This is a genomic window from Pseudoduganella buxea (assembly GCF_009720835.1).
GTDB lineage: Bacteria > Pseudomonadota > Gammaproteobacteria > Burkholderiales > Burkholderiaceae_D > Rugamonas > Rugamonas buxea.
The window spans coordinates 1-56935 of sequence record NZ_WNKZ01000017.1 but is presented as its reverse complement, the minus strand read 5'-3'; the positions used below and the strand labels follow the sequence as shown (position 1 = coordinate 56935).

Here is a 56935-nt window from a genome sequence, read left to right as displayed (position 1 = left end):
GTACGACTATTATGTGCAGGGCATCACAGCCGTGATCGCCGCGACGAAGGCGGCCGGCGTGCCGCGCCTGCTGGTGGTGGGCGGCGCCGGCAGCCTGGAGGTGGCGCCGGGCGTACAACTGGTCGACACGCCGGCGTTTCCGGCCCAATGGAAGGCCACGGCCGAAGGTGCGCGCCAGGCGCTGGCGCTGCTGCAGGCGGAACAGGGCCTGGACTGGACCATGCTGAGTCCGGCCGCCCACCTCGAGCCAGGCCCGCGCACGGGCGTTTTTCGGCTAGGCAAGGACCAGTTGCTGACGGATGCCGCGGGCGGCAGCCATATTTCGCTGGCCGATTATGCCGTGGCAATGTTGGATGAGCTGGAAACGCCGGCCCATTCCAGGACGCGGTTCGCTGTCGCGTATTGATCGGCGTAACCGGATTCAAAGCCCAAACGAAAAAAAACCGCCCGAAGGCGGTTTTTTTCATCAGGCCATCCGAAGATGGCCATGCGACCAATTACTTGGCAGCAGCAGCGGCAGCCGAAGCGGCTTCCGAAGCAGCCGAAGCGGCCGACGAAGCAGCAGCAGCTGCGTCCGAAGCGGCAGCAGCAGCGTCAGCAGCTGGAGCAGCGGCTGGAGCAGCAGCGTCAGCGGCTGGAGCAGCAACTGGAGCGGTAGCGTCAGCAGCAGGAGCAGTGGCTTCTGGGGTTGCAACTGGAGCAACTGGAGCTTCTTCTTTTTTCGAGCAAGCAGCCAGAGCAACGGCCAGCAGGGAGGCGATCAGCAGGGATTTTTTCATTTGTTTTCCTTAATTAATTCACAAATTAAACAATGTTGCGATGAATAATTACCGGTAATTATCGCTCATTAGGGCGTTTCGTGGTCGTTCGGACCATATGGTGCCCCTGACAACGGAAACTTCCTAACCGAATATTATAGCGATTCTTGGTGCGTCGCAATAGTAGCACAGGACGAAATCATAACTATTTTGCAGAAGCGCAATACCAAAGTTACAAGGCCTGCACTACTTTTACGCAGCTTTACCGGCACCAACTCAAAACATCTTGTCGAACGGTCGAGATTGTACTGTTTTCCAGCTTATAAGCCAGTCACATTTGCATGCAAACCAGGCATGCTCTCGGCCCAGATACCTTGATAACGCTCCAAGCTCGTTTGGGTTGACGAAGGCGCATCGAAATCTGCATCGCCGCGGAAGAAATCGGCGTGGAAGCGGCGCACGATGTCGTGGCCGTCGCCAATGCAGAACGAGTCCGTCAGGCCCTTCAACGGGCGGTTCGTCACGCGGCAGTCGATCAGGTGGCGGTAGTCGGCCAGCAGGGCCAGGAAGCGGGGCGCGTCCCGTTCCAGCCGGGCATTGCTGTGCGCCACCAGTTGCAGCCGGCCGCCGCCGCGCAGGAAAGCGCGCAGCAGGGCGTCATTGCGCGTGCTGCCCAGGTCCCACCAGCCAAAGTCGGGATCGAACATCTGCAGGGTGACGCGTGCGCGGCCCAGCAGGGTATCGAGCTGGGCCTGGAACCCGGCCCGGGTGTCGAAGCGCTGCGCCGCCATGCCGGACTCCCCTTGTTTATTTGGTCAACTCGAGCCAGCCGTCTGTATACCACGCATACAGCGCTTCCATCACGTCCTCGGAAGCAGCCGCCACGGCAACGCCGTCCAGCTTGCGCTCGTTCGCCAGGGTTTCCAGTGCCGCCTTGTCGGCCCGCTTGATGGCGAACGACTCGCCGTTGATGAAGACGTTCTTGCCGCGGTACAGCATCTGCGTCTTGCGCGACAGGGTCACGCCCTTTTTCGCCGCGCTCTGGGCGAAACGGCCGGCCGGCAAGGGGTTTTCCGGGCCCGTGAAGAAGACATTGTGCTTCGGTTCGGACAGGTACTCGCCCAGGAAGATGGTGAAGTCGTCTTCCGTGAACTGCATCTTGTTCAGCTCGTCCGCGATGGTGCCGATCATATGCTGGGGAATCTCGGCCGGCTTGCCCGACGGTTCCAGGTCGGCATCGGCATAGCGGCCCGGCAGGTCGATCGAATCGGCCATGAACTGCAGGAAGGCTTCGCCCAGTTCCTGGTAGGCCGGCGCCCGGAAGCCGATCGAATAGGTCTGGCAGTCGCCGATGGCGACGCCGTCGTGGGCATAGTGGGGCGGCAGGTACAGCATGTCGCCCGGCTCCAGCACGAATTCCTCGGCCGGCTCGAACTTGCTGAGGATCTTCAGCGGCAGGCCTTCGACCAGCGACAGGTCCTTCTGCGGCGAGATCTGCCAGCGGCGCTGGCCTTCGGCCTGCAGCAGGAACACATCGTAGGAATCGAAGTGGGGCCCGACGCCGCCGCCATCGGTGGCAAAGCTGACCATCAGGTCGTCCAGGCGGGCATCGGGCACGAAGCGGAACTGGCGCAGCAGTGCGTCGGCGGCGTCGTTTTGCAGGTTGACGCCCTGCACCAGCATGGTCCAGCCCGGCTGGCTGCGGGGCGGCAGCGTCTGCAGGGGGCCGTACTGCATGTCCCACTGGCCGTCGGTCATCGTCACCAGGCGCGACTCGACATAGTCCTTCGTCGCCAGTGCGGCCAGCTCATCGAAGGGCAGCAGGGGCTGCATGCCGGGGACGGCCTGGCGGATCAGCAGGGGTTTCTTGTGCCAGTAATCGCGCATGAATTGCGCCGGCGTGATGTCGCCCAGGAGGCGGAGCGGAGAACTTTTTTTCATGCGATATTATAAGGGAGGCGCGGCAGGGGGACGCAAGCGTCCGGCACGGCAAACGTGGCGCGCCGCTGGGGGTATAATCTGCGCCAGCTTATACAAGAAAGGAAGCGAAATGAAGATCGCCAAGAACACCGTCGTGACCGTGCAGTACAAACTGTCCGACGCTCAGAACAATCTGATCGAAGACGGCCGCCAGCCCATGGTCTACCTGCACGGCGGGTACGAGAACACGCTGCCCAAGATCGAGGAAGAACTGGAAGGCAAGGAAGCCGGCTACGCCAACACGATCCAGATCGAGCCTGAGGATGCCTTCGGCGACTACGACCCGAACCTGGTGAAGGTCGAACCCCGCGCGCGCCTGCCGGAACCGCTGGAAGTGGGCATGCAGTTCGAAGGCATGCCCGACGGCGACAGCGACGAGGAAGCGATGATCTTCACCGTCACCGATATCGCCGACGACAAGGTCGTCCTGGACGGCAACCACCCGCTGGCCGGCATGGCCCTGCGCTTCGAGCTGAAGGTCACGGAAGTGCGCGCCGCAACGGAAGAGGAAATCGCCCACGAGCACGTGCACGGCGCCCACGGCCACCACCATGGTGACGACGAGGACGAAGGCGACGAGGGCGATCACTTCCGCACCCAGCCGATTCACTAAGTCTCATCCCGCGGCAGCCTGCGCTGCCGCGTCTCAGGCCGCCGGCGCCCTCGCGCCTGGCGCCTTCGACTGGCCGCCGTCCTTGCGGGCGCCACGGCCATCGTCGTCGGCCTTGCCCTTCTCGGCCTTGCCGTTTTTCTCGTCCTTGCCATGGCCCGCCGCCTGCAGCGCGAACAGCGTCTTGCTGCCCGGTTCCACGCGCACCGCGTTCCATTCCCCCGTCAACGTCACGTGTCCCAGGTTGCCGCGCCACGTCAGGGCGCCCACGGGCGGTTCCTCGCTTCTCGGCGCCGGCGGCCGTTCGGCCGTGTCGATCAAGAGCACCTTGCCGGTGTACTTTTCCGCCAGCGTGACGACCAGCTTGCGCGTTTCGGCAAAGCCGTCCTGCTTCGTCGAGAAACCCGCCAGCAGCGAGAAACCCGGTTCGACATGGGCCTTGATGTCGCCGTCGGAGACCAGCACGATGCCGTCCAGCTGGCGCCGCCTGGCCATGCCGAACAGGCGCTGCAGCCAGGCCCGGTTTGCCACGAAACGGTCTTCGTATTCGCTGTTGCGGCCGGCCTCGCTGAGGAAGTGGTTGTTCTGCGCCGGCAGGTTGATGGTGGCGAACAGCACGCCGCCCCGTTCCCAGTACGCGTTCTCGGCATAGCTGCGGAACTTCGTGATGGTCGATTGCCGGTTCAGGTCGAGCTTGCGCTGGCCCAGCGATTCCTGGCCGTCGAAATAGATTTCGCGGATGCGGTTCAGCCGGTCCAGCGCGTTCGAACGGCCCGCCGAGTTGCGGCAGCCGATCCAGTCAGCGCCCGTCAGCACCAGCACCAGGGGCCGGTCCGACTTGTTCAGGAGCGTCTTGCGTTGCAGGTACAGCTTGTCGCTGCACCCTTCCCGTGCGGACTTGATGCCGGCTGCGATGACGAAGGCGGGACGGGCCTGGTCCGCATGGGCCACGGCCCGTTTCAGTTCGTCGTCGCCGTCCGTTCCGGAAAAGGTATGCCGTACGACGGCGAACTCGAAGGGCTCCGCCGCCGTCGCGCCGCCGCCCGGCCTGGCCGCCACGGCGGCGCCGGCCAGCACGGTGCACAGCAGCACGCAGCCGGCCAGCCGCATCATCGGGTCGCCGCTGCCGGCGCGGCCAGGCGCTTCAGCTGGTACAGCCGGTCCAGCGCCTCGCGCGGCGACAGCGCGTCCGGATCGAGTTCGTCCAGCGCCGCCAGCAGCTCGTCCAGCGCGGGGTCGGGCACGGCCGCCGGCACCGGCGCTTCGGCCACGTCGTCGTTGGCGTCCGCACGGGGCGCGGCGAACAGGTCCAGCTGCGGCGTCGCATCGAGTGCCTGCGCCTCCAGCCGCGCCAGGTGCTTGCGCGCGGCCTTGATGACACCCTGCGGCACGCCGGCCAGCTGCGCCACCTGCAGGCCGTAGCTTTGCGAGGCGGGGCCGGCCTGCACGGCGTGCAGGAAGACGATGCTGTCCTTGTGCTCCACCGCCGACAGGTGCACGTTGGCCGCCGTCGGGTGGCTCTCGGGCAGCTGGGTCAGCTCGAAGTAATGGGTGGCGAACAGGGTGAAGCTGCGGCTCGTCTCGATCAGGTGGCGGGCGATGGCCCAGGCCAGGGCCAGGCCGTCGAAGGTGGACGTGCCGCGCCCGATTTCGTCCATCAGCACCAGCGAGTGCTCGGTGGCGCCGTTCAGGATCGTTGCCGCCTCCGTCATCTCCACCATGAAGGTCGAGCGTCCGCCGGCCAGGTCGTCGGTGGCGCCGATGCGGGTGAAGACGCGGTCGATCGGGCCGATCGTGGCGCTGGCGGCAGGTACGTAGCTGCCGATATACGCCAGCAGCGTGATCAGCGCGACCTGGCGCATGAAGGTCGATTTACCGCCCATGTTCGGGCCCGTGATCAAGAGCAGGCGGCGCTCGTCGCCGAACTTGCAGTCGTTGGCGATGAAGCGCTCGATCTGGTTTTCCACCACGGGATGGCGGCCTTCGACGATGTCGATGCAGGAATGGGCCACCAGGTTCGGTGCGCACCAGTTGTTGCGCAGCGCGTGTTCCGTCAACGCCGTAAGGGTATCCAGCTGGGCCAGGCCCTGGGCGATCGATTGCAGGATCGTGATCGACGGCGCCAGGTCGGCCAGCAGCTGGTCGTACAGGACTTTTTCCCGCGCCAGTGCCTTGTCCTGGGCCGACAGGGCCTTGTCCTCGAAGGCCTTCAGCTCCGGCGTGATGTAGCGTTCGCAGTTCTTCAGGGTCTGGCGGCGGCGGTAGTCGTCCGGCACCTTGTCGGCCTGGCCGTTGGTCACTTCGATATAGAAGCCGTGCACGCGGTTGTATTCGACGCGCAGGTTGGCAATGCCGGTGCGGGCCCGTTCGCGTGCTTCCAGTTCGACCAGGTACTGGCCGGCGTTCTCGGACAGGCCGCGCAGCTCGTCGAGCTCGGCGTCGAAGCCGCGCGCGATGACGCCGCCGTCGCGCACCATCGTGGCCGGCTCCGGCATCACGGCCCGCACCAGCAGGTCGACGCAGGCCTGCGGCGTGGCCAGCGCATCGTGGATGCGGTGCAGCAGGCTGCCGGGCGAATCCAGGTCCAGCACGCGCTGCAGGCTCTTTTGCAGCTTGGGCAGCTGCTGCAGGCCGTCGCGCAGGGCGGCCAGGTCGCGCGGGCGGGCCGTCAGCAGGGCCACGCGCGTGGTGATGCGTTCGATGTCCGGCACGTGCTGCAGGTGGAAGCCCAGCGAGCCGGTGGCGTCGTCCTGCATCAGCGCGGCGATGGCATCATGGCGCGCGCGCGCCACGGCCTGGTCGCGCCGCGCATGGTGCAGCCAGTGGCGCAAGAGGCGCGACCCCATCGCCGTGCGGCAGCCGTCCAGCAGCGAAAACAGGGTAGGCGACTCCTGGCCGCGAATGGTTTCCGTCAGTTCCAGGTTGCGCCGCGTCGCTGCGTCCAGGCCGATGAACTCCGTCTCGCTTTCGCAGGACAGGCTTTTCACGTGCTGCAGGCCGCGTCCCTGGGTCGACTGGGCATAACGCAGCAGCGCGCCGGCAGCGCCGAAGGCGGCGCCCATGCCGTCCGCGCCGAAGCCCGTCAACGTGGCCACGCCCAGCTGGTCCAGCAGCGACTTGTGGCCGTGCACCACGTCGAAGTGCCATTCCGGCACGTTGTTGACGTGGCAGATGGCGATATCGTCGAACAGCTCGCCGCTGTCGGCGCGCAGGATCTCGGCCGGCACGATGCGTTCCAGTTCCTGCACCAGTCGCGCATTGACGGCGCGGGCGTCGCCGGAAAACTCCATCAGGCGCAGGCTGCCCGAAGCGAGCGACAGCCAGGCCAGGCCCGCCGTGACCTGCTTGCGCTGGCTCATCATGAACATGGCCAGCAGGGGCCGTTCCGATTTCTCCGGCAGCAGGTCCGAATCGGTCAGGGTGCCGGGTGTGACGATGCGCACCACCTTGCGCTCCACCGGCCCCTTGCTGGTGGCCGGATCGCCGATCTGCTCGCAGATGGCGCAGGACTCGCCCAGCTTGACCAGCTTGGCCAGGTAGCCATCGAGCGAGTGGAAGGGCACGCCGGCCATCTTGATCGGCTGCCCGTTCTGCGAACCGCGCGCCGTCAAGGTAATGCCCAGCACACGCGCCGCCTTTTCCGCATCGTCGAAGAACAGCTCATAGAAGTCGCCCATCCGGTAGAACACCAGCATCGACGGATGCTCGCTCTTGATGCGCAGATACTGCTGCATCATGGGCGTGACTTTTTCGGCGGGGCTGTTCTTGACAGCGGCGGCATTGATTTCGGCTGGGGCGTTCATGTCTCGGCTTCGGTAAGGCTGGCGCGGCGAAGGGCCGCGACTTGTCAGGGCTGCATTTTACCTGTTTCGGGGTGGGGGCTGGGCGGTGGGGAAGAACGTGCCTCTCCATGCGGCGCGCATGGCATCCGGGCCACCGGTAGGGCTTGGCGTCCTGGCCGGCGAGCCCGCTCCGGGACGAAAGCGCGCGACTTCGTTCGCGTGGACCGTTCCAGGCTTTTCGCAGGAAATGTGGCTGCAGCGCCTTTACGGCGATCTTGGAGAAATGGTGTTGTCGCAACGGCTGCCCGAGCCAGTTCGGGCCTGCATCGTCGAGTATTCGTGGCCGAAAGTCGCGGTACCACCGAGGGTCGTCGTGAGCTGCACCGGAATGCAGGCCGTCCAACGAAAAAACCCGCCGTAGCGGGTTTTTTCACATCAAGCGGAGGATTAACCCAGCTTGTTGTTCGACTTGCGGCGAGCCGTGAAGGCCAGCAGGCCCAGGCCCAGGCCCAGCATGGCGTAGGTCGATGGCTCTGGTACTGGCGCCGTGACGACGTTCAGGTTGCCCGCGTACGAACCGCCGATGGCGGTCGAACCGGAGACGGTGAAGCCGTAGGTGCCGTTCAGCAGGCTGTCGACCGGGAAGAACTCGATGCCGCCGTTGGACGAGAAATCGGTGTCCAGGTTGGTACGCACGCCGTTCACTTCCGAGAAGAACGTGATGTTCGAGATCGAGTAGTTGGCGCTGCGGGCACCGTTGATGAAGGTTTTGCCGACAACGGCGGTGCCGCTCAGCCAGGCTTGGGTGTTGGTATCGACGGCGAACAGGAAGGTGTCGTCGAACGAACCGGCCGTGGCGTGCGTCATGCCGAAGATTGTATTGCCGGCTGCGTCGAACGTCAGCGTTTCATCGGCGGCGGCAACACCGCTGGCCAGCAGGCCGGCGGACAGCAGGAGGGAAGTGGCGATCTTGCTGGCGAATACTTTTTTCATGTGGAGCCTTCTTGGTGGGTTGAACAACTTGAACAATTAAGCAAATCCTAACATGTGTATGCATAGTTGCAACGCACGATTGCATTTTGTCACCATAGGTCACTATTTTTCGTGGTAGGCCCGTCGGCGGTCGGCGCGCGAAGACGCCTGCCCGCGGGGTGAGGGCGGGTAGCACCACAGCTAAAAAGTTAAGGGTTGGTCAGCCTGCCGGAATCACGTGCGCATGTCCGGCCGGGCTGGCCGGTGGCGAGGAGTCGTGCTCGCCGCACAGGTGCGGCATCGGGAAGGGCGGCGCCGCAACGGGCATGCGCAAGCCCTCCGGCGCGGTCGCCAGCTCGATCGCGGCGGCGGCCACGCCGGCCAGTTCCAGGCTGACGATGAATTCGCTGCCCCGGTCCGGGCCGTCGCTGCGCGCTTCGATGGTGCCGCCGTGCGCCTCGACGACGCGCTTGGCCAGGGTCAGGCCGATGCCCAGGCCACCGTCGGAGCGGGCCAGCGAGCGGGGCAGCTGGGAAAACAGTTCGAAGATCGATCCCAGCTGGTCGCGCGGAATGCCGGCGCCGCTGTCGCGCACGCGCACGACGGCCCGTCCGTCCTCGACCGTCGCGCCGATGTCGATGCTGCCGCCGTCGGGCGTGTACTTGGCCGCGTTGTGCAGCAGGTTGCCGAACACCTGGGCAAGGCGGGTCGGATCGGCGTTGACCGTCACACCGGCGTCGGGCAGGGTGATCGTGAACGCATGGCGGCGCTGGGCCAGGAAGGGGCGGGCCTGTTCCACCGCGATGTCGATGACATGGGCCAGCGACACGTCGCGCGGCTCGACCTGCACATGGCCCTGCGTGATGCGGGCCACGTCGAGCAGGTCGTCCACCAGGCGCGCCAGGTGCGTCACCTGGCGGTTGAGGATTTCCGAGCTGCGGGCGATCGGCGATGCGTCCGGCGCAGCCTTGCGGATGAATTCCGACGCTGTGCGGATGGGGGCAAGCGGATTGCGCAGCTCGTGGCCCAGCATGGCCAGGAACTCGTCGCGCGCGCGCAGGGCCGCGTTCAGGTCCGCCGTGCGTTCGCTGACGCGTCCCTCCAGCTCGGCATTCAGGCGCACCAGTTCTTCCTTGGCCGATTTCAGCGACGAGCTTTCCAGCAGCTGCCAGGCGCCCTGGCGCCGTGCCAGCGCGAATTCATGGTGGCTGCAGACATCGATGACGTCCGATGCCGTGCACGTTTCAGAGCAATAGGTGCACAGGGCCACCAGGCGCAGGCTGCGGAAGGCGCCGTTGACCTTGCGTTCGTAGTGCATGAAGTCGTTCCAGCCGGAGCGCTGCACCCAGATGGTGTCGCCGGACAGGCGCAGGCCCTCGAAGCCCCGTTCCCTGGCCTGGCGTTCGCGCTCGATCCAGCCGGCCAGCACGGCGTCGGCCTCGAAGGCGTCGCCCGGCACATACCAGTGGCTGATCGGTACGATTTCCAGTTGGCCGCCGGCGATGCGGCGCTCCAGGTCGGGCACGGCCGCGTGCAGCAGCGCCCTGGCCTTGTCGGCATCGAGCGAACCGGACGTGATCCACAGGCAGGCTTCATTGGCCAGCAGGCCGGCCGTGAAGTACGGCACCAGCGTTTCGACCAGGTCCGCCTCGTCGCGATAGAACTGGCAGAAGTGGGCACCCCAGGGAATATCGCCGACGGCGGGGATACCTGAATTGCGTTGCGCGAGTGCCATGGTGATTCCTGTGTGCGGCGGGCCGGGGCCCCTCAAGCGCCGATGATACTACGGATCAGTCTTTAATTGCTTGGACCGGCGCCGCCGCCGCCGGGGCAAACGGCACGATATTTTTTTGCTGTCGCAACTATTTAATCGGTAGCAATCACGGTTATAGTGCTGCCATGGAAAAGGAAAAAATGAAGGACTTCGCCGTGATCGTGGCCGAGGCGCAGCGCGGCGAGCTGGTCTTCCCGACCAGCGTCAACGCGGCCCTGTCATTGCAACTGTGCCTGGCCGACCCGGCCTGCCACGACGAAGACGTCATCAAGAAGCTGCTGGCCGAGCCCGTGCTGGCGGCACGCGCCGTGGCGCTGGCCAATTCGGCCGTGTTCCGCTCCAATGGCGCCGCCCTGGCCACCAGCGTACGCACGGCCGTGATGCGGCTGGGTTACCGCAACCTCTATTCGCTGGCGGCCGCCATGGTGGTGCGCCAGTTCGGCGCGCGCATCATCGACCCCGGCCTGCGCGCCCAGGCCGAGCAGCTGTGGCGCTATTCGGCCCACGTGGCGGCCCTGGCCTACGTGATCGCCCAGCGCATCACGCGGGTCGACGCCGACACGGCCCTGTTTGCCGGCATCATGCACGAGGTGGGTGGCTTCTACCTGCTGGGCAGGGCCGACACGATGCCGGGCCTGCTGGACGATCGGGACGACTGGCTGGGCGCGGCGCAGGAAATCATCGCGCGCGAAATCATGAAGAAGCTGCAGGTGCCCGAACCCGTGGCACTGGCCATCGTGTCGCTGCGTGGCGGCGCCATCGGCATTCCGCCGCAGGGTCTGCGCGACACCTTGCTGCTGGCACGCGAGCTCTCGCCGGTGCAATCGCCGCTGCCGTCGCGCGACGATCCCGGCCTGACCCGCAGCACGGCCTTGCTGCAGTACCTGAACGAGCCGGCCACCGCCGCGCTGCTGGAAGAGGCGGCGGCGCAGGCCAAGTCGATGAGCGCGGCGCTGCTGGTGTAGGGCGGAGCCTTTAAGCCAGCGTCCCTTCGAGGATCTTCACCAGCGACCCGATGCCTTCCGCATCCACTTCGTCGAAGCGGTTCGGCAGCGGGCTGTCCAGGTCGAACACGCCGACGATCTCGCCTTTCGAGAACACGGGCACCACCAGTTCCGAGCGAGAATTGACGTCGCAGGCGATGTGGCCGGGGAAGGCATGCACGTCCGCCACCACGATGGCCTCGCCTTTTTCCACCGTCGTGCCGCACACGCCCCGGCCCCGCTTGATGCGGATGCAGGCAGGCTTGCCCTGGAACGGGCCCAGCACCAGTTCATCCTGCGTCTTGAGGAAATAAAAACCGGCCCAGTTCAGGCCCGGCATCGTGTTGAAGACGAGCGAACTGAAATTGGCCGTGTTGGCGATCCAGTCCGTTTCGCCCTGCACCAGCCCCTGCAGCTGCGAGCGCAGGTCGGCGTACATGGTCTGTTTCGCTGCGGGCGTATCGGTGCCGTAGGCGGTATCGCTGAGGTGGAAAGTCATAGGGGTCCGGTGTGAAGGCGTGGTGTCGAAAAGCCGCGATGTTACCCTGAAATGCCGATCGGCGTCTGCCCCCCGGCCGCCATCATGGTTTGCAAAATAGAAACGTCTCTCGTCCAGGGGGAACGAAATGCGCGCGCGCCCGCCGGCCAATAATGCGCTGTCATTTTGGCAAATACTGTACCATTCGGACTCATCGCAATAACCGCTCGCCGCCGGCATGGCCGCGCGTCCAGTGGCTTGTTGCGTCCGGTTTTCCCTCATCGATGATCCATCGAAACGAAGAGACGTTGTGACAGCACCCATCAATATTCTGATCGTGGACGACGTTCCGCAGAACCTGATCGCCATCGACGCCCTGCTGGCGCGGCCCGGCATCACCCTGCTCAAGGCCGCCTCCGGCGCCGAGGCGCTGGAACTGCTGCTGGTGCACGAAGTGGCGCTGGCCCTGGTCGACGTGCAGATGCCGAACATGGACGGCTTCGAGCTGGCCGAACTGATACGTGGCAGCGAACGCACCCGCGCCATTCCGCTGATTTTCCTGACCGCCGCCTCGCGCGAGCCGAGCTACAGCTTCCGCGGCTACGAAGCCGGCGCCGTCGACTTCCTGTACAAGCCGATCGACGCCAAGGCCCTGGTCAGCAAGGTCAATGTCTTCGTCGAGCTGTACCAGCAGAAGAAGCAGATGTCGCAGCAGCTGGAGCAGTTGCGGCGCGCGCTGCACCTGAACGAGATGTTCATGGCCGTGCTGGGGCACGACCTGCGTACGCCGCTGTCGGTGGTGATGAACGGCGCCATGCTGCTGCCGATGATGACGGACCACCCGAAGGTGGCCGTGACAGCGCAGCGCATCCAGGGCAGCGCGCGGCGCATGGCGCAGATGGTCGACCAGATGCTCGACCTGGCCCGCATCCGCTCCGGCGAGATGGTGCTGCGCCCGGCCGCGCACGATGTCGACCAGCTGTGCCGTGCCATCGCCGAGGAATTCGTCGCGCCCGAGCGGCCGGCGCGCATCGCCATCGAGCGCAGCGGCGACTGCGCCGCGCCGGTCGATGCCGGCATCCTGTCGCAGGCCCTGTCGAACCTGCTGGGCAACGCGCTGCAGCACGGCGAGGCGGACCAGCCGGTGCTGCTGCGGCTGGACGGTACCGACCCGGGCCGTGTGCGCATCACCATCGTCAATCGCGGCGCCATCGCCCCCGGGCACCTGGACGGTCTCTTCGAGCCGTTCCAGCGCCGCGGCGAGAGCCGCAAGTCCGGCCAGGGCCTGGGTCTGGGGCTGTACACGGCCAGCACCTTCGTGCGCGCCCATGGCGGCGAGCTGACGGTGCGCGCCGACGGCGACAGCACGGTGGCCACGGTGACGCTGCCGCGCCAGGGCAGCGCCGGGCTGACCGACGGTTCGCCAGCGCTGGCCGGGCAGGCCGCATGAACTGCCCCGGCGACGCCGCCATGAGCGGCCTGGATACGTACCGGCCGCGCGGCGGCGGTGCCGTCGGCGAACTGGTACGCGCGTTCGACTGGCGCGCCACCGCGCTGGGCGCCCCGGACGGCTGGACGCCCGCCTTGCGCACCACGGTCGACATCGTGCTGAACTCCCCCGTGGCGATGGTGCTGATGTGGGGCCTTGACCACGTGATGATCTATAACGACGGTTATGCCGAGATCGCGGGGGCCCGCCACCCGGGCGCGCTGGGCGGCACCGTGCCGGCCACGTGGCCCGAGATCTGGGACTGGAACCGCGCCATCCTGGAAGCGGGCTTCCGCGGCGAAACGCGCCAGCACCTGGGCGCCGGCTTCACGGTGCTGCGCAACGGCAGCCCGGAGGATGTGTGGTTCGACCTGTTCTACACCCCCGTGCACGACAGCTGCGGCGAAGTGGGCGGCGTGCTGTGCACGGTGGTGGAGGTGACGCGGCGCATCCAGCGCGAGCGCCGGCTGGAGCGCGACCGCCTGGAACTGGACCAGCAGAACCGCCGCCTGCGTGCCGAGACGACCTTGCTCCGCGAGCTGTTCGAGCAGGCACCCAGCTTCATGGCCGTGCTGCGCGGGCCGGAGCACGTGTTCGAGCTGGCCAATCCTCCCTACCAGCAGCTGGTGGGCGGGCGCGACGTGCTGGGCAGGCGCGTCGCCGATGCGCTGCCGGAAGTGCGCGGCCAGGGCTTCATCGAGCTGCTCGACAAGGTCTACGCCAGCGGCCAGCCGTACGTGGGCCGCCAGCAGAAGGTGGAACTGCTGACGGCCCCGGGCCAGCTGGAGGCGCGCTACCTGGACTTCGTCTACCAGCCCCTGCGCGCGCCGGACGGCAGCGTGACTGGCGTGTTCGTCGACGGCATCGACGTCACCGACCGCATCATCACCGAGGAGCGCCTGCGCATGGCGCAGCAGGCCGGCGGCATCGGCAGCTTCGAATGGTTCCCCGCCACGGGCAAGCTGGTGGTGTCGAACCAGTACCGCCGCGTGTGGGGCCTGCCGGACGACGTCGAGGTGACGCAGGACATGCTGGTGGCCCTGGTCGACGAACGCGACCGCGAGAAGGTGGGGCCGCACCGGCTGCGCGACGACGTCAATCCACTGGCCTATACGGAGTACCGCATCCGCCGGCCCGACACGGGCGAGGTGCGCTGGGTGGCGCGCCAGGGCGAGGTGCTGGAAGGGCCGACCGAGGCGCAGCGCCGTTATGTCGGCGTGGCCTTCGACATCACTGGGCGCAAGCAGATCGAGCAGGAACTGCGCACCAGCCAGGACCGGCTGGCAGCCATCTTCGGCCAGGCCTCGGTGGGCCTGTCGGAACTGAGTTTGGAAGGTCGCTTCCAGCGCGTGAACGGCGCCCTGTGCCAGATGCTGGCGCGCGACGAAAGCGCCATCCTGGGCCTGCACATGGACGAACTGATCCACCCGGACGACATGGCCGGCAACCGCGCGCTGGTGGCACGGCTGCTCGACACGGGCGAACCCTTCACGATCGAGAAGCGTTACATGCGGCCGGACGGCACGTGGGTGTGGATCTCCAGCAGCATGAGCCGGCTCGACGACGGCGGCGGCCAGCCCGTCGCCCTGATCGCCGTCAAGGCCGACATCACGGAACGGCGCCGCATCGAGGCCGCGCTGCGCGACCTGAACGACACGCTGGAGCAGCGCGTGGCGCGCGAGATCGCCGAACGGGACAAGGCCGAGGAAGCGCTGCGCCAGGCCCAGAAGATGGAAGCGGTGGGCCAGCTGACGGGCGGCGTGGCGCATGACTTCAACAATGTCCTGCAGATCATCTCGGGCAACCTGCACCTGCTGGGCCAGCACCTGCAGGCCGATGCGGTGGCGCGGCGCCGGCTCGACATGGCCGTCGGCGCCGTCGAGCGGGGCGCCAAGCTGTCGTCGCAGCTGCTGGCCTTCGCGCGGCGCCAGCCGCTGCAGCCGGTGGTGGCGGACCTGGGGCGCCTGGTGTCGAACATGGACGAACTGCTGCGCCGCGCGCTGGGCGAGGCGGTGGAGCTGGTGACCGTCGTCGGCAGCGGCCTGTGGAACACGCTGGTCGACCCGGGACAGATCGAGAACGTCATCCTGAACCTGGCCATCAACGCGCGCGACGCCATGCAGGGCGCGGGCCGGCTGACGATCGAATTGGGCAACGCGGTACTGGACGAGTACTACGTCAACAACCTGGTCGACGTGCCTTCGGGCCAGTACGTGATGCTGTCCGTGACGGACACGGGCTGCGGCATGCCGCCCGACGTGCTGCAGCGCGCGTTCGAGCCTTTCTTCACCACCAAGCCGGAAGGCGAAGGCACGGGCCTGGGCCTGTCGATGGCGTATGGCTTCGTCAAGCAGAGCCGCGGCCATATCAAGATCTACAGCGAACCGGGGCAGGGCACCAGCGTCAAGATCTACCTGCCCCGCACGATGACGGCCGCCGTGGACGACATGACGCCGCGCGACGGCCCCGTCACGGGTGGCAGCGAAACCATCCTGGTTGTGGAGGACGACGATGGCGTGCGCACTGTCGTCATCGACATGCTGGCCGCGCTGGGCTACCGCGTGCTGCACGCGGAGAACGGCGAACAGGCGCTGCGCATCGTCGAATCGGGCGAGGCCATCGACCTGCTGTTTACGGACGTCGTCATGCCGGGCGCGCTGCGCAGCCCGGAGCTGGCGCGCATGGCTCAGGAGCTGCAGCCGGGCATGGCGGTGCTGTTTACGTCCGGCTATCCGCAAAATTCCATCGTCCACGGCGGCCGCCTCGACGCGGGCCTGGAGCTCCTCAGCAAACCTTACCGGCGCGAGGAACTGGCGCGCAAGCTGCGCCATGTGCTGAACAACCGCAGCCAGGCCGCGCTGGCCCGGGCCCGTCGCGACGGTGCCCATGCCATCGACGCGGGCAATCTGCTGGAACCGCAGCCGGCCATCGGGCGCGACGCTTCCTTGCGCGTGCTGGTAGTGGAGGACAACCTCGATTCGCAGCAGATGGTGTGCGAGCTGGTGGGCATGCTGGGGCACACGGTGTCGGGCGTGTCCGATGGCGAGGCGGCGTGGGAGCTGATGCAGACGCAGGAGTTCGACATCCTGTTCACCGACGTCAGCCTGCCCGGCATCTCCGGCATCGAACTGGCGCGCAAGGTGCTGGCGGCGCGCGACGTCCAGGTGATCTTCTCCACCGGTTACGGCAAGGAGGCGCTGGACCATCTCGAATTCAAGGCGGCCTGCCTGCGCAAGCCCTATGACCTGCTGGAACTGCAGGCCGCGCTGGACCAGGCCCGCCAGGCACGCTGATCCCTTTTTCCACGACGACGATGAGGCAATCATGAGCACCGAACTGACCCTGCTGGGCTGGACCCTGGTCCTGGCGATCGTGCAGATCCTGCTGCATTCGAGCCTGCGCACGCAGGAAACGGGCATCGCCTACAACGCCAGCGCGCGCGACGAAGTGCCGCCGCCCCCCGGCAAGGTGACGGCGCGGCTGGAACGGGCGAAGCAGAACCTGTTCGAGACCCTGCCGCTGTTCGCGGCGGCCGTGCTGACGGCCCACGCGGGCGGCGCCGAAGGCAACCTGACCTTGTGGGGTTGCTGGATGTACCTGATTGCGCGCGTTGTCTACGTGCCCCTGTATGCGCTGGGCATCCCGATGGTGCGCTCACTGGTGTGGCTGGTGTCGCTGGCCGGCCTCCTGATGGTCGTGTATGCCGTGTTGAGCCACGCCTAGGGGCAGGGCCGCGGTCCAAGGCCGGGGTCCAAGGCAGGCGTCCGGGGCCGGGTCCAAGGACGAGGTCAATACCGAAGTGTCCTCTCGCCACTCTCCTACGATTTTTGTAGGTTGCGTCCTATGGTATCTGAGCGTTGTGGCGCCTACAGTGGTTGCTACAACAGGGAAGCACCCCGCAAGGGCCAGACAAGGGACAACCATGGTAACGAGAAACATGACGGTGGCCGAGAAGCGCGCGGCCCAACGCGCAGGCACGGCGCGCACTCGCCTGATCGGCAACCTGCTGCGCAATGTGTTCGGCGTCGACCAGTTGCGCGATGGCCAGCGCAGCGTCATCGATAGTGTGCTGGAAGGCCACGACACGCTGGCCATCATGCCGACGGGCAGCGGCAAATCCCTGTGCTACCAGATTCCCGCATCGATTCTGCAAGGCACGACCATCGTCGTGTCGCCGCTGATCTCGCTGATGAAGGACCAGCTGGAAAAGCTGGAGGAAATCGGTATCGGCGCGGCCCAGTTGAACAGCAGCCTGTCGCGCGGCGAGGAACTGGCCGCGCTGGACAGCATCCGCGACAATCTCAGCAAGATCGTCTTCTGTACCCCGGAGCGCCTGGCCACGCCGGAATTCCTCGACGTGCTGAAGGATACGGAAATCGCCCTGCTGGTGATCGACGAAGCCCATTGCATCTCGCAATGGGGCCACGACTTCCGCCCCGCCTACCTGGAAATCGGCGCCGCCCGCCGCGCGCTGGACAACCCGCCCGTGCTGGCGCTGACGGCCACTGCCACGCCGGACGTCATCGACGATATCGGCCGCCAGCTCAATGCGCGCATGAAGGTCGTCAACACGGGCATCTACCGGCCCAACCTGAATTACCGCGTGATCCAGATCACCAACCCCGCCGAGAAGACCGCCCAGGCCCTGCGCCTCGTGCGCGAGACGCCCGGCGTGGGAATCATCTATGCGGCCACCGTCAAGGCGGCGGAGGAAATGCACGAGGCCTTGAAGCAGGCCGGCGAAAGCGTGTCCCTGTATCACGGCCGCCTGCCGGCGCGCGAGCGCAAGCAGAACCAGGACCTGTTCATGAACGGCGAGTGCCGCGTGATGGTGGCCACCAACGCCTTCGGCATGGGCATCGACAAGAGCGACACGCGCTTCGTCATCCATCTCCAGGTGCCGGGCAACCTGGAAGCGTACTACCAGGAGTCGGGCCGGGCCGGGCGCGACGGCGAACCAGCCGACTGCACCCTGCTGTACTTCCAGGACGACAAGCGCCTGCAGCAGTTCTTCCTCGTCAAGCATTACCCCAGCGCGGACGAACTGTGCACCGTCTACGATGCCATCGTGCCCCTGGTGCCGTGCCAGGCTGGCGTGCTGGCCGATACCCTGCCTGAACTGAACGACAGCAAGCTGAAGGTATGCCTGAAGCTGCTAAAGGACGGCAAGCTGCTGCGCCAGAACCGCAAGCTCGATTACCTGCTCACCAGCCGCGATCCCGAAGCGGCCATCTTCGAGCGGCTGGCCGCCATCTACCAGGAAAAGCAGGAGCGCGACCGCGCCTCGCTGGAGCAGATGGTGGGCTACGCGCAAAGCGGCTACTGCCGCTGGAAGCTGATGCTCGATTATTTCGGCGACTCGTCGGCAGGCCTGGAGCACTGCGGCTGCTGCGACAACTGCGTGTCGCCGCCATCCGTGCAGGCCGAGGAGGGCGAGCAGATCCTGTTCGAACCGCCACCGGAACCGTCCGTGCCGGCCGCACCGATGATTGCCATCGGCAGCCAGGTGCGCGTGCCCAAGTTCGACATCGGCACCGTGCTCTCCGTCGCCGGCGACCAGGTCACCATCGAGTTCCCCGAGAACACGACAAAGACCTTCATGGCCGAGTTCGTTCAACTGGCCTGACCCACCGCCGGGCACCGCACCCGGCGCACCACACCAAACGGTGACGGCCCCGTCACCGCCCAGCCCCGCGCTGCCATTCGGTGTCAAATACCTGTGTCTGAGAAGTTGCCTGAAACCGCTGTCTGACACCGGTTTTCAGGCAACTATTTGCGTGGTTTCGGCTTCTGTTGTCCGCCATCGAATCGGCGGTGCGCGCCCGTGCCGGGGTGTCGTACAGTCCGACGGCGCTTGACCCGCGCACCGTACGGTAGCGGACATATCGGGCGGGGGCCTTTGGCTACAATGGCTCAAAGCACTTGGGGAGCCGTGATGTCCGATATGGTCGTTGTTCGCAAGGAGGGCCTGTACTGCGTGCCGGGCCAGTTTTATATCGATCCGTGGCGGCCGGTGGAGCGTGCCGTCATCACGCACGGCCATGGCGACCATGCCCGCGTCGGCCACGGCCACTACCTGGCGGCCGAGCCGGGCGTGGGCATCCTGAAGTCGCGCCTGGGCGATATCACCGTGCAGGGCCTGGCCTACGGCGAAGTGGTGGAGCATAACGGCGTGCGCATCTCGCTGCACCCGGCCGGCCACGTGCTGGGGTCGAGCCAGGTGCGGATGGAATGCGGCGGCGAAGTGTGGGTCGCGTCGGGCGACTACAAGGTCGAGGGCGACGCCACGTGCGCGCCGTTCGAGCCCGTGCGCTGTCATGCCTTCATCACGGAATCGACCTTCGGCCTGCCGATCTACCGGTGGGAGCCGCAGCAGCAGACCTTCGACGACATCAACGCCTGGTGGCGCAAGAACGTGGCCGAGGGCCGTGCCAGCCTGATGCTGTGCTACTCCTTCGGCAAGGCCCAGCGCATCCTGTCCGGGCTGGACGCCAGCATCGGCCCCATCATCTGCCACGGCTCCGTCGAGCCGCTCAATCGCGTCTACCGGGCTGCCGGCGTGCCCCTGCCCGAAACGCGGATGGTGACGGACGTCGACAAGGCCGACATCAAGCGCAGCATCATCATCGCGCCGCCGTCGGCCGGCGGCTCCACGTGGGTCAAGCGCTTCGGCGACTTCAGCGACGCCTTCGCCAGCGGCTGGATGCTGCTGCGCGGCGCACGCCGTCGCCGTGGCGTGGACCGGGGCTTCGTGCTGTCCGACCATGCCGACTGGCCCGGCCTGATGGCCGCCATCAAGGCCACCGAGGCCGAGCGGGTCATCGTCACGCACGGCTCGATTCCCACGATGGTGCGCTGGCTGTGCCAGAACGGCCTGGATGCGAAAGGCTTCGACACGGAATACGGCGACGACGAAGCGGAGAACGCGGCCGAGGCAGGGGCGGCGGCCGAAGGCGTCGTCGCGCAGGAAGTCGTCGAGGCGGCTGCGGAAGAACCCGATCCCGTCGCCAAGCGCTGGGCCGTGAAGGAAAAGGCCGACGCCGCGCGCGCCGCCGGCACGGCCGAAGCGCGCCGCCGGGTCGACCGGGCCGGCGAGGAGGAATCCGATGCGTGAATTCGCGCGCCTGTACGCCGATCTCGACGAGACCACGGCCACCAACCGCAAGCTCGAGGCGCTGAAGGCATACTTCGCCAGCGCCTCGCCGGAAAATGCCGCGTGGGCCGTCTACTTCCTGGCCGGCGGCAAGCCACGCCAGGCCGTGCCGGTCAAGCTGCTGCGCCAGTACGCCACCGAATACGCGGGGCTGGACGAATGGCTGTTCGACGAGTGCTACCACGCCGTCGGCGACCTGGCCGAGACGATTGCCCACATCCTGCCGGCGCCGAAGACGCAAAGCGACATCGGCCTGGCCACGTGGATCGAGCAGCGCATCGCACCCCTGCGCGGGGCCGCGCCCGAGACCATCCGCCAGGCCCTGTTCAGCTACTGGGACGAACTGGAAACGCGCGAGCGCTTCCTGCTCGTCAAACTGATCGGCGGCGGTTTTCGCGTCGGCGTCTCCAAGCTCCTCGTCACACGCGCGTTGTCCGTCATCGCGGCGGTGGATTCGAAGCTGATCGCCCAGCGGCTGATGGGCTGGACGGACGGCAGCGTCAGCCCCACCGCGCAAGGCTTCCTGCAACTGATCGCCGAGCAGTCGGACCAGGAACACGCGATGCGGGGCGGCCAGCCTTACCCCTTCTTCCTGGCCCACCAGTTGCAGGCCGCGCCAGAAACCCTGGGCGCGCTGGAAGACTGGCAGGTGGAGTGGAAGTACGACGGCATGCGCGCACAGCTGGTGGCGCGGGGCGGCGCCAACTGGCTGTGGTCGCGCGGCGAGGACCTGATCACGGAACGCTTCCCCGAGGTGGCCGCGATCCGCCTGCCGGACGGCACCGTCGTCGACGGCGAGCTCCTGATCTGGCAACCGGGCAGCGAGATGCCGGCGCCGTTCGCCGACCTGCAGAAGCGTATCGGCCGCAAGACCTTGTCGGCCAAGCTGCTGGGCGAGCTGCCGGCCGCGCTGGTGGCGTATGACCTGCTGGAACTCGATGGCGTCGACTTGCGCAAGCTGCCCCAGTGCGAGCGCCGCACCCTGCTCGAGCAGCTGGTCGAGCGCGTGGCGCTGCCCGCATTGCGCATCTCGCCGCTGGTCAAGGCGGCCAGCTGGGAAGAGCTGGCGACGATCCGCGCCGAGTCGCGCGCCCGTGGTGTGGAAGGCATGATGATCAAGGCCAGTGCGGCCCAGTATGGCGTGGGCCGCACCAAGGACGTCGGCACATGGTGGAAGTGGAAGATCGATCCGTACAGCGTCGATGCGGTGCTGATCTACGCCCAGGCCGGCAGCGGCCGGCGCGCTTCGCTGTACACGGACTACACCTTCGCCGTGTGGGACAGCGACGGCGACGGCAAGCGCCAGCTGGTGCCGTTCGCGAAAGCGTATTCGGGCCTGACGGATGCCGAGATCGCCCAGGTCGACAATGCCGTGCGCCGCACCACCATCGAGAAGTTCGGCCCCGTGCGCAGCGTCAAGCCCACGATGGTGTTCGAGATCGGCTTCGAGGGCATCGCCGCTTCGCCCCGCCACAAGTCCGGCATCGCCGTGCGCTTCCCCCGCATCCTGCGCCGGCGCGAGGACAAGAGCGTCGAGGATGCCGACACGCTGGACGCACTGAAAGGGCTGCTGGCGCAGGCCAGCCTGGTCGCATGAACCGGCGCGAGGCGGCGGGCGAGGTGGCGGGCTGGTTCGCCAAACGGGGCTGGAAGGTGTTCCCGTTCCAGCGCGCCGTGTGGCAGGCGGCCGCCGCCGGCGAATCGGGCCTGCTGCATGCCACCACCGGTTCCGGCAAGACCTTCGCCGTGTGGTTCGCCGCGTTGCAGCGGGCCATGTGCGCCAGGCCTGCGCGCAAGCGCGGCCTGCGCGTGCTGTGGATCACGCCGATGCGGGCGCTGGCGGCCGATACGCTGCGCGCGCTGCAGGAATCCAGCGCGGAGCTGATGCCCGGCTGGGTCATCGACGCGCGCACGGGCGACACGTCGTCCGCGGCCCGCGCGCGCCAGGCCAGGCATTTGCCGGACGCCCTGATCACGACGCCGGAAAGCCTGACCCTGATGCTGTCGAAGGCGGACGCCGTCACGCAGTTCGCCATGCTCGACATGGTCATCATCGACGAGTGGCATGAGCTGATGGGGAACAAGCGGGGCGTGCAGACGCAGCTTGCGCTGGCGCGGCTGCGACGCTTCAGCTTTGACGCGGGCAACGGCGCGCTGGTGGTGTGGGGCCTGTCGGCCACCCTGGGCAACCTGGCCCGCGCCAAGGAAGTGCTGCTGGGCCCAGGCCTGGAAGGCGTGACGGTGGAAGGCAGCATCCGCAAGGACCTGTCGGTCGATACCCTGATTCCCGCCAACCCGTCGCGCTTCCCGTGGGCCGGCCACCTGGGCATCCAGATGCTGCCGGCAGTGGTCGACGAGATCGAAGGCAATGCCACCACCCTGGTGTTCTGCAATACCCGTTCGCAGGCCGAGCTGTGGTACCAGAACATGCTGGAGGCGCGGCCCGACTGGGCCGGCATCATCGCCCTGCACCACGGCTCGCTCGACAAGGCCGTGCGCGACTGGGTCGAGCTGGGCCTGAAGAAGGGCGAACTGAAAGCCGTCGTGTGCACGTCCAGCCTGGACCTGGGGGTCGACTTCCTCCCCGTCGAACGGGTGCTGCAGATCGGCAGCGCCAAGGGCGTGGCGCGGCTGCTGCAACGGGCCGGCCGCTCCGGCCATGCGCCCGGTCGGGCCTCGCGCGTGACCCTGGTGCCCACGCACAGCCTGGAACTGCTGGAGGCGGCCGGCGCCATCCAGGCCGTCAAGGACCGCGATATCGAGGCCCGCACCGTGCCGGAAAAGCCGCTGGACGTGCTGGTGCAGCACCTGGTGACGGTGGCGCTGGGCGGGGGCTTCCGCTCGGAAGACCTGTTCGACGAAGTGCGGCTGGCCTGGTCCTACCGCAACCTGACGGAACAGGAGTGGCAGTGGGCGCTGGACTTCGTCGCCCGCGGCGGCCAGAGCCTGACGGTCTACCCGGAATACCGCCGCGTGCTGCCGGACGAGGAGGGCGTCTACCGCGTGCCGGACGTGGCGCTGGGCCGGCGCCACCGCATGGGCATCGGCACCATCGTGTCCGAGGCGATGATCCAGGTGAAGTACCAGAGCGGCGGCCGCATCGGCACGGTGGAGGAGGGCTTCATCTCGCGGCTGAACAAGGGCGACAACTTCCTGTTCGGCGGGCGCATCCTGGAATTCATTCGCGTGCATGAAATGACGGCCTACGTGAAGCGGGCCACGGGCGCCAAGGGCGCCGTGCCGCGCTGGCAGGGCGGCAAGATGCCGCTGTCGTCCGAGCTGGCGCATGCGGCGCTGGAGCAGATGCGGCTGGTCACCGAAGGCGTCTACAGCGGCCCGGAGATGGTGGCCATCGCGCCGCTGCTGGAGATCCAGGCGCGCTGGTCGGCACTGCCCACGCCGCAGCGCACCGTCATCGAGAGCCTGCACAGCCGCGAGGGTCACCACCTGTTCGTCTACCCGTTCGCGGGCCGGGCCGTGCATATCGGCCTGGCCTCGCTGTTCGCGTTTCGCATCGGGCGCATGCAGCCCATCACGTTCTCGATCGCCGTCAACGACTACGGCTTCGAGCTGCTGGCGCCCGACAACGTCGACTGGCCGGCCATCTTCGCCGCCCCGCACGGGCGCGACGTGGCGCTGTTTTCCACCGAACGCCTGCTGGAGGACGTGCTGGCCAGCCTGAACGCCACCGAGATGTCGCAGCGGCGCTTCCGCGAAATCGCCCGCATTGCCGGCCTGATCTTCCAGGGCTACCCGGGCCAGCCGAAAAGCAACCGGCAGCTGCAGGCGTCGTCGTCGCTGTTCTTCGAGGTGTTTCGCAAGCACGACGCCGGCAACCTGCTGCTGACGCAGGCCCAGCGCGAAGTGCTGGAGCAGGAGCTGGAACTGAACCGGCTGCGCGCCACCTTGGAAGAGCTTCAGGGGCGCGCCGTCAGCTACCACGAAACGAAGCGCGCCACGCCATTCGGCTTCGCGCTGATGGTCGAGCGCTTCCGCGAGAAGCTGACGACGGAAAAGCTGTCGGACCGGGTGGCGCGCGTGCTGCGCGAGCTGGAGAAGGCGGCCGGGCCATGAGCGCCGTGCCCGTGCTGCTGGCTGGCGAGGAAGTGCTGCTGCTGGCGCAGAAGGCCTTGTACTGGCCGCGCGAACGCATGCTCGTCATCGCCGATATCCATTTCGGCAAGGCGGCGTCGTTCCGCGCGCTGGGCGTGCCCGTCCCGCGCGGCACGACGACGGAAAACCTGGCCGGGCTCGATGCGCTGCTGGCAGTCCACGACGTCCGCCACATCCTGTTCCTGGGCGATTTCCTGCATGCCCGGGCCGCCCATGCCTCGTCGACCCTGGCGGCCATGCTGGCCTGGCGTACGCGCCATCCGACCCTGGCGTTGACCCTCGTACGGGGCAACCACGACAAGCATGCCGGCGACCCGTCCGCACAGCTGGGGCTGGCGATGGTGGACGAACCTCACACGCTGGGACCGTTTGCCTTCTGCCACCACCCGGACCTGGCAGTGGACGGCTACGTGCTGGCCGGCCACGTGCATCCCGTCTACCGGTTGCGCTCGGGACGCGAATCGATGCGCCTGCCATGCTTCCAGGTGGGGCCGCGCCGGGCCATCCTGCCGTCCTTCGGTTCCTTCACGGGCGGTCACGAGATCGTGCCGGCGGCGGGGGACATGCTGTACCTGGCCGTCGAGGAATCCATTTTCCCTTTGGCAAGCCAGTAGGCCGTGTCCTACACCGACACCTGAAAGTGTCCTATATTTCCTGTTCAGTGCTTGCACTACCATGAATGCTCCTGTTGCCCGTTCGTCATAACAATGATCGTCGCTGGTCGGTGAAGCGGACAGGCACAGGAAATCCCCCCTCACTCCACGTCAAAAATCCCCCAATGCAGCACTTCAGGAGAATTGATCATGGCATCATCGAATCAGGGTAACAATCGAGGTAGCCGACAAGGCGAGGCCCAGGGCAGCACCCCAGGCAACAAGCAAAGCGCGACCCGTAACCGCGGCTTCGCGTCGATGGATCCGCAGCGTCAGCGCGAGATCGCTTCCGAAGGGGGACGTGCAGCGCATGCCAAGGGCACCGCGCACGAATTCACGTCCGAAGAAGCACGCCGTGCCGGGGCCATGAGCCACAAGAACGGCAATCGCCAGAGCGCTACCCGCAGCGCTGGCACCAGCGGCGCCAGCAGCGAGCAGGGCGCGCAGCCCAACCAGACCAACGCCCGCGGCGACAATCGCCAGGGCTGACCAGGGAATGACGTCAAGGAGATAAGCATGACTCCATCTGACACCTCCCGCAAGAACAAGAACAGCGAAGAGAACTTCGTGCTCGTGGACACCGAGCACCCCGGCATCGGTAATGTCGACTTCCCGGAAACGGAAGTCAGAAGAGTCGACAAGCCGATTCCGGGCAACCGCCAGAGCGTGGACTCCGGTTCGCGCCAGGGTGGCGAGCCGCCGGGCGCCGAGGGGGGCGCACCGGGGTCCGAGTCCAGTTCCGGAGTTTGAGATTGGGCCCGGCTTGCCGGGCCCTTTTGCTTTGTGTGAAAAAATCCGCCGCGGCGGATTTTTTTATTGGTGCAGCTCGCCTATTTAGTGGCCCAGCTGCTTGTGCTCGCCGATATCCGTCGGCTTCTTGCCCGTGATGACGGATTTGGCCAGCGCGAACAGGGTCACCATCTTGCTGTTGCCCGTGTCCCAGTACTCGGCCGAACGGATCTGCACCTTGATCAGGGCCAGGTGCGGGTCGTCCAGTCCTTCGGGGAACCAGGCCTTGACGGACGGCTTCCACAGCTCTTCCATCTTGGCGCGGTCATGCAGCAGTTCGGCGCGGCCCGCCACGGAAACGTACAGGTGGTCGTCGACGTCGGCGAAGCTGACATTGACGGACGGGTTGTTCAGCAGGTGGCCCGTGAATTCCTCCTGGTCGGACACGAAGAACCACATCGCGCCGTCGGCATCGAGCTGCTGGCTCGTCATCGGCCGGCTCGTCAGCTGGCCGTCTTCATCGCTGGTGGTGAACATGCCGAACTTGACGTCCTTGATGCGTTTACTCAGCTCGTCCAGTTCGTCCTTGGTGAAAATCGTCATGATGGCTCCCTTAGTTTGTCCAGAACAAAGCACGACAATACGCCGACAGTGCCGCTCCTTCTGTACGCTGGCGTACATGTGTCTCGTAGCGATGCCGGTTTGATAACAAATCACAACAAGATTTGTATCGCAACATTTCTGGCGATTGACTCCGCAAATGATAATCATTATCATTTGTAGAGAATCTATAGAATGAACCTATTGCCGGGCCAGGAAAGTATCCAATTGAGCGAGAACGTCACCCCCCAACAGGCCAGCGCCGGCCCGGCCCGCGCCAGCCGCGCCGGATGGCTGCGTCAGCTGCACCAATGGCACTGGATCAGCTCGGCCTTGTGCCTGCTCGGCATGTTCCTGTTCAGTATTACGGGGATCACCCTGAACCATGCCTCCGATATCGAGGCCAAGCCCGTCGTCGTGCGCAAGGCGGCGACGGCGCCGCCCGCGCTGGTGGCGCAGCTGTCCGCCTTCGCCAGTGAGCACGACGGCGATACGGCGCCGTTGCCGGCGGCGGCCGAGGACTGGCTGCGCGCCACGTGGTCGGTCAAGGCGGGCGGGCGCGAGGCCGAATGGTCCGTCGACGAAGTCTACCTGCCGCTGCCCAAGGCAGGCGGCGACGCCTGGGTGCGCATCGGCCTGGAAGACGGTGCGGCCGAATTCGAAAATACGGACCGGGGCTGGATCTCCTGGCTGAACGACGTCCACAAGGGCCGCAACACGGGCACGGCGTGGATCTGGTTCATCGACATCTTCGCCGGCCTGTGCCTCGTGTTCTGCATCACGGGCCTGCTGATCCTGAAATTCCATGCCACCAACCGACCCTTCACGTGGCCGATGGTCGGGCTGGGCATCCTCGTTCCCGTTGTGATCGCATTGCTGTTCATCCATTAAACCTTTCCACCACAGGCACATCATGAAATTACGCTATTCCATCGCGCTCAGCCTGCCGCTGATCAGTGCATCGGCGATGGCGGCCGACCTGGCCCTGAAATTCGAACTTCCGCAACTGAACGTGGCCGAGTACCACAAGCCCTACCTCGCCGCGTGGATGGAAAACGCGGACCAGAAGGTGGTCGCCAACCTGGCCGTGCTGTACGACGTGAAGAAAAAGGACAATGTCGGCACCAAGTGGGTCAAGGACATGCGCCAGTGGTGGCGCAAGACGGGGCGCGACCTGACCTTGCCGCTGGACGGCGTCAGCGGCGCCACCCGCGCGCCGGGCGAGCACACCTTGACCTTCCCCGTGGCGAAAGAGGCGCTGAACCAGCTGCCGGCCGGCCAGTATCAGCTGGTGGTGGAAGCGGCACGCGAAGCGGGTGGACGTGAGCTGGTGAAGATTCCCGTCACCTGGCCGCCGAAAAAGGCGCAGGAGTTCTCCGCAAAGGGCAAGGAAGAACTGGGCAACGTGATCGTGCAAGTCAAACCTTAAGGATGGCCATGAAATTGCAGAAAACCCTGATCGCCCTGGCCCTGGCCGGCGCGGCATTCTCCGCCCACGCACACAAGCCGTGGCTGCTGCCGTCGTCGACCCTGGTCGAAGCGAAGGAAGCATGGGTCACGGTGGACGCCGCCGTGTCCGAAGGCCTGTTCGACATCGACCACGTGCCCGTCAAGCTCGACGGCATCACGGTGACGGGCCCGGATGGCGCCACCGTGCCGCTGGAGAACGCCAGCACGGGCAAGCTGCGCAGCACCTTCGACGTCAAGATGACGAAGAACGGCACCTACCGCATCGCCCTCGTGTCGCAGAACGTGTTCGCCAGCTGGAAGGCCAACGGCGAGACGAAGCGCTGGCGGGGCCTGGAGTCCGACATGGCCAAGCAGGTGCCTGCCGACGCCCAGGAACTGAAGGTGTCGCGCACCAAAGGCCGGCTGGAGACCTTCGTTTCGGCCAATACGCCGGACAACGCCATCTTCAAGCCTTCCGGCAGCGGCCTGGAACTGGTGCCGGTGACGCACCCGAACGACATGCGAGCGGGCGAGAAGGCCACGTGGCGCTTCCTGCTGGACGGCAAACCGGCCGCAAACCAGGCCTTCAGCCTGATTCCGGGCGGCGTGCGTTATCGCGGCACCCTGGGCGAGATCCGTCAGAACACGGATGCCAAGGGCGAGATCACGTTTACCATTCCCGCCGCCGGCATGTACCTGGTCAGCGCCAGCTGGCCTGCCGCCGCACCGGCCCAGCCGGGCCAGCCGCCGCAGATGCCGCCGCTGCGCATGACGTACGCGGCCACCGTCGAAGTGCTGCCGCAGTAAGCATGCGCAAGGTCCTGCTGCCGCACGCCATCTCTCCCGCCACGCCGGCCCCCGGCGCGGGCATCGCCACCTGCCACGGCACCAGCATGGGCACCAGCTGGTCCGTGCGGCTGGTCGAGGACGGCGCGCCGGCAGGACACTGGCAGGCGGCGCTGCAGGACCAGCTCGACGGCGTGGTGGCGCAGATGAGCCACTGGGAGGCGGACTCCGACCTGGGCCGCTTCAACCGCGCGGCGGCCGGCACCTGGCAGGTGCTGCCGCAAGCCTTCTTCGACGTACTGGCCTTCGCGCTGGACGTGTGCGACGCCTCCGGCGGCGCCTGCGATCCGTGCGCCGGGGCGCTCGTCAACCTGTGGGGCTTCGGCCCCGTGAACCGCTACAACCAGCCCGGTTTCGTCGCCCCCACCCATGAGCAGGTGGCGCGGGCGCTGGCCGAACGCGCTGGCCGCCACGTGCGCCTGGACGCCGAAGGGCGGCGTGCCTGGCAACCGGGCGGCGTGCAGCTGGACCTTTCCGCCATCGCCAAGGGCCATGCCGTCGATCGGCTGGCCCGATACCTGGAAGGGCAGGGCGTCGCGCACTACCTGGTGGACGTGGGCGGCGAACTGCGCGGCGCTGGCGTCAAGCCGGACGGCCAGCCGTGGTGGGTGGCGCTGGAGCAGCCGCCCGATGCGGCCGCCGGGGACGACGGCATCGTCGTCGCGCTGCACGGCCTGGCCGTGGCCACGTCGGGCGACTACCGGCGCTTTTTCACCGACGGTGGCCACCGCTATCCCCATACCATCGACCCGCGCAGCGGCCGGCCCATCGACAGCGGCGTCGCCGCCGTCACCGTCGTCGACCCCAGCTGCATGGCGGCCGATGCCTGGTCCACCGCGCTGACGGTGCTGGGCGTGGAGCAGGGCCTGGCCCTGGCCGAACGGCGCGGCCTGGCGGCACGCTTCCTGGCGCGCCGGGCCGACGGCACCTTGCTTGACACGGCCAGCAGCCGCTTCACGGCCATGCTGGAAGAGGGCGATCCCGCATGATGATCGTAACCGGCGACACCACCCGGCTGGCGCTGACGGCAGCCAGCTTCGCCGCCTACGGCCTGGCCTGCCTGCTGCCCTGGCTGCGCCAGCGCAAGAAGCGCGCGGCAGCCAAGGCCACTGGCAGCGACGGCTGGATCGTCGCGCATGCCAGTCAGACGGGCACCGGCGCGGAACTGGCCGAGCAGACCGCCGCCACCTTGCGCCTGGCCGGCATCGGCGTGCGCCTGTGCGAGATCGGTGCGCTGACGGCCGAGACCTTGCAGCAGACCGAGCGCATCCTGTTCATCGCCAGCACCTATGGCGAAGGCGATGCGCCCGATGCGGCCGCCGCGTTTGCCGACGCGCTGATGGCGCGCCAGCTGCCCCTGCCGCGCCTGCACTACGGCGTGCTGGCGCTGGGCGACCGCAGCTATGCCCACTTCTGCGGCTTCGGCCGCGCGCTGGACGGCTGGCTGGCAGCGCAGGGCGCCCAGCCCCTGTTCGAGCGCATCGACGTCGACCGCGGCGCAGCGCCCGCCATCGGCCTGTGGCGCCAGCAACTGAGCCACCTGGCCGGCACCAGCGATGCGCCGGACTGGGGCGCGCCGGCATTCGCGCCGTGGCGCCTGGCCGCGCGCCACCTGGTCAACCCGGGCAGCGCGGGCGCGCCCGTCTACCATGTCGAGCTGTTGCCCGAAACTGGCGAGCTGCCGGCGTGGCAGTCGGGCGACCTGGTGCAGGTGGCGGCACCGGCAGACCCGGACCATCCGCGCGAGTATTCGATCGCCTCGATTCCAGCCGACGGCCGCGTGCACCTGCTGGTGCGCTTGCACCGGCACGACGACGGTTCCCCGGGTGTCGCCTCGGGCTGGCTGTGCGCAGGGGCTGCCGTCGGTGCCACGGTGGCACTGCGGCTGCGCCAGCACCGCCGCTTCCGGCTGGAGGAAAACTTCGCCCGCCCGCTGATCCTCATCGGCAACGGCAGCGGCATCGCCGGCCTGCGCGGCCACCTGCGCGCCCGCGCGGCCGTCGGCCAAGGCCGCAACTGGCTGCTGTTCGGCGAACGCAACGCCGCCCACGACCTGCACTACGGCGCCGAGCTGCACGCGCTGCGCGACGCCGGCATGCTGGAACGGCTGGACCTGGCCTTCTCGCGTGACCAGCCCGAACGCCTGTACGTCCAGGACGTGCTGCGTCGGCAGGCCGGCGCGCTGGCCGAATGGATGCGCCAGGACGCCGCCATCTACGTCTGCGGCAGCCTCGACGGCATGGCCGGCGGCGTCGACACGGCCCTGCGCGACATTCTCGGCAAGGAGCAGGTCGACGCCCTCGCCACCCAGGGGCGCTACCGGCGCGACGTCTACTGAACGTGACCGCCGGGTTTGAAGTCCGCGATTCAGGCGTGTGAATCAGACACTGAATTACCTCTATTGCGTTTGTTGCTCGAAAACCGGTGACGACACCGTTTGCAGGCAACATATTTATCCGTTGACAATTTCTTCGACCGACTTGAGGCGTCTTCCCGCCGTCATGCTGCAAAGTATGTATCTTTAAAACGACAATATTGCCTACCGCTACCGAACTTTATTTGGTGATGCTGCGCTACAACAAATATTACGTTCTTGTTGGTAATTTTCTTGCGATGTTGCCAACTAATGCCAAAAATACGTAAAACAGCGTAAGTTTGCTCATCCATAATAAAACGAGATGAGCAATTGACCACAAGTCGAATGGCTCGTCGCTTGTGCTTCTCGATCACCAGGCGTTGGCTTCGACCTCCCAGGAATCCGGATAGGCGAAACGGCGGCGGTTATTTTCATTGCTCATTGTTTTCTTTTCGAACAGGGAGTAATGAATGGTGTTGCAACAGAAAATTGGTGTCCGCTCCGTCCGCCTGGCGTTGAGCGTCCTGGCAGGTTCGGCCATGCTGACGGGCTTCGCGTCCGCCCAAGAGCAGCCGATGCAGCGGGTCGAAGTGACCGGTTCGGCCATCAAGCGTATCGCCGCCGAGAGCGCACTGCCCGTGCAGCGCCTGTCGGCCGAGACCATCGCCCGTACCGGCGCCCAGAACGTCGCCGAACTGATCCAGGCCCTGCCCGCGATGCAGGGCTTCACGAGCGAAGCCATTGCCGCCGGTACCGACTCCGGTGGCCGCGCCTCCGCGTCGATCCACGGCCTGGGCGAAGACTACACGCTGGTGCTGCTGAACGGCCGCCGTATCGCGCCGCAAGGCTCGGGCAGCGCCGTCAACCTGAACGCCATTCCCATGTCCGCGGTCGAGCGCGTCGAGATCCTGACCGACGGCGCCTCGGCCCTGTACGGCTCGGACGCCATCGGCGGCGTCATCAACTTCTGGCTGAAGGAAAACTTCCAGGGCGCCAACGTCGAAGCGACCTACAGCCAGCCGGGCGAAAGCCACGCCGGCCGCCAGCAGAACATCAACCTGACGGTGGGCTACGGCGACCTGGACACGGACCGCTTCAACATCATCGCGACCTACCGTCATGACGAGCGCGTGCAGTTGAAGGCCACCGACCGCGAATTCGCCAAGACCGCCTACGTGCCATTCGGCCTGAACGGCACCAACTACATCTACGACCGCACCAGCGCGGCGACCGTGCCGGCCAACGTGGCCGTCACGTTCAACGATCCGAAGCTGCCGTCGATCGGCTTCAGCCCCTACCTGAAGAAGAACGGCAACTGCCCGACCCTGAACTTCGTCAGCCTGGCCAACACGGCGACGACGCAGAACTGCGCCTTCGACTTCGCGTCGACGATCGAGATCGTCCCGCAAAGCAAGCGCGACACCTTCTTCAGCCGCGGCGCCTTCAAGCTGACCGAAGGCGTGCAGCTGTTCGCCGAAGTGTCGCTGTCGCGTTTCGACCTGACCGCCCGCATCGCCCCGAACACGGCGCCGTTCACCATCGCCGCCGGTTCGGAGATGTTCAACACCAACGTGCTGCCTTACCTGACCCCGGCCCAGGCCGCCAGCGTGAAGACCGTCTCGGGCAACTACCGGACCTATGACTGGGGCACCCGCGACAGCCAGACCATCACCGAAGCGCAGCACTTCGTCGTCGGCGCCAAGGGCGACCTGGGCGCGTGGGCCTTCGACACGGGCGTGACGTGGTCGCGTAACCAGATCGACGAGCGCTATGTCGGCGGCTACGTACTGAACAATGAATTCCGCGCCATGCTGGCGAACCGTTCCTTCGATCCGTTCGCACCGATCGGCGCGCAGAGCGATGCCACCAAGCAGCTGATCGAAAACTCGATCTTCCAAGGCTCCGTGCGTACCGCATCGACCACCCTGAAAGGCGTCGACGCGCACGCTTCGCGCGAACTGTTCACCCTGCCAGCCGGCAAGGTCCAGGTCGCTGTCGGCGCGGACTACCGCCAGTACCGCTACGAGCAGTCGCCGTCGCAGGCCGCCGCCAGCGGCAAGGTGTACAACCTGAACACGCCGCCTGCCTACGACCTGTCGCGCGACAACTACGGTGCCTTCTTCGAACTGGTGGTACCGGTCGTGAAGTCGCTGGAAGTGACGGCATCGGGCCGCTACGACGTCATCACCGCCGTCGACAATGGCATCACCGGCAAGGAAATGGGCAACAAGGAAAATGCCTCGACCTACAAGCTGAGCGCCCGCTGGCAGCCGGTACAGACCGTGCTGGTGCGCGGTTCCTACGGCACCGGCTTCAAGGCCCCGTCGATGCTCGACATCGGCCAGCCGCTGGTCAACGCCGGCTTCACGTCCGGCAGCTACACCTGCCCGATCCCGGATGCCAACCTGTGCCGTCCAGGCAAGAGCCAGTACAACGTCATGTCCGGCGGTAACGAGAACCTGGCGCCCGAGAAGTCGAAGCAGTACACCGTGGGCGTACGTTGGGAGCCGAGCAAGAACTTCGTCATCGGCGCCGACCTGTGGGATGTGCGCATGCGCGACAAGGTGTCGGCGATCAGCGAAACGCAGATCTTCAACAACGTCGACCTGTTCCGCGACCTGTTCACCACCTACACGGAACCGGCCACCGGCAACACGTACTGGGCGCAGAAGTCGCTGTCCGTCAATATCGGCCAGACCCACTACCGCGGCATCGACTGGGACACCACCGTAACCCAGCGCTTCGGTTTCGGCAAGCTGACCAGCGCGCTGGCCGGCACCTACCTGATGAAGGCCGACTACACGCTGGCCGGCACCAAGGACCAGTGGACCAGCAACATGAACTTCTTCGGTTCGGATAACAACGTGGCCTTCCGCCACGTGGTTCGCCTGTCGACTGCGCTGGAAACGGGTGCCTTCACCAACACGCTGATCGCCAACTACCGCAACGGCTACACGGACGCGTCGGCCACCGTGCGCAACCTGTCGACCAACGCGAACGAAACGCTGCGCCTGCACGTGCCGTCCTACCTGACGTTCGACTGGCAAGGCCGCTGGATGATCACGAAGGCCGCGTCGCTGCGCGCCGGCGTGAAGAACATCGCCGACCGCTCGCCGCCGTTCTCGCTGCGTTCCTCGTCCGGCCACCAGGTGGGCTTCGACCCGCGCTACGCCGACCCGCTGGGCCGCACCTTCTACCTGACCGGCGCTTACTCGTTCTAAGCCAAGCTCCGTCGGTAAAATGAAACGCCCCGTGTACGCGAGTGCACGGGGCGTTTTTTCATGTGCGGCTTCAGCGAGCGGAAACTTCGGCTGCGTCCTCGGTGGCCAGTTCCAGGCCCCGCTGCAGGCTCGAGATGCTGGGGTTGTCGATGAAGACGCAGCGCTTGCCCGTGCGCTTGCAGAAATCCTTGACGCGCCAGTAGGCGCTGTGGCTGATGCAGCCGGTCTGGCAGATCACCAGGTCGGCCGCCGCCAGGCTGGCCTCGAGCCGGCCTGCGTTGTCTTCCAGGCCGCCGTCATGGTGGGCGAACTGGGCACCGGCCCGCTCGATCATGGCGCGGTAGGTCGCCACGTTGCCGCTGCGCCCGCCCACGCACAGGACACTGCGGTCGGCCAGCCGGATCGGCAGGCGCACGATGTGTTCGACCACGGGCCCAGCCGGTGCCGGCTCGTGGGCCGGGTCCAGCGGGGCGGCAGGGCTGACCGCTTCCAGCTGCGCCTGGGTCTGCATCAGCAGCTTGCGCAGGTCCGCGATCTGGCTGCGCAGGGCCCGTTCCCGTTCGTCCGTCTGGGCCAGCCGGTGAGCCAGGCGTTCGCGCGTTTCCAGGCCGGGGATGGCATTGCGCAGCTGCTCCAGTTCCGTGCGCAGCGAGTCGACGATGCTGTCCCGCCCCACCAGCTGGGCACGCAACTGCATCAGCGCGGCGGCATGGCGGTCCTGTTCGGCCGTGCGCTCGAGCTGCATGGCGGCGCTGCGCTGCTGCAGCCGCGCCACTTCGCGCGTCAGGCTGGCGTTTTCGTCGACGACACTGTTGAAGCGGTGCAGGTCGGCGCGGGTACAGGCGCCTGCCTGGTGCTGGATCATGTGCAGGTCGCGGCACATCTTCTCTTCCAGCTCGGGCGTGCAGCGGGGGTGCGTCAGGCCCGTCCAGAAGGCGCCGGCAACGTCGCCGCTGGCCACGGCGCCCAGCCACAGCTCGGCCAGGGCTTCCGTCGTGCGGGCGGCGCGGAAGCGCACGATGATGGCCGCGTAGCGCCGTTCCAGTTCCTTCTGCAGGGCCTCGGACAGGCGGTTGCGCGTGCCGCACTCGCTGACGGCGCCCACGTGGACTTCGTAGTCGTCCGCCAGGATCTTGCCGCCGGCGACCTTGCCGACCAGTTTGCGCAGCGCGCCCAGCGGAATGCCGACGCCCACCAGCGGGCAGTGGCAGGTATGGGACAGTTCCCAGATGCGGCGCCGGCGCGACGTCTGCGCAACGGCGTCTTCCGGCACGGCCGGCAGGGCATGTTTATCGCACATGGTCAAGCCGCCTGCGGCGCCGGCCGGGTACGCGCCATGATGCGGCTGAGGAAGCCGTCTTCCTTCTTCCTCGGCTGCGGCAGCGAGCGTTCGACGATGCCGGCCCATTGCTCCGACAGCTGCTGGCAGGTGGCGGCCAGCACGGGTGCCATGCCGGGCAGGGTGGACAGCGCCTTCAGGTGCCGTTCGATGACGGCGGCCAGCTTGACGCAGGCATGGCCCTCGCTCGCCGTGTAGTGCGACATCAGGTGCAGCACGGCCGACAGCATCAGTTCGGGCTGGGCACTGCCGGCAGCCGGTGTCAGGTAGATCGGATCGGTATGGTCGATAGCCATCGGAATTCTCCTTGGGACTTTGGCTGGCTACCGTCAGGTTGGCTGGCTGGGTGAAAACGCTGCCGCGTCATGGGCGATGCAGGGCCGTGCAGGGCACGACAGGCGTCAGGCGGTCAGGATGAGCTTGTTCAACTGGGTGATGCGCAGGCGGTAGATGCGGCCCGCGTGTTCGATTTCGACTTCGCGGCGGTCCTGCATCAGGCCGCTGGTGGTGAAGCGCTGCACAGGCTGCGGCTGCCGTTGGACCGGCTGGGTTGGCACGATGGCCGGGTTGGCTTGCATGGTCGGAGTCTGCATGGTGGTTGGCCTCAAATAAGAATGATTCGCATTTGCATTATTGGCCTGTGCTGTAGAAAATGCAAGCGATTTTTGTGCTTGCCGCAGCGGAGGTTCCTGGCAAAATGCAAGCGACGCCGCGCAAGGCATCGGAGGGCGGGCCACAAAAAATGGCCCGCCGAAGCGGGCCAAAGCTGGATGCAACAATCAAGCGGACGAACAATGGGGGTGCCGAAGGCTCAGGCCGTTGCGACCAGTTGTGCCGGTTGGGCGGCCGGTGCGGCCGTGCTGGTGGTCGCGGCGGCGGCGGCGGCATCGGCGGCAGCCTTGCTACGGCTCGCTGCGCTCTTGGCCCGCGAACGGGAAGGGGGCAGGCGGCGCAAGGTCTTCAGCGCTTCCGGGTCCTTGATGCCGATGGTGCGCTGGTCGACCGTGATCAGGCCGATTTCGTTAAAGGCCGACAAGGTGCGGCTCACGGTTTCCAGCGTCAGGCCCAGGTAGCTGCCGATTTCGTGGCGCGTCATGCGCAGGTTGAACAGTTTGCTGGAGTAACCCATCTGCGAGAAGCGCTCGGCCAGCGACACGAGGAAGCGGGCCACGCGGGCTTCGGCGCTGAGGGCGCCGAGCATGCCGATCATGGCCTGCTCGCGCACCAGCTCACGGCTCATGACGCCGTACATCATGTTTTCCAGTTCCAGGTGGACGCGGCCCAGCGCCGTCAGTTTCTTGAACGGCAGCAGGATCAGGTCGCAGTCGGACAGGGCCACGGCCTCGGACGCATACTGGCAGCTGTGGATGCCGTCCACGCCCAGCATGTCACCTTTCATGGGGAAGCTCAACACCTGCTCGTTGCCGAACTCATCGATCAGCACGGTTTTCAGGAAGCCGGAGTTGACGATATACAGCGTATCGAAGGGCTGGCCGATCGTATGGATGCGCTGGCCCGTCTTGAATTGCACGTGCTGGAACAGCAGTTCTTCGGAATTGATGGCCGCGGCGGACGGAATATGAAGCAGATCGCACACTTCCTTCAGGTTCGACCAGAGCCGGCCCTGGCGCTGGCGACCCGCTTCCATCGATTGGGGGGTTGCCGTTGCTGCGGCACGGTTTTCGGACAATTGCGTGGGGAGCATGCTGATCTCCTGGTTCAGGTCATATGATGTCGGGACATTCGGACTAACAAGCCGCCGGGACAAGGGAAAGCGGTTTGTCGACTACCGGTTATTGTGCTGTCGCAGAAAATCCATCGGATCGGACTTTACCCGCTCGAATTACTGGCTGCGCGGCAACTTCACTGGAATGGTTTCAGTATGCCAACGGGGGGAGGCCATGCATATCGGCATGCGCTGAATGTGGCGTAGGAGCCGCCTACATCACGTAGGAATCATCCTACTTCGAGCAACCGGTCGTCACAGCGCGTACAGAGGGAAAAGCGGGGGTAGGAGCGGGCCCCGGCAGGGCCCGCCGGGTTCAGGCCTTGAACGGCGAGAGTAGCTTATGCGCAACTGCGTATTGAACCATTTCGGACAGGGAACTCATGCCCATCTTCTGCATGATGCGGGTCTTGTGGGTGCTGACGGTCTTGACCGACAGGTGCAGGCTGTTGGCGATCTCCGTGATCGACTTGCCCGACACCAGCAGCGAGAACACTTCGAACTCGCGGTCCGACAGTTGCTTGTGCAGCAGGCTTTCGTTCGGCTGCATGATGTTCAGCGCCAGCTGCTCGGCAACCTCGGTACTGATATATGGGCGACCCGACGCCACCTTGCGGATCGCACCCACCAGCTGGGTGCCGGCGCTTTCCTTCGTCAGGTAGCCCTGGGCGCCGGCGCGGATGGCCCGCACCGCATATTGTTCTTCCTCGTGCATCGTCAGGATCAGGATGGCCAGCTTGGGCGCCTCGCTGCGGATCTGACGGATCAGGTCGACGCCGCTGCGCCCCGGCATCGACAGGTCCAGCAGCAGCAGGTCGAAGCCGCCCTGGCGCACGTGGCGCAGCACTTCGAAGCCGTCCACCGCTTCGCCGGTGATGTCGATATCGGGAGCACCGTCGAGAATGCGCTTGAGCCCCTCGCGCATGATGGTGTGGTCGTCGGCGATGACAATTCTGATCATAGGGTAGGTATGGGACGTCGAGTTTCTGTTGTTGCAACTATAAACCGCGTAAAAAGCGCCGTATTGCGCAAACCCGCCAGCGCCGGCCTCATTCCACCGGCTCCTTCAGCAGGCGGTGCACCAGCACCGGCAGCTTCGAATGCGACAGCACCTTGTTCGTCACGCTGCCCAGCAGCAGCTGGCCCCAGCCGCTGCGCCCGTGCGAGCCGATGAAGATCAGGTTGCAGTCGTGCTGTTCGGCCACGTCGACGATCTTCAGCGCGGCACTGTCGGCAAAGGCCGTGATGCTGTGGCAGGGCACGTTCTTGCGGCCGCAGGCGTCGACGATGGACTGGGTGTGTTCGCGCCCCGCGCGCTCCATGGCGGCGCGATATTCGTCCTCGCTTGGGTAACTGGGCGGAATGATCTCCACATATATGGGATACTGGTATTCCGGTGCCACGAACAGGGCCAGTACTTCGGCCCCCATCTGCTGGGCGAACGACACGCCGGCGCAGGCCGTCATGCGCGACACCGCCGAGCCGTCGGTCGTGATCAGGATCTTGCGGTACATGGCGGCCTCCGGTCAGTGCGTACGGCGGAACCGGGCATCATGCAGGCCATGCCCGGGGGCGGCGGTGCTGACAAAGAGTCGGTCCCATGCGCGCAATTGTAGTCCGAATTAAGTTCCTTGTCTGGATGTAAAGATTTGATCTTGCTCAAGAGTGAACGCGGTCTTACGCAAGCTTGCTTCGAAAACCATGTTTGTATAAGACAAATACGGTCAGCATCCCAAATACAACACAAAGTCACCCTTTTGCTGCTGGCGCACATTTTTGCAGGACTCTTGTCGAAACGGTGATTGAACTTCCGGGTGGGCCCCGCTACACTCGCGGAAGTGCGTTAATATTGCCGAGCGTCATCATGACAAAGCTTCCGGCAGCTTGACGGCAGTACAAATTTGATTATGGAGAAGCAGGGATATGACCGACGCCGCTGATGATTTCGACGCATTATTCGAGGAAGTGTCTGCGCAGCGCGCCAGCGCTCCGGCACCCGCCCCGAGTCCGGCCCCCGCGCCGGCCGCGTCGGCAGAAGACGACCTGGAAAGTCTGTTCGATCAGATCGCATCGGGCAACGATGCGCCGGCGCCGGTCGTGATCGCCGCGGCGCCGGCACCGGCTGCCGTCGCACCGGCGGCCGCCGCCGAGGCGGGCGAAGCACAGGCTGCCGACGGCACGATGTTCGAACGCCTGGGCGGCATCGTGCGCCTGTTGCACGATTCGCTGCGCGAACTGGGCTATGACAAGGCGCTGACGGAAGCATCGAGCCAGATCTCCGATGCGCAGGACCGCCTGGAATACGTGGCCACCCTGACCGAGCAGGCCGCCAACAAGGTATTGAATACGCTGGACGACGGCATGCCTGCCCAGGATATGCTGTCGAAACAGTCGAAGCAGATGGAAGACCGCTGGGCCGCGCTGTTCGACGGCAAGCTCAGCCTGGAAGAATTCAAGACCCTGGCCGGCGACTCGCGCGCCTTCGCCCAGGCCGTCTCGGAAGCGACCGAGGCGGAAAAAGCCCGCCTGCTGGAAATCATGATGGCCCAGGACTTCCAGGACATCACGGGCCAGCTGATCAAGAAGGTCGTCAAGATCACGCAGACCGTGGAGGCCGAGCTGGCCCAGCTGCTGAAGGACAACGCACCGCCGGACAAGCGCGAGAAGATCGCGCAGAAGGAAGTGGAAAAAGTGGAGTTGATGAGCGGCCCGTCGGCACCCACGGTGGCGCTGAGCCAGGATAGTGTGGACGATCTTCTTGCCGATCTGGGGTTCTAATGGACGATATGCTGAAAGAGTTCGTCGTCGAGGCGATGGACCTGGCGGTCAATGTCGAGGAGCATCTGCTTGCCCTCGAGCGCGACCCTACCAATAAAGAAACGCTGAACGCCGTGTTCCGCTCGTTCCATACGATCAAGGGCGGCGCCGGTTTCATGAACCTGCCGGCCCTCGTGTCGGCCTGCCACCTGACGGAAAACCTGTTCGACGCGCTGCGCACGGGCGCCGCGCCGGTGACGCCGCTGTCGATCGAGGCGGCGCTGATGGCGTCCGGCTTCGTGGCCGACCAGCTGGCCGAACTGAACAACGGCGCCGCGCCGGAAAGCCTGCCGGCCATGCCGGCCGCGCTGGACAAGATCCTGACGGATGCCATCGAAGGCAAGGTGACGTCGGCCAAGCCGGCTGCCGCCGCACCGGCGCCGGCCGCCGCGCCCGCTGCTGCCGCCCCGGCTGCACCAGTTGCCGCAGCGGCCGCCAAGTCCGCCGACGGCCTGGACTGGGAAGGCATGTACGAAGCCGTGATGCCGCCTGGCAGCTATGAACGCACCGCGCCGGCCCCGGCCGCCGCCGCACCGGCTGCTGCCGCGCCTGCGCCAGCCGCCGCCGAAGCCCCCGCTGCCGCACCGGCCGTCGACGGCAAGAAGTGGGACGGTGTCGAGCGCCGCGACGAAGCGGCCAAGCCGGCCCACGCCGCGCCGGCCAAGGAAGAAAGCATCCGTATCGACGCCGTCAAGCTCGACGCGCTGCTGGAAGTGGCCGGTGAATCCGTGCAGGCCGCCAACCAGGCCGCCGTGTTGCTGGAACGCCTGCAGCAGTTCAAGTTCGAAGGCCAGGCCGCGACATTAATGTCGGCCCTGACGGAGACCCTGGAACGCGCGTCGCGCTACTCCACCGAACTGCAGCGCGCCACCCTGGCGACGCGCATGCAGCCGGTCGGCCGCCTGTTCCAGAAGTTCCCCCGCCTCGTGCGCGAGCTGGCCAAGGACCTGGGCAAGGAAGTCGAACTGATCATCGAGGGTGCGGAAACGGAAGTGGACCGCGTCGTCGTCGACAGCCTGTACGATCCGCTGGTGCACATGCTGCGCAACGCGCTGGATCACGGCGTCGAAGGCCCGGATGCGCGCGTCGCCGCCGGCAAGACCCCCCGCGCCACGATCCTGCTGAAGGCGTGGCAGGAAGCCAACAGCGTCATGATCGTGCTGCAGGACGACGGCAAGGGCATGGACCCGGTCGCACTGCGCAAGAAGGCCGGCGAAAAGGGCCTGATCTCGCCGTCGGCCAACATGACGGACGACGAGTCCTACCAGCTGGTGTTCCTGCCGGGCTTCTCGACCAAGGAAGTGGCTTCGTCCGTGTCCGGTCGTGGCGTCGGCATGGACGTGGTGAAGACGGCCGTCGAGAAGAACCGTGGCGCCATCCACATCGAATCGATGCTGGGCAAGGGCACCAAGTTCGCCATCCGCCTGCCGATCGAGCTGTCGATCGTGCCGACCATGCTGGTCTCCACGTCGGGCGCGCTGCTGGCGCTGCCGATGGCGGTGGTGCAGCGGGTCGTCGAACTGCCGGAGAACTTCATGGAAGTGGGCGGCGCCCCCGTGCTGAAGGACCAGGGCCGTCCGCTGCCCGTGCGTTCGCTGGCCGGTGCGCTGGGCTACGAGCTGTCGCCGGAACGGGTCGGCATCGTCATCAATTCGCCGCAGCCGTATATCCTGGCCGTCGGTGCCGTCGATGGCACGGCCGACCTCGTCATCAAGCCGATGACGGCCATCGCGGTCGAAGGCATCACCGGTACCGCGCGCTCCGCCGAGGGCGAGCTGGTGCTCGTCGTCGGCCTATCGTTCCTGATGGACGGTTGCAGGGGAAGTGTACGCATGGCGGCGTAATCAAAACGCCAAGCGTTGTACAAGAAGCCTGCGACTACCTCGCAGGCTTTTTTTATTGCCAATAAAAGGGGGACAGACCCCATTTATTTGGCAATGTTTCCTCTAAAATGGGGTCTGTCCCCATTTTTTGGGTAACTTTTGGCAGTTTCTTGCAATATCGGGCGCCAGCGGCGCGCCGCACCCAATCAAGAGGCGCCGGTCCACAAGGCCGGAAGTCGGCTTGTTTTGCAGCGCACAAACTGTGGCATAATCAAAATGGTATTTCTTACACACAGGCAGTAGCAGCAATCATGAAGACGCTTTACGACAAACTCTGGGAATCCCACGTGGTGCGTACCGAGGAGGACGGCACCGCCATCCTGTATATCGATCGCCACCTCCTGCATGAAGTCACGAGCCCGCAAGCCTTCGACGGCCTGCGCGAGGCCAATCGCCAGCCGTGGCGCCTGTCGGCCAACCTGGCCGTGGCCGACCACAACGTGCCGACCACGGACCGCTCGCACGGCATCGCCGATCCCGTCTCGCGCCTGCAGGTGGAAACGCTGGACGGCAATGCCAAGGCCTACGGCCTGACGTACTTCAACATGAACGACAAGCGCCAGGGCATCGTCCACGTGATCGGGCCGGAGCAGGGCGCCACCCTGCCGGGCATGACGGTGGTCTGCGGCGACTCGCACACGTCGACCCACGGCGCCTTCGGCGCGCTGGCGCACGGCATCGGCACCTCCGAAGTCGAGCACGTGCTGGCCACGCAGACCCTGCTGGCGAAGAAATCGAAGGCGATGCTGGTGCAGGTGGACGGCGCATTGCCGGCCGGCGTCACCGCCAAGGACATCGTGCTGGCCGTCATCGGCGTCATCGGCACGGCCGGCGGCACCGGCTACGCCATCGAGTTCGCCGGCCAGGCGATCCGTTCGCTGTCGATGGAAGGCCGCATGACGGTCTGTAACATGGCCATCGAGGCGGGCGCGCGCGCCGGCATGGTGGCCGTCGACGACACCACGATCAACTACATCAAGGGCCGCCCGTTTGCCCCCGCCGGCCCGCACTGGGACCAGGCCGTGGCCTACTGGCGCACCCTGCACAGCGACCCGGGCGCCCGCTTCGACCTGGTCGTCACCTTGAACGCGGCCGAGATCAAGCCGCAGGTCACCTGGGGCACGTCGCCCGAGATGGTGACGTCGGTGGACGGCCGCGTGCCCGATCCGGACCAGGAAAAGGACCCGGTCAAGCGCGACGCGATGGAAAAGGCGCTGACCTACATGGCGCTCGAGCCCAACACGGCGATCGAGGATATCCGCATCGACAAGGTCTTCATCGGCTCCTGCACCAACTCGCGCATCGAGGACCTGCGCGCGGCCGCCGCCGTGGTGCGCGGCAAGCAGCGCGCCTCGAACGTCAAGCTGGCGATGGTGGTGCCGGGCTCCGGCCTCGTCAAGGAACAGGCCGAGCGGGAAGGGCTGGACACGATCTTCCGCGCCGCCGGCTTCGAATGGCGCGAGCCGGGCTGCTCGATGTGCCTGGCGATGAACGCCGACCGGCTCGAGCCGGGCGAGCGCTGCGCCTCGACGTCGAACCGCAATTTCGAAGGCCGCCAGGGCCAGGGTGGACGAACCCACCTGGTGTCGCCCGCCATGGCCGCCGCCGCCGGTATCGCCGGCCACTTTGTCGACGTCCGCGCGATCCGCTGACGTCATTGCACCCCGCCGCGCAGTACCGGGGCCGGGTCCAAGGGGTCCGCCCCGGTCTGCCCGGGGTTGAACCGCTTTTACAAGAAGTCCGAGACATCATGAAAACCCTGTTCGCCATCGCCATCGCCACGCTTGTCCTGACCGGCTGCAATACCATTGCCGGCATCGGCAAGGACGTCCAGAAAGTCGGCCAGGTCGTCGAAGGCGCCGGCAGAAAATAACATCGCGGCAGCGCCCCGGCGCGCCGCCCACCAGCAGAGCACCATGGAAAAATTCACGATCTACGAAGGCCTCGTCGCTCCCCTCGACCGTCCCAACGTCGACACCGATGCCATCATCCCGAAGCAGTTCCTGAAGTCGATCCGCCGCACCGGTTTCGGTCCCAACCTGTTCGACGAATGGCGCTACCTGGACCACGGCGAACCGGGCATGGACAATGCACGCCGCCCGCTGAACCCGGACTTCGTGCTGAACCAGCCGCAATACCAGGGCGCCTCGATCCTGCTGACCCGAAAAAACTTCGGTTGCGGCTCGTCGCGCGAACACGCGCCGTGGGCGCTGGACCAATACGGTTTCCGTGCCATCCTGGCGCCCAGCTTCGCCGACATCTTCTTCAACAACTGCTTCAAGAACGGCCTGCTGCCGGTCGTGCTCACCGAAGCGCAGATCGATCATCTGTTCAATCAAGTCAAGGCCTTCCCCGGTTACCGCCTGGTGGTCGACCTTGAGCAGCAAGTCATCCGCTCCCAGGACGGTGCCATCGCCTACCCCTTCCAGGTGGACGCCTTCCGTAAATACTGCCTGATGAATGGCCTCGACGACATCGGCCTGACCCTGCGTCACGCGGACACGATCCGCGCCTTCGAAGAGCGTCATCTGGCAAACCAGCCCTGGCTGGCAAACTCGATCTGAGAACGATAAACATGAAAATCGCAATCCTGCCGGGCGACGGCATCGGTCCGGAAATCGTCGCCCAGGCCGTGAAGGTCTTGAACGCGCTGGACGAACCGTTCGAACTGGAGACGGCGCCGGTCGGCGGCGCCGGCTACGAGGCGTCCGGCCACCCGCTGCCCGAAGCCACGCTGGCCCTGGCGCAAGCGGCCGACGCCGTGCTGTTCGGCGCCGTCGGCGACTGGAAGTACGACACCCTGGACCGGCCCCTGCGCCCGGAGCAGGCCATCCTCGGCCTGCGCAAGAACCTGGGCCTGTTCGCCAACCTGCGTCCGGCCATCCTGTACCCGGAACTGGCCGGTGCCTCGACGCTGAAGCCGGAAGTGGTGTCGGGCCTGGACATCCTGATCATCCGCGAACTGACGGGCGACATCTACTTCGGCCAGCCACGCGGCGTGCGCGAATGCCCGGACGGCCCGTTCAAGGGCCAGCGCGAAGGCTTCGACACGATGCGCTACGCCGAAGGCGAGATCCGCCGCATCGCCCACGTGGCCTTCCAGGCCGCGCAAAAGCGCGACAAGCGCCTGACGTCGGTGGACAAGGCCAATGTGCTGGAGACGTTCCAGTTCTGGAAGGACATCGTCACCGATGTGCACAAGGAATATCCGGACGTCGCGCTGGACCATATGTACGTCGACAACGCGGCCATGCAGCTGGTGCGCGCGCCGAAGAAGTTCGACGTCATCGTCACCGGCAATATGTTCGGCGATATCCTGTCCGACGCGGCTGCCATGCTGACCGGCTCGATCGGCATGCTGCCATCGGCGTCGCTGGACGCGAACAACAAGGGCCTGTACGAGCCGTCGCACGGTTCCGCGCCGGACATCGCCGGCAAGGGTGTGGCCAATCCGCTGGCGACGATTCTGTCCGCCGCGATGATGCTGCGCTACTCGCTGGGCCGCGCCGAACAGGCCGACCGCATCGAGAACGCCGTCAAGGCCGTGCTGGCCCAGGGCCTGCGCACGCCGGACATCTACGAAGACGGCACGCGCAAGATCGGCACCGAACAGATGGGCGACGCGGTCGTCGCGGCGCTGGCGAAATAAATATGCGCGCCGCGCGGCAAGCTGCTTGTCAGCCGCTTGTATGCCGAATCGGCCCGCGCCGCGTTACACGAGAACACATAAAATATCCGAGGGATTCCAAATGAAATTAGTAGGTCTGGTAGGTTGGCGCGGCATGGTCGGTTCCGTCCTGATGCAGCGCATGCAGGAAGAGGGCGATTTCAACTTCATCGAGCCGGTGTTCTTCTCGACGTCGAACACGGGCGGCAAGGCCCCGGCCATGGCGAAGAACGAAACGACCCTGAAGGACGCGACGGACATCGACGAACTGAAACGCTGCGAGATCATCATCTCCTGCCAGGGCGGCGACTACACGGGCGAAGTGTTCCCGAAACTGCGCGCGGCCGGCTGGAACGGCTACTGGATCGACGCCGCGTCGACCCTGCGCATGGACAAGGACGCCGTCATCGTGCTGGACCCCGTCAACCTGAACGTCATCAAGGATGCGATGACGAAGGGCGTGAAGAACTTCATCGGCGGTAACTGCACCGTGTCGTGCATGCTGATGGGCCTGGGCGGCCTGTTCAAGGCCGACCTGGTCGACTGGATGACGTCGATGACGTACCAGGCCGCCTCCGGCGGCGGTGCCCAGCACATGCGCGAGCTGCTGACCCAGTTCGGCACCATCAACCAGTCCGTCAAGGCCCTGCTGGACAACCCGGCCGCCGCCATCCTGGAAATCGACCGCCAGGTGCTGGCCACGCAGCACGGCCTGTCGGCCGACGAAACGAAGCAGTTCGGCGTGCCGCTGGCCGGCAACCTGATCCCGTGGATCGACAAGGATCTGGGCAACGGCCAGTCGAAGGAAGAGTGGAAGGCCGGCGCCGAGACCAACAAGATCCTGGGCCGGGGCGCCGCCTTCGGTTCCACCGAGATTCCCGTGGACGGGCTGTGCGTGCGCATCGGCGCCATGCGCTGCCACTCGCAGGCACTGACCATCAAGCTGAAGAAGGACGTGCCGCTGGACGAAGTCAACGACATCATCGCCAATGACAACCAGTGGGTGAAGTTCGTGCCGAACACGCGCGAAGCGTCCGTACTGGACCTGACCCCGGCCGCCGTCACGGGCAGCCTGACGATCCCCGTCGGCCGCGTGCGCAAGATGTCGATGGGCCCGGAATACCTGTCCGCCTTCACGGTGGGCGACCAGCTGCTGTGGGGCGCGGCCGAACCGCTGCGCCGCATGCTGCGCATTGTGCTGGACAAGTAAGCCGTCCTCGCACCACGAAAAGCCGGGCTCGCCCGGCTTTTTTCATTGTCATGCATGTCACCCCTCCTTTCAGGCCCCGCTGTGGATACAAGCTCAGGCCGTGTCCACCTTGGGGGCGCAGGAGGGATTCGATGAGCGCAGCTCTTCGCCTGCGGAGCGGGACTGACGTGCTTGTCAGGCCTCCGTCCAGACCCCGACAAAGACACGGACTCAACAGGAAAAGTAGTGATTTTTCTGGTTGAGCTTGTGTCCGTGTCGGGGTCTGACCCCACAATGGACACGGGCTCAGCCGGGGGCTTCGTTGCGCCGCTGCTGTCGAGATGGGCGAATGTCCACCTTGGGGTCAGACCCCGACAAAGACACGGACTCAACAGGAAAAGTAGTGGTTTTTCTGGCTGAGCTTGTGTCCATGTCGGGGTCTGACCCCACAATGGACACGGGCTCAGCCAAGGGCTACGTTGCGCCGCTGCTGTCGAGATGGGCGAATGGCTTGTAGCAGGAGTGCAAAGCTTGCGTGCCGAGGGGGCTAGGTGTTATGTTGAGACGTCTGGGAAAGTAACTTTTTTCCCGTTGCCAACTTTACTCGACAGAATATGCCTGTACAAAAACGCTCCAGGATCGCCTCGTTTGCCTTGCACACCCTGACCAGCGCCGTCATCGGCACGGCGCTGCTGTCGCCCGCCGTCCATGCGGCCGGGCTGGGCAAGCTGACGGTATTGTCGTCGCTGGGCCAGCCATTGCGCGCCGAGATCGAGCTGACCGCCGTCACCGCCGAGGAGTCGGGCGACCTGACCGCGCGCCTGGCGCCGGCCGAAGCCTTCCGGGCCGCCAATATCGACTTCAATCCGGCCCTGTTGAACCTGCGCTTCGACATCGAACAGCGCAACGGCCGGCAATTCATCCGCGTCACGTCCAGCCAGCCGATCAACGAGCCCTTCGTCGACATGCTGCTGGAACTGACGTGGGCCAAGGGCCGGCTGGTGCGCGAGTACACCTTCCTGCTCGATCCGGCCGAACTGCGCAACACCCAGTCGCCCCAGGTGGCCGCGCCCGTCGACGTCAGCCGCGGTGCTCAGGAGCCGGTACGCCAGGCCCCGCCGGCCGCTACGCCCGTGCCGCCGGCCTCGTCCGCTCCGACGGCCCAGCAGCGCCGCGAGGAACAGGACCGCGCCGACGTGGAAGTGCGCCGTGGGGACACCTTGAGCGAAATCGCCAGCGAACTGAAACCGGCCGGCGTGTCGCTCGACATGATGCTGGTGGCCCTGTACCGCGCCAATCCGGAAGCGTTCAGCGGCAAGAACATGAACCGCCTCAAGTCCGGCTCGATCCTGTCTGTGCCGGGTGCCGACGTCGTGCGCGGCACCAGCCAGCGCGAGGCGCGCGGTGTCGTCGTCGCCCACGCGGCCGACTTCAATGCCTACCGCAACCGGCTGGCCGGCCAGGTCGCCGCCAGCACGCCGGCCAAGGCGCCGGAGACGGGGCAGAGCGCAACGGGCAAGATCACGGCCAAGGTGGAAGAGCGCCCGACCGCCGTCAATGAAGCGAAGGACCAGCTGAAGCTGTCGAAGGCGGGCGAGGGCTCGGGCAAGGTGGGCAAGGCCCCGGCCATCGAGGACAAGCTGGCCAAGGACCAGCAAGTGGCCGACGCCGCTGCCCGCGTCAAGGAACTGGAAAAGAACGTCAGCGACCTGGAAAAGCTGATGACGGTGAAGACTGACGGCGGCGCCGATGCCCAGTCGAAGGCAAATGCCGCCGCCGTGGCCCAGGCCGACAAGGCCGCCGCACCGCAACCGATGGCGCCCGTCGACCTGACCGCCACAACACAGCCAACCCAGCCAACGCCAACGGCGCCGAATCCGGCCGCCAAGCCCGCCGCGCCGCCGGTGGTAATGCCGCCGGCCCAGCCGGGCATCATGGACAGCATCACGGAGAATCTTCCCATCATCGGCGTGACCCTGGCCGCGCTGCTGGCCGCCGCCGGCCTGATGCTGTCGCGCCGCCGCAAGGCCCGCGAGAAGGTCGTCATCGCCAAGACGGTGCCGGCCCCGCTGGCCGACACGGCACCGGCCCAGCCGCTGTTCGCCGAAGCGGGCGGCCAGAGCGTCGACACCAGCAACAGCGTGTTCAATTCGAACTTCGCGCCGTCGGCCAGCCAGCTCGACACGAATGAAGTCGACCCCATCGCCGAAGCCGATGTGTACATTGCCTACGGCCGCGACCTGCAGGCCGAGGAAATCCTGAAGGAGGCCCTGCGCACCCATCCGGAACGCCACGCGGTGCGCCTGAAGCTGCTGGAAATCTACGCCAACCGCAAGGACACCCGCGCCTTCGAGGCCCAGGCCAACGAGCTGCATGCCGCCACCCGGGGCCACGGCGAGGAATGGACCCAGGCCGCCGCGCTGGGCCGCTCGATCGATCCGGCCAATCCCCTGTATGGCGATGGCGGCGCCCCGGCACCGGGCAGTTATGCCGCCGCCGCGGCCGTCGCGGGCGTGGCCGCCGCCGGTGGCATTGCCGCCTATGCGGCCGATGCCCAGGGCAACGGCCGCGACGACGAAGCCGATGCGGCGCGCCTGTCCGACTATTCCGCCAACTATGGCGCCCCGGCGCGCGCCCCGGCCGAGGAAGGTGGCCTCGACCTGGACCTGGGAACGGCCGCGCCGGATTACCGTGCCCCCGGCAGCGCCGTCGAACAGGACTTCGATTTCGACCAGGATGCCACGGCCCTGCCGGCCACCGAGGCCAGCGCCCCGGCGGACACCAACCTGATGGACTTCGACTTCGGCGACGAGCGTCCCGCCACGCCGCCGGCCGCACCGGCCGCCGCCGCCGATGCCGATGCCGAGCACTTCCTCGACTTCGACCTGGGCGGGCTGGGCGAGCCGCCCGCCGCGCCGGCACCGCAGCCACCGGAGGATGCCGCGCCGGCTCACCTGGACCTGGCCTTCGATAGCGACGAGCCCGCCACGGCGCCTGCGCCCGCCACGGCACCACCGTCCTCGCTGGACGAGCTGGGCATGGACTTCGACCTGGACCTGCCGGGCACAGACAAGCCCGCGCCGGCTCCGGCGGCAAGCGGCACTGCCGATCCGCTCGCCGAGCTGGACCTGATGGACTTCGACCTGCCGGCCTCGGTGCCGCCGGGCCAGGCTGCCGCCACGCCGGCCCAGGAGCCGTCGCTGGGCCTGGACGAGCAGGACTTCGGCCTGCCGGAGCTGCCCCGCGAGGACGCCGCGCCGACGGCGCCACCGCCGGAATTCGACCTGTCCGGCATCGACCTGGACCTGGACGAAACGGCCCAGCCGCAGGCGAGCGCGCCGGCCGAACCGGCACCGGACCCGTATGCCGTGTCGTCGGCTGCAGCCCTGCACAACCCCATCGACGAACCGATGTCGGCCATGCAGATGGAGATGGATACGAAGCTGGACCTGGCGACTGCCTACCAGGAGATTGGCGACAAGGAAGGCGCGCGCGAGCTGCTCGACGAAGTCATCCGTGGCGGCAGCGACGACCAGGTGGCCCGCGCCAACCAGATGCTGGCGCAGCTGGGCTGAGGCCTTCCGGGCCGGCGCCCTGAAGGAACTGCCTGCATGAAACTTGTATAATGCCGGCTCCGCAACCGAGGTCAAAGAGCAGGCATTGAAACGCATCGCATTGGGCATCCAGTACAACGGCACCGACTGGCAGGGCTACCAGGTGCAGCCGCACGGGCAGACCGTGCAGGACAAGCTGGAAAGGGCAATCGAACAATTCGCCTGCGTGCGCATCGGCACCACCTGTGCCGGGCGCACCGATGCCGGCGTGCACGCGCTGGGGCAGGTCGTGCATTTCGATACGGACCTGCACCGCGAATCCCATGCCTGGGTGCGCGGCATCAACGCCTTCCTGCCCGATTCGATCGGCGTGCGCTGGGCCCGCGAGCTGCATGAAGTGGTGGCCTATGGCGACGCCGAGTTCGACGCCGAGGCCGACTTCCACGCCCGCTTCTCGGCCCGTTCGCGCACCTATCACTACCTGCTGTACAACAACGCCGTGCGCGCGCCCCTGCTGGCCGGCCGGGCCGGTTTCTGCCACCGCCCGCTGGACGTCGAGCGCATGCGCGCGGCCGTCGTGCCACTGATCGGCACCCACGATTTCTCCGCCTTCCGCGCCTCCGGCTGCCAGGCGAAAACGCCCGTCAAGGCCATGTACGGGATCGATATCGAACGGCACGGCGACATGATCCTGTTCACCCTGCGCGCCAGCGCCTTCCTGCACCACATGGTGCGCAACCTGGTGGGCGCGCTGGTCTACGTGGGGCAGGGCCGGCAGCCGACGGACTGGGTCGGCCAGCTGCTGGCGGGGCGCGACCGCACCGTTGCCGCGCCAACCTTCATGCCGGACGGCCTGTACCTGGCCAATATCGAATACGATCCACGCTGGAACCTGCCGCAGGAGTCGCCCCGCATCCTGCCGGCCTTCTGAGCTCGCCAACACAAGGGACACCATGCAGCGCACACGCATCAAGATCTGCGGCCTGACCCGCGAACAGGACGTCCACGCCGCCGTGGCTGCCGGCGCGGACGCGGTCGGCTTCGTGTTCTACCCGAAAAGCCCGCGCCATGTGACGCCCCAGCGTGCGGCCGAGCTGATCGCGCTGCTGCCGCCCTTCGTCACGGCCGTCGGGCTGTTCGTCAACGCATCGAGCGAGGAGGTCGCCGCCACGGTGGCGGTGGCGCCCGTCGGCCTGCTGCAGTTCCACGGCGACGAAACGGTGGCCCAGCGGGCGGCGGCGGCGGCGGCCGTGAACCGGCCGTGGCTGTCCGTGTTCCGCGTGAAAGGGGACACGGCGGCCCACGAGCTGCTAGAATACGAGACACAATGCCGCGCCTCCTCGAGGCTGTTTTCGGGTCTTCTGTTCGACACCCATGTCGAGGCCTATGGCGGCGCAGGAAAGGTTTTTGATTGGTCTCTCATTCCAAAAGATCTCGCGCATCGGGCCGTTTTGAGTGGTGGCTTGAGCGTACACAACGCGACTGGCGCCGTGGCCAGCGTGCGCCCTTGCGCGGTTGACGTCAGCAGTGGCGTCGAAGCGGCCAAGGGCATCAAGGATGCCGGGCTGATCGCGCAATTCGTCGCGGCCGTCCGCTCCGCCGATTCCGTTGAACCCAACGCGGCCTCCGACTAGCCGACCCCGTTTGCGCCGCATCGCGGCACCGATCGGCTGGCCGAGGTCAATGCAAAGAGAACCTCCATGAAAACCACGATCGATAACGGCGCCGCCGCCCTGTTCCACGCCACCGACTACCAGTTCCCCGACCCGTCCGGCCACTTCGGCCCGTATGGCGGCTCCTTCGTCGCCGAGACCCTGACCTATGCCCTGGCCGAGCTGAACGAAGCCTACGCCCGCTACAGCAAGGACCCGGAGTTCCTGGAAGAATTCCGCTACGAGCTGAAGCACTTCGTCGGCCGTCCTTCGCCCATCTACCACGCCCGCCGCACGTCCGAGCTGGCCGGCGGCGCCCAGATCTACTACAAGCGCGAAGACCTGAACCACACGGGCGCGCACAAGATCAACAACGTCATCGGCCAGGCCCTCCTGGCCAAGCGCATGGGCAAGCCCCGTATCATCGCCGAGACGGGCGCCGGCCAGCACGGCGTCGCCACGGCCACCATCTGCGCCCGCTTCGGCCTGGAATGCGTCGTCTACATGGGCAGCGAGGACGTCAAGCGCCAGGCCCAGAACGTCTACCGGATGAAGCTGCTGGGCGCCACCGTCGTGCCCGTCGAATCCGGCTCGAAGACCCTGAAGGATGCGTTGAATGAAGCCATGCGCGACTGGGTGACGAATATCGAGAACACCTTCTACATCATCGGCACCGTGGCCGGCCCGCACCCTTACCCGATGCTGGTGCGCGACTTCCAGTCCGTGATCGGCGAGGAATGCCTGGTGCAGATGCCGGAGATGACGGGCCGCCAGCCCGACTACGTGCTGGCCTGCATCGGCGGCGGCTCGAACGCGATGGGCATCTTCTACCCGTATATCGACCAGAAGGACACCCAGCTGATCGGCGTGGAAGCGGCGGGGGAGGGTCTGGACTCGGGCAAGCATGCGGCGTCGCTGACGAAGGGCTATCCGGGCGTCCTGCACGGCAACCGCACCTACCTGCTGCAAAGCGAGGACGGGCAGATCATCGAGACGCACTCCGTCTCGGCCGGCCTGGACTACCCCGGCGTGGGCCCGGAACACGCGTGGCTGAAGGACAGCGGCCGCGCCCAGTACGTCTCCGTCACGGACGAGGAAGCGCTGCAGGCCTTCCACGACTGCTGCCATATCGAAGGCATCATTCCCGCGCTGGAATCGTCGCACGCGCTGGCCTACGCCAGCAAGCTGGCCGCCACGCTGCCGAAGGACAAGATCGTGCTGGCCAACCTGTCCGGCCGCGGTGACAAGGACATGCATACGGTGGCCGAACGGATGGGGCTGGATTTCGGCTGACCCCAGGCCGCACTGCCGGCCAATTCGGTGTCACCCACCTGAATCAAGGGCGCGCGGCGGCCTGATTCGGTGGCAGCCACCTGAATCCAGACACCTGCATTCCGTCGGCTGGAGCCGGCGGCTTGCCCCGTTCATGAAAAATATTTTCCGAGAAAAAACATGTCCAGAATTGCCCAAACCTTCGCAGCACTGAAAGAACAGAACAAGACCGGCCTGGTCACCTTCATCACGGCCGGCGACCCGTCGCCCGGCCATACCGTCGCGCTGCTGCATGCCCTCGTGGCGGGCGGCGCCGACGTGCTGGAGCTGGGCGTGCCGTTTTCCGACCCGATGGCCGAAGGCCCCGTCATCCAGCGCGCATGTGAGCGCGCACTCGCGCAGGGCGTGGGCATCCGCCACGTGTTCGAGTTCGTCAAGGAGTTTCGCCAGACGAACCAGCACACGCCTGTCGTGCTGATGGGCTACGCCAACCCGATCGAACGCATTGGCGCCGACGCCTTTATCGCCGCCTCGCGCGATGCCGGCGCCGACGGTGCCATCGTCGTCGACTACCCGCCGGAAGAGTGCGAGGAATTCGCCGCCAAGATGCGCGCGGCCGACCTGGACCTGATCTTCCTGCTGGCACCCACGTCCACCGAGCAGCGCATCGCCCAGGTGGCGAAAGTGGGCAGCGGCTTCTCGTATTACGTGTCGCTCAAGGGCGTTACCGGGGCCGGCAATATCGACACGGCCCAGGTGGCCGAGCGCATTGCCGCCATCCGCCAGCATGTCAGCCTGCCCATCGGCGTGGGCTTCGGCATCCGCGACGGCGCCACGGCCAAGGCGGTGGCGAAGGTGGCCGACGCCGTCGTCATCGGCAGCCGCGTCATCCAGGAAATCGAAGCCAGCCCGCCGGACCAGGCGCCCGCCGCAGTGCAAGCCTTCGTCGCCGGCATCCGCCAGGCGCTGGACGAGTAGGCCCCTGGCCGTTCGCCCCTGGCCGTTTATAACGCATGAGCTCGTGTCCACCTTGGGGTCAGACCCCGACAAGGACACGGCCTCGACCGTTCGCAACGCATGAGCTCGTGTCTATGTCGGGGTCTGACCCCACAGTAGACAGCAACGCATGAGCTCGTGTCTATGTCGGGGTCTGACCCCACAGTAGACACGGCCTCGGCCAATTGCAACGCATGAGCTCGTGCCCGTGTCGGGGCTGGAAGGAGGACTGCCATGCATGTCAGTCCCGCTGCGCAGGCGAAGCGCTGCGCTCATCGAATTCCTTGCTCCGCCCACAGCGGACACAAGCTGATCCGCATCGTCGTCCAGCCCCGCGGACCGCATAAAATCACACGGTCGTGCGCAAAGTTGGCAAAGTTGAATGTTCGACACGGTCGGTTTTTGCGGCTACACTTCGCCCCTCAGTCAGAGCAACAGGAGAAAATATGAGCTGGTTGGAAAAACTGCTGCCACCGCGCATTCAGCGCTCGGACGCCGCCGCCCGCAAGACGATGCCCGAAGGCCTGTGGGTCAAGTGCCCCTCCTGCGAGGCCGTCCTGTACCGTACCGATCTGGAATCGAACCTGCACGTCTGCCCCAAGTGCGACCATCACATGCGCATCCGCGCCCGCGAGCGCCTCGATGCGCTGCTGGACGCCGGCGGCCGGTATGAAATCGGCCAGGAAAGCCTGCCCGTCGATACCTTGAAGTTCAAGGACAGCAAGAAATACCCGGACCGCCTGAAGCAGGCCATGGAAGCCACCGGCGAGACCGATGCGATGGTGTGCCTGGGCGGTTCCATCATGAGCCTGCCCGTTGTCGTGGCGTGCTTCGAATTCGAATTCATGGGCGGCTCGATGGGCTCCGTCGTCGGCGAACGCTTCGCCCGCGCGGCCCAGGTCGCCATCGAGCAGAAGGTGCCGTTCATTTGCATCACCGCCACGGGCGGTGCGCGCATGCAGGAAGGCCTGCTGTCGCTGATGCAGATGGCAAAGACGACGTCGATGCTGACCAAGTTGTCGGAAAAGAAACTGCCGTTTATCAGCGTGCTGACCGACCCGACGATGGGCGGCGTGTCCGCCTCGTTCGCCTTCATGGGCGACGTCGTGATGGCCGAGCCGAAGGCGCTGATCGGCTTTGCCGGTCCCCGCGTCATCGAGAACACGGTGCGCGAGAAGCTGCCGGAAGGCTTCCAGCGGTCCGAGTTCCTGCTGACCAAGGGCGCCATCGACATGATCGTCGACCGCCGCAAGATGCGCGAAGAAATTGCCCGCCTGCTGGCGCTACTGCAGAACCAGGCCGTCGAAGTGCTGGCGTAAGCCACGGCACTGCTGCACGAAACGGGGCCGTCATGGCCCCGTTGTCATGTCCGCCGCTGACGCCCACCCCATTGGCGCGCTAAAATTGCGCCTTCCTGAATCCGAAGAACCCCAGCATGTCCACTCCCACCACCCTGCCAGCCTGGCTGGCGCTGCTCGAATCGCGCCACGCCGAAACCGTCATCAACATGGGCCTGGACCGCGTGCGCGCCGTCAAGGAACGCCTGGCGCTGCAATTCGCCTGTCCCGTCATCATGGTGGCCGGCACCAACGGCAAGGGTTCCACCTGTGCCATGCTGGAATCGATCCTGCTGCGGGCCGGCTACAAGGTAGGCCTGTACATCAAGCCCCACTTCCTCGACTTCAACGAACGGGCCCGCATCAACGGCGACCTGGCGGGCGACGCCGAGCTGGTGGCGGCGTTCGATGCCGTCGAGGCTGTGCGCGGCGACACGCCGCTGACGTATTTCGAGTTCACCACCCTGGCCATCATGCACCTGATGGCCACCACGGCGCTCGATGTCGTCATCCTGGAAGTGGGCCTGGGCGGGCGCCTGGACGCCGTCAACGTCATCGACGCCGACGTGTCTATCGTCACCAGTGTCGACATCGACCACGTCGACTACCTGGGCGGCACGCGCGAGCAGATCGGCTTCGAGAAGGCCGGCATCTTCCGCCCCGGCAAGGCCGCCATCTGCAGCGACCCCGTGCCGCCGCAGGCGCTGATCGACCACGCCGAAGCCATCGGCGCGGACCTGTGGCTGATGGGCCGCGACTTCAACTACGCCGGCGACAAGCAGCAGTGGAACTACGGCGGCCGTTCGCAGCGCCGCAACTCGCTGGCCTACCCCAGCCTGCGGGGCGCCAACCAGCTGCTGAACGCGTCGGCGGCGCTGGCCGCGCTGGAAGTGTTGCGCAATGAATTGCCGGTGGGCGCCCAGGACGTGCGCCACGGCCTCGTCACGGTCGAGCTGCCGGGACGCTTCCAGGTGCTGCCGGGTCGCCCGACCGTGATCCTGGACGTGGCCCACAACCCCCACGCAGCCGCCGCGCTGAACCAGAACCTGGGCAATATGGGCTACCACCCGTACACCTTCGCCGTGTTCGGCTCGATGCACGACAAGGATATCGACGGCGTCATCAAGGCCATGTCCGAGCACGTCGACCACTGGTGCCTGACGAACCTGGCCTCGCCCCGCGCCGCCAGCGCCTCCGAGCTGGCCGCCAAGGTGCAGATGATCCAGGCCGACAGCCATGACAAGACCGTCAACGTGTTCGACGATCCGGCCGCGGCGTTCGCAAATGCCGTCAGCCGGGCGGGCGAGAATGATAGAATTGTGGTCTTTGGATCGTTCCTGACCGTCGCCGCCGTCATGGCGGCACGCAAATCCTCACTCCACTGAGATATTCACGCATGGGCTTGTTCTCGAAATCTGATAAAAACAAGCAAGAGTCCACGGAAGATAGTGGCTATTACCGGGCAGCAGACGATAGAAACTTGGCAGAGCGTGCCCGTGCCAAACGGGCCGCGCATGCCGGCGCCGAGGCCGCCGCCGCCCGCGGCCGTGGCCGCAC

At 66.2% G+C, this 56935-nt stretch carries 50 protein-coding genes (1 of these 50 cut by a window edge); 34 read left to right on the top strand and 16 right to left on the bottom strand.

Annotated elements, in window-relative coordinates:
• A protein-coding gene (locus GM672_RS08630; RefSeq protein ID WP_155470114.1) for an NAD(P)-dependent oxidoreductase crosses the window boundary here: on the top strand, positions 1–406 show its 3' portion. 233 nt of this gene lie to the left of the window's left edge; 406 of the gene's 639 nt are visible here — the last part of the coding sequence; its start codon lies beyond the left edge, outside the window; its stop codon occupies positions 404–406.
• 91 nt (positions 407–497) lie between these two features.
• Here GM672_RS08630 and GM672_RS29160 read toward each other — a convergent pair whose 3' ends face one another.
• The 3 genes from GM672_RS29160 to GM672_RS08615 all read right to left on the bottom strand — a co-directional run bounded on the left by GM672_RS29160 (position 498) and on the right by GM672_RS08615 (position 2699).
• Positions 498–779 (bottom strand): hypothetical protein, encoded by a 282-nt coding sequence (locus GM672_RS29160; RefSeq protein ID WP_170299987.1) that lies wholly within the window; start codon positions 777–779, stop codon positions 498–500.
• 299 nt (positions 780–1078) lie between these two features.
• Positions 1079–1549, bottom strand: a complete 471-nt coding sequence (locus GM672_RS08620; RefSeq protein WP_155470112.1) for a DUF7931 domain-containing protein — start codon at positions 1547–1549, stop codon at positions 1079–1081.
• Between the two features lie 16 nt (positions 1550–1565).
• Complete coding sequence (locus tag GM672_RS08615; protein WP_155470111.1) at positions 1566–2699, bottom strand: ribosomal protein uL16 3-hydroxylase; 1134 nt, start codon at positions 2697–2699, stop codon at positions 1566–1568.
• A gap of 109 nt (positions 2700–2808) precedes the next feature.
• Here GM672_RS08615 and GM672_RS08610 point away from each other — a divergent pair, with 109 nt between their 5' ends.
• Positions 2809–3351 (top strand): FKBP-type peptidyl-prolyl cis-trans isomerase, encoded by a 543-nt coding sequence (locus tag GM672_RS08610; RefSeq protein ID WP_155470110.1) that lies wholly within the window; start codon positions 2809–2811, stop codon positions 3349–3351.
• A gap of 33 nt (positions 3352–3384) precedes the next feature.
• Here the strand turns inward: GM672_RS08610 and GM672_RS08605 are convergent, their stop codons facing one another.
• Both GM672_RS08605 and mutS read right to left on the bottom strand, forming a co-directional pair.
• Positions 3385–4461: a hypothetical protein gene (locus tag GM672_RS08605; RefSeq protein ID WP_188915867.1), complete on the bottom strand. Its 1077-nt coding sequence runs from the start codon at positions 4459–4461 to the stop codon at positions 3385–3387.
• Entirely contained in the window at positions 4458–7151 is a 2694-nt protein-coding gene (mutS, locus tag GM672_RS08600) for a DNA mismatch repair protein MutS (RefSeq protein WP_229417631.1), read from the bottom strand. Before mutS ends, GM672_RS08605 begins: the two co-directional genes overlap by 4 nt.
• Positions 7152–7236: 85 nt before the next feature.
• On the opposite strand from mutS, the gene GM672_RS29930 reads away from it, so the two are divergent.
• Positions 7237–7551, top strand: coding sequence for an STY0301 family protein (locus GM672_RS29930; RefSeq protein WP_371867045.1), 315 nt, complete (start codon positions 7237–7239; stop codon positions 7549–7551).
• A 26-nt stretch (positions 7552–7577) separates the two neighbouring features.
• Here the strand turns inward: GM672_RS29930 and GM672_RS08595 are convergent, their stop codons facing one another.
• Both GM672_RS08595 and GM672_RS08590 read right to left on the bottom strand, forming a co-directional pair.
• Positions 7578–8123, bottom strand: coding sequence for an FxDxF family PEP-CTERM protein (locus GM672_RS08595; RefSeq protein ID WP_155470109.1), 546 nt, complete (start codon positions 8121–8123; stop codon positions 7578–7580).
• A gap of 199 nt (positions 8124–8322) precedes the next feature.
• A complete protein-coding gene (locus GM672_RS08590) occupies positions 8323–9837 on the bottom strand; it encodes an MEDS domain-containing protein (protein ID WP_155470108.1) in 1515 nt (504 codons plus the stop codon).
• A gap of 164 nt (positions 9838–10001) precedes the next feature.
• Here GM672_RS08590 and GM672_RS08585 point away from each other — a divergent pair, with 164 nt between their 5' ends.
• The gene (locus GM672_RS08585; protein WP_155470107.1) at positions 10002–10841 is read left to right on the top strand and encodes an HDOD domain-containing protein; all 840 of its coding nucleotides are present in this window, start codon (positions 10002–10004) and stop codon (positions 10839–10841) included.
• 10 nt (positions 10842–10851) lie between these two features.
• Here the strand turns inward: GM672_RS08585 and msrC are convergent, their stop codons facing one another.
• Entirely contained in the window at positions 10852–11358 is a 507-nt protein-coding gene (msrC, locus tag GM672_RS08580) for a free L-methionine (R)-S-oxide reductase MsrC (RefSeq protein ID WP_155470106.1), read from the bottom strand.
• A 289-nt stretch (positions 11359–11647) separates the two neighbouring features.
• On the opposite strand from msrC, the gene GM672_RS08575 reads away from it, so the two are divergent.
• The 10 genes from GM672_RS08575 (at position 11648) to GM672_RS08530 (ending at position 25495) form a co-directional block, all read left to right on the top strand.
• A complete protein-coding gene (locus GM672_RS08575) occupies positions 11648–12787 on the top strand; it encodes a hybrid sensor histidine kinase/response regulator (RefSeq protein ID WP_229427658.1) in 1140 nt (379 codons plus the stop codon).
• Positions 12784–16119 carry a hybrid sensor histidine kinase/response regulator gene (locus tag GM672_RS08570; RefSeq protein WP_229417630.1) on the top strand — a complete coding sequence of 1112 codons (3336 nt, stop codon included), beginning with the start codon at positions 12784–12786 and terminating at the stop codon, positions 16117–16119. Before GM672_RS08575 ends, GM672_RS08570 begins: the two co-directional genes overlap by 4 nt.
• Before the next feature lie 31 nt (positions 16120–16150).
• Positions 16151–16549, top strand: coding sequence for an MAPEG family protein (locus GM672_RS08565; protein ID WP_155470104.1), 399 nt, complete (start codon positions 16151–16153; stop codon positions 16547–16549).
• 199 nt (positions 16550–16748) lie between these two features.
• Complete coding sequence (locus GM672_RS08560) at positions 16749–18452, top strand: RecQ family ATP-dependent DNA helicase (RefSeq protein WP_229417629.1); 1704 nt, start codon at positions 16749–16751, stop codon at positions 18450–18452.
• A 309-nt stretch (positions 18453–18761) separates the two neighbouring features.
• On the top strand, positions 18762–19940 hold the full coding sequence (locus GM672_RS08555; RefSeq protein ID WP_155470103.1) for a ligase-associated DNA damage response exonuclease: 1179 nt from the start codon (positions 18762–18764) through the stop codon (positions 19938–19940).
• Positions 19933–21576 carry an ATP-dependent DNA ligase gene (locus GM672_RS08550; RefSeq protein ID WP_155470102.1) on the top strand — a complete coding sequence of 548 codons (1644 nt, stop codon included), beginning with the start codon at positions 19933–19935 and terminating at the stop codon, positions 21574–21576. Before GM672_RS08555 ends, GM672_RS08550 begins: the two co-directional genes overlap by 8 nt.
• Positions 21573–24053, top strand: a complete 2481-nt coding sequence (locus GM672_RS08545; RefSeq protein WP_155470101.1) for a ligase-associated DNA damage response DEXH box helicase — start codon at positions 21573–21575, stop codon at positions 24051–24053. Before GM672_RS08550 ends, GM672_RS08545 begins: the two co-directional genes overlap by 4 nt.
• Positions 24050–24706 carry a ligase-associated DNA damage response endonuclease PdeM gene (gene pdeM, locus GM672_RS08540; RefSeq protein WP_155470100.1) on the top strand — a complete coding sequence of 219 codons (657 nt, stop codon included), beginning with the start codon at positions 24050–24052 and terminating at the stop codon, positions 24704–24706. Before GM672_RS08545 ends, pdeM begins: the two co-directional genes overlap by 4 nt.
• A 189-nt stretch (positions 24707–24895) precedes the next feature.
• Positions 24896–25234, top strand: coding sequence for a KGG domain-containing protein (locus tag GM672_RS08535; protein WP_155470099.1), 339 nt, complete (start codon positions 24896–24898; stop codon positions 25232–25234).
• A 27-nt stretch (positions 25235–25261) separates the two neighbouring features.
• Positions 25262–25495, top strand: coding sequence for a hypothetical protein (locus GM672_RS08530; RefSeq protein WP_155470098.1), 234 nt, complete (start codon positions 25262–25264; stop codon positions 25493–25495).
• A gap of 84 nt (positions 25496–25579) precedes the next feature.
• Here GM672_RS08530 and GM672_RS08525 read toward each other — a convergent pair whose 3' ends face one another.
• Positions 25580–26077, bottom strand: a complete 498-nt coding sequence (locus GM672_RS08525) for a pyridoxamine 5'-phosphate oxidase family protein (protein ID WP_155470097.1) — start codon at positions 26075–26077, stop codon at positions 25580–25582.
• Between the two features lie 225 nt (positions 26078–26302).
• Here GM672_RS08525 and GM672_RS08520 point away from each other — a divergent pair, with 225 nt between their 5' ends.
• From GM672_RS08520 to GM672_RS08500, 5 genes are read left to right on the top strand one after another with little or no spacing between them, the layout of a single operon-like run.
• On the top strand, positions 26303–26965 hold the full coding sequence (locus tag GM672_RS08520) for a PepSY-associated TM helix domain-containing protein (RefSeq protein WP_229417628.1): 663 nt from the start codon (positions 26303–26305) through the stop codon (positions 26963–26965).
• Positions 26966–26987: 22 nt separating this feature from the next.
• Entirely contained in the window at positions 26988–27503 is a 516-nt protein-coding gene (locus GM672_RS08515; RefSeq protein ID WP_155470095.1) for a DUF2271 domain-containing protein, read from the top strand.
• An 8-nt stretch (positions 27504–27511) separates the two neighbouring features.
• Positions 27512–28330: a DUF4198 domain-containing protein gene (locus tag GM672_RS08510; RefSeq protein WP_155470094.1), complete on the top strand. Its 819-nt coding sequence runs from the start codon at positions 27512–27514 to the stop codon at positions 28328–28330.
• 2 nt (positions 28331–28332) lie between these two features.
• Positions 28333–29358: an FAD:protein FMN transferase gene (locus GM672_RS08505; protein ID WP_155470093.1), complete on the top strand. Its 1026-nt coding sequence runs from the start codon at positions 28333–28335 to the stop codon at positions 29356–29358.
• A complete protein-coding gene (locus GM672_RS08500; RefSeq protein WP_155470134.1) occupies positions 29358–30707 on the top strand; it encodes a flavodoxin domain-containing protein in 1350 nt (449 codons plus the stop codon). The genes GM672_RS08505 and GM672_RS08500 overlap by 1 nt, the downstream gene beginning before the upstream one ends.
• Before the next feature lie 388 nt (positions 30708–31095).
• Here the strand turns inward: GM672_RS08500 and GM672_RS28295 are convergent, their stop codons facing one another.
• On the bottom strand, positions 31096–31266 hold the full coding sequence (locus GM672_RS28295) for a hypothetical protein (protein WP_170299985.1): 171 nt from the start codon (positions 31264–31266) through the stop codon (positions 31096–31098).
• Between GM672_RS28295 and GM672_RS08495 the strand changes: the two genes are divergently transcribed.
• Positions 31265–33946, top strand: coding sequence for a TonB-dependent receptor (locus GM672_RS08495; protein ID WP_229417627.1), 2682 nt, complete (start codon positions 31265–31267; stop codon positions 33944–33946). The genes GM672_RS28295 and GM672_RS08495 overlap by 2 nt on opposite strands.
• A 70-nt stretch (positions 33947–34016) precedes the next feature.
• On the opposite strand, the gene GM672_RS08490 is transcribed toward GM672_RS08495, so the two are convergent.
• From GM672_RS08490 to GM672_RS08465, 6 genes are all read right to left on the bottom strand, one after another.
• A complete protein-coding gene (locus tag GM672_RS08490) occupies positions 34017–35246 on the bottom strand; it encodes a DUF2325 domain-containing protein (RefSeq protein WP_155470091.1) in 1230 nt (409 codons plus the stop codon).
• Positions 35247–35248: 2 nt separating this feature from the next.
• Complete coding sequence (locus tag GM672_RS08485) at positions 35249–35581, bottom strand: hypothetical protein (RefSeq protein ID WP_155470090.1); 333 nt, start codon at positions 35579–35581, stop codon at positions 35249–35251.
• Between the two features lie 105 nt (positions 35582–35686).
• Complete coding sequence (gene hemP / locus GM672_RS08480; RefSeq protein WP_229417626.1) at positions 35687–35878, bottom strand: hemin uptake protein HemP; 192 nt, start codon at positions 35876–35878, stop codon at positions 35687–35689.
• A gap of 218 nt (positions 35879–36096) precedes the next feature.
• A complete protein-coding gene (locus tag GM672_RS08475; RefSeq protein WP_155470132.1) occupies positions 36097–36933 on the bottom strand; it encodes a Crp/Fnr family transcriptional regulator in 837 nt (278 codons plus the stop codon).
• 394 nt (positions 36934–37327) lie between these two features.
• Positions 37328–37972: a response regulator gene (locus GM672_RS08470; protein WP_155470089.1), complete on the bottom strand. Its 645-nt coding sequence runs from the start codon at positions 37970–37972 to the stop codon at positions 37328–37330.
• Between the two features lie 88 nt (positions 37973–38060).
• Entirely contained in the window at positions 38061–38525 is a 465-nt protein-coding gene (locus tag GM672_RS08465) for a universal stress protein (RefSeq protein ID WP_155470088.1), read from the bottom strand.
• A gap of 409 nt (positions 38526–38934) precedes the next feature.
• On the opposite strand from GM672_RS08465, the gene GM672_RS08460 reads away from it, so the two are divergent.
• The 14 genes from GM672_RS08460 to folC all read left to right on the top strand — a co-directional run bounded on the left by GM672_RS08460 (position 38935) and on the right by folC (position 56763).
• Positions 38935–39789, top strand: a complete 855-nt coding sequence (locus GM672_RS08460) for a protein phosphatase CheZ (RefSeq protein ID WP_155470087.1) — start codon at positions 38935–38937, stop codon at positions 39787–39789.
• Positions 39789–41672: a chemotaxis protein CheA gene (locus GM672_RS08455; protein ID WP_155470086.1), complete on the top strand. Its 1884-nt coding sequence runs from the start codon at positions 39789–39791 to the stop codon at positions 41670–41672. The genes GM672_RS08460 and GM672_RS08455 overlap by 1 nt, the downstream gene beginning before the upstream one ends.
• Before the next feature lie 287 nt (positions 41673–41959).
• On the top strand, positions 41960–43363 hold the full coding sequence (leuC, locus tag GM672_RS08450; RefSeq protein ID WP_170299989.1) for a 3-isopropylmalate dehydratase large subunit: 1404 nt from the start codon (positions 41960–41962) through the stop codon (positions 43361–43363).
• Positions 43364–43461: 98 nt separating this feature from the next.
• Positions 43462–43584 (top strand): entericidin A/B family lipoprotein, encoded by a 123-nt coding sequence (locus GM672_RS08445; RefSeq protein ID WP_155470084.1) that lies wholly within the window; start codon positions 43462–43464, stop codon positions 43582–43584.
• A 43-nt stretch (positions 43585–43627) separates the two neighbouring features.
• On the top strand, positions 43628–44275 hold the full coding sequence (gene leuD, locus GM672_RS08440; RefSeq protein WP_155470083.1) for a 3-isopropylmalate dehydratase small subunit: 648 nt from the start codon (positions 43628–43630) through the stop codon (positions 44273–44275).
• 11 nt (positions 44276–44286) lie between these two features.
• Positions 44287–45360: a 3-isopropylmalate dehydrogenase gene (gene leuB, locus GM672_RS08435; RefSeq protein ID WP_155470082.1), complete on the top strand. Its 1074-nt coding sequence runs from the start codon at positions 44287–44289 to the stop codon at positions 45358–45360.
• Between the two features lie 100 nt (positions 45361–45460).
• Positions 45461–46588 (top strand): aspartate-semialdehyde dehydrogenase, encoded by a 1128-nt coding sequence (gene asd, locus GM672_RS08430; protein ID WP_155470081.1) that lies wholly within the window; start codon positions 45461–45463, stop codon positions 46586–46588.
• Between the two features lie 593 nt (positions 46589–47181).
• A complete protein-coding gene (locus GM672_RS08425) occupies positions 47182–50142 on the top strand; it encodes a motility hub landmark protein FimV (RefSeq protein ID WP_155470080.1) in 2961 nt (986 codons plus the stop codon).
• Between the two features lie 85 nt (positions 50143–50227).
• Positions 50228–51052 carry a tRNA pseudouridine(38-40) synthase TruA gene (gene truA / locus GM672_RS08420; RefSeq protein ID WP_155470079.1) on the top strand — a complete coding sequence of 275 codons (825 nt, stop codon included), beginning with the start codon at positions 50228–50230 and terminating at the stop codon, positions 51050–51052.
• A gap of 22 nt (positions 51053–51074) precedes the next feature.
• Complete coding sequence (locus GM672_RS08415; RefSeq protein ID WP_155470078.1) at positions 51075–51755, top strand: phosphoribosylanthranilate isomerase; 681 nt, start codon at positions 51075–51077, stop codon at positions 51753–51755.
• 66 nt (positions 51756–51821) lie between these two features.
• Positions 51822–53066, top strand: a complete 1245-nt coding sequence (gene trpB / locus GM672_RS08410; protein ID WP_155470077.1) for a tryptophan synthase subunit beta — start codon at positions 51822–51824, stop codon at positions 53064–53066.
• Between the two features lie 159 nt (positions 53067–53225).
• Positions 53226–54023 carry a tryptophan synthase subunit alpha gene (gene trpA, locus GM672_RS08405; RefSeq protein ID WP_155470076.1) on the top strand — a complete coding sequence of 266 codons (798 nt, stop codon included), beginning with the start codon at positions 53226–53228 and terminating at the stop codon, positions 54021–54023.
• A 464-nt stretch (positions 54024–54487) separates the two neighbouring features.
• On the top strand, positions 54488–55360 hold the full coding sequence (gene accD, locus GM672_RS08400) for an acetyl-CoA carboxylase, carboxyltransferase subunit beta (protein WP_155470075.1): 873 nt from the start codon (positions 54488–54490) through the stop codon (positions 55358–55360).
• 116 nt (positions 55361–55476) lie between these two features.
• On the top strand, positions 55477–56763 hold the full coding sequence (folC, locus tag GM672_RS08395; RefSeq protein ID WP_155470074.1) for a bifunctional tetrahydrofolate synthase/dihydrofolate synthase: 1287 nt from the start codon (positions 55477–55479) through the stop codon (positions 56761–56763).
• The last annotated feature ends 172 nt before the right edge of the window (positions 56764–56935 follow it).

Excerpts from the sequence above, each read along its gene's own strand:
- GM672_RS08500 (WP_155470134.1), top strand. The coding sequence starts at position 29,358 with ATGATCGTAACCGGCGACACCACCCGGCTGGCGCTGACGGCAGCCAGC.
- GM672_RS08470 (WP_155470089.1), bottom strand. The coding sequence starts at position 37,972 with ATGATCAGAATTGTCATCGCCGACGACCACACCATCATGCGCGAGGGG.
- GM672_RS08545 (WP_155470101.1), top strand. The coding sequence starts at position 21,573 with ATGAACCGGCGCGAGGCGGCGGGCGAGGTGGCGGGCTGGTTCGCCAAA.
- GM672_RS08615 (WP_155470111.1), bottom strand. The coding sequence starts at position 2,699 with ATGAAAAAAAGTTCTCCGCTCCGCCTCCTGGGCGACATCACGCCGGCG.
- GM672_RS08510 (WP_155470094.1), top strand. The coding sequence starts at position 27,512 with ATGAAATTGCAGAAAACCCTGATCGCCCTGGCCCTGGCCGGCGCGGCA.
- GM672_RS08585 (WP_155470107.1), top strand. The coding sequence starts at position 10,002 with ATGGAAAAGGAAAAAATGAAGGACTTCGCCGTGATCGTGGCCGAGGCG.
- GM672_RS08490 (WP_155470091.1), bottom strand. The coding sequence starts at position 35,246 with ATGTGCGATAAACATGCCCTGCCGGCCGTGCCGGAAGACGCCGTTGCG.
- folC (WP_155470074.1), top strand. The coding sequence starts at position 55,477 with ATGTCCACTCCCACCACCCTGCCAGCCTGGCTGGCGCTGCTCGAATCG.
- trpA (WP_155470076.1), top strand. The coding sequence starts at position 53,226 with ATGTCCAGAATTGCCCAAACCTTCGCAGCACTGAAAGAACAGAACAAG.
- GM672_RS28295 (WP_170299985.1), bottom strand. The coding sequence starts at position 31,266 with ATGGCCGAACCTGCCAGGACGCTCAACGCCAGGCGGACGGAGCGGACA.
- GM672_RS08535 (WP_155470099.1), top strand. The coding sequence starts at position 24,896 with ATGGCATCATCGAATCAGGGTAACAATCGAGGTAGCCGACAAGGCGAG.
- GM672_RS08525 (WP_155470097.1), bottom strand. The coding sequence starts at position 26,077 with ATGACGATTTTCACCAAGGACGAACTGGACGAGCTGAGTAAACGCATC.
- msrC (WP_155470106.1), bottom strand. The coding sequence starts at position 11,358 with ATGACTTTCCACCTCAGCGATACCGCCTACGGCACCGATACGCCCGCA.
- GM672_RS08605 (WP_188915867.1), bottom strand. The coding sequence starts at position 4,461 with ATGATGCGGCTGGCCGGCTGCGTGCTGCTGTGCACCGTGCTGGCCGGC.
- GM672_RS08595 (WP_155470109.1), bottom strand. The coding sequence starts at position 8,123 with ATGAAAAAAGTATTCGCCAGCAAGATCGCCACTTCCCTCCTGCTGTCC.
- GM672_RS08495 (WP_229417627.1), top strand. The coding sequence starts at position 31,265 with ATGCTGACGGGCTTCGCGTCCGCCCAAGAGCAGCCGATGCAGCGGGTC.
- GM672_RS08590 (WP_155470108.1), bottom strand. The coding sequence starts at position 9,837 with ATGGCACTCGCGCAACGCAATTCAGGTATCCCCGCCGTCGGCGATATT.
- GM672_RS08485 (WP_155470090.1), bottom strand. The coding sequence starts at position 35,581 with ATGGCTATCGACCATACCGATCCGATCTACCTGACACCGGCTGCCGGC.
- GM672_RS08570 (WP_229417630.1), top strand. The coding sequence starts at position 12,784 with ATGAACTGCCCCGGCGACGCCGCCATGAGCGGCCTGGATACGTACCGG.
- GM672_RS08515 (WP_155470095.1), top strand. The coding sequence starts at position 26,988 with ATGAAATTACGCTATTCCATCGCGCTCAGCCTGCCGCTGATCAGTGCA.
- asd (WP_155470081.1), top strand. The coding sequence starts at position 45,461 with ATGAAATTAGTAGGTCTGGTAGGTTGGCGCGGCATGGTCGGTTCCGTC.
- mutS (WP_229417631.1), bottom strand. The coding sequence starts at position 7,151 with ATGAACGCCCCAGCCGAAATCAATGCCGCCGCTGTCAAGAACAGCCCC.
- trpB (WP_155470077.1), top strand. The coding sequence starts at position 51,822 with ATGAAAACCACGATCGATAACGGCGCCGCCGCCCTGTTCCACGCCACC.
- GM672_RS08560 (WP_229417629.1), top strand. The coding sequence starts at position 16,749 with ATGGTAACGAGAAACATGACGGTGGCCGAGAAGCGCGCGGCCCAACGC.
- hemP (WP_229417626.1), bottom strand. The coding sequence starts at position 35,878 with ATGCAGACTCCGACCATGCAAGCCAACCCGGCCATCGTGCCAACCCAG.
- GM672_RS08460 (WP_155470087.1), top strand. The coding sequence starts at position 38,935 with ATGACCGACGCCGCTGATGATTTCGACGCATTATTCGAGGAAGTGTCT.
- GM672_RS08415 (WP_155470078.1), top strand. The coding sequence starts at position 51,075 with ATGCAGCGCACACGCATCAAGATCTGCGGCCTGACCCGCGAACAGGAC.
- accD (WP_155470075.1), top strand. The coding sequence starts at position 54,488 with ATGAGCTGGTTGGAAAAACTGCTGCCACCGCGCATTCAGCGCTCGGAC.
- GM672_RS08620 (WP_155470112.1), bottom strand. The coding sequence starts at position 1,549 with ATGGCGGCGCAGCGCTTCGACACCCGGGCCGGGTTCCAGGCCCAGCTC.
- GM672_RS29160 (WP_170299987.1), bottom strand. The coding sequence starts at position 779 with ATGAAAAAATCCCTGCTGATCGCCTCCCTGCTGGCCGTTGCTCTGGCT.
- GM672_RS08565 (WP_155470104.1), top strand. The coding sequence starts at position 16,151 with ATGAGCACCGAACTGACCCTGCTGGGCTGGACCCTGGTCCTGGCGATC.
- GM672_RS08505 (WP_155470093.1), top strand. The coding sequence starts at position 28,333 with ATGCGCAAGGTCCTGCTGCCGCACGCCATCTCTCCCGCCACGCCGGCC.
- GM672_RS08530 (WP_155470098.1), top strand. The coding sequence starts at position 25,262 with ATGACTCCATCTGACACCTCCCGCAAGAACAAGAACAGCGAAGAGAAC.
- GM672_RS08465 (WP_155470088.1), bottom strand. The coding sequence starts at position 38,525 with ATGTACCGCAAGATCCTGATCACGACCGACGGCTCGGCGGTGTCGCGC.
- leuB (WP_155470082.1), top strand. The coding sequence starts at position 44,287 with ATGAAAATCGCAATCCTGCCGGGCGACGGCATCGGTCCGGAAATCGTC.
- GM672_RS08455 (WP_155470086.1), top strand. The coding sequence starts at position 39,789 with ATGGACGATATGCTGAAAGAGTTCGTCGTCGAGGCGATGGACCTGGCG.
- GM672_RS08425 (WP_155470080.1), top strand. The coding sequence starts at position 47,182 with ATGCCTGTACAAAAACGCTCCAGGATCGCCTCGTTTGCCTTGCACACC.
- GM672_RS08610 (WP_155470110.1), top strand. The coding sequence starts at position 2,809 with ATGAAGATCGCCAAGAACACCGTCGTGACCGTGCAGTACAAACTGTCC.
- GM672_RS08445 (WP_155470084.1), top strand. The coding sequence starts at position 43,462 with ATGAAAACCCTGTTCGCCATCGCCATCGCCACGCTTGTCCTGACCGGC.
- GM672_RS08555 (WP_155470103.1), top strand. The coding sequence starts at position 18,762 with ATGTCCGATATGGTCGTTGTTCGCAAGGAGGGCCTGTACTGCGTGCCG.
- leuD (WP_155470083.1), top strand. The coding sequence starts at position 43,628 with ATGGAAAAATTCACGATCTACGAAGGCCTCGTCGCTCCCCTCGACCGT.
- pdeM (WP_155470100.1), top strand. The coding sequence starts at position 24,050 with ATGAGCGCCGTGCCCGTGCTGCTGGCTGGCGAGGAAGTGCTGCTGCTG.
- GM672_RS08475 (WP_155470132.1), bottom strand. The coding sequence starts at position 36,933 with ATGGAAGCGGGTCGCCAGCGCCAGGGCCGGCTCTGGTCGAACCTGAAG.
- GM672_RS08550 (WP_155470102.1), top strand. The coding sequence starts at position 19,933 with ATGCGTGAATTCGCGCGCCTGTACGCCGATCTCGACGAGACCACGGCC.